General features: G+C 43.3%; 47 protein-coding genes and 1 tRNA gene. 24 read left to right on the top strand and 24 right to left on the bottom strand.

Annotated elements, in window-relative coordinates; all coding sequences use genetic code 11:
- Positions 1 to 137 precede the first annotated feature (137 nt).
- The 8 genes from Q7V32_RS13030 to pqqA form a co-directional block, all read right to left on the bottom strand.
- Positions 138 to 734 carry a hypothetical protein gene (locus Q7V32_RS13030; protein ID WP_304897416.1) on the bottom strand — a complete coding sequence of 199 codons (597 nt, stop codon included), beginning with the start codon at positions 732 to 734 and terminating at the stop codon, positions 138 to 140.
- Positions 735 to 759: 25 nt separating this feature from the next.
- Complete coding sequence (locus Q7V32_RS13025) at positions 760 to 1,734, bottom strand: hypothetical protein (protein WP_304897415.1); 975 nt, start codon at positions 1,732 to 1,734, stop codon at positions 760 to 762.
- Positions 1,735 to 1,991: 257 nt separating this feature from the next.
- Positions 1,992 to 2,405, bottom strand: a complete 414-nt coding sequence (locus Q7V32_RS13020; protein WP_304897414.1) for a hypothetical protein — start codon at positions 2,403 to 2,405, stop codon at positions 1,992 to 1,994.
- A 295-nt stretch (positions 2,406 to 2,700) separates the two neighbouring features.
- Positions 2,701 to 3,828, bottom strand: coding sequence for a pyrroloquinoline quinone biosynthesis protein PqqE (gene pqqE / locus Q7V32_RS13015; RefSeq protein WP_304897413.1), 1,128 nt, complete (start codon positions 3,826 to 3,828; stop codon positions 2,701 to 2,703).
- Positions 3,806 to 4,078, bottom strand: coding sequence for a pyrroloquinoline quinone biosynthesis peptide chaperone PqqD (gene pqqD / locus Q7V32_RS13010; protein ID WP_304897412.1), 273 nt, complete (start codon positions 4,076 to 4,078; stop codon positions 3,806 to 3,808). The genes pqqE and pqqD overlap by 23 nt, the downstream gene beginning before the upstream one ends.
- Positions 4,078 to 4,809, bottom strand: a complete 732-nt coding sequence (gene pqqC, locus Q7V32_RS13005; RefSeq protein WP_304897411.1) for a pyrroloquinoline-quinone synthase PqqC — start codon at positions 4,807 to 4,809, stop codon at positions 4,078 to 4,080. The genes pqqD and pqqC overlap by 1 nt, the downstream gene beginning before the upstream one ends.
- A 21-nt stretch (positions 4,810 to 4,830) precedes the next feature.
- Positions 4,831 to 5,745 (bottom strand): pyrroloquinoline quinone biosynthesis protein PqqB, encoded by a 915-nt coding sequence (pqqB, locus tag Q7V32_RS13000; protein WP_304897410.1) that lies wholly within the window; start codon positions 5,743 to 5,745, stop codon positions 4,831 to 4,833.
- Between the two features lie 109 nt (positions 5,746 to 5,854).
- Entirely contained in the window at positions 5,855 to 5,929 is a 75-nt protein-coding gene (gene pqqA, locus Q7V32_RS12995) for a pyrroloquinoline quinone precursor peptide PqqA (RefSeq protein ID WP_006892363.1), read from the bottom strand.
- Between the two features lie 286 nt (positions 5,930 to 6,215).
- Here pqqA and Q7V32_RS12990 point away from each other — a divergent pair, with 286 nt between their 5' ends.
- Complete coding sequence (locus tag Q7V32_RS12990; RefSeq protein ID WP_304897409.1) at positions 6,216 to 6,425, top strand: hypothetical protein; 210 nt, start codon at positions 6,216 to 6,218, stop codon at positions 6,423 to 6,425.
- 81 nt (positions 6,426 to 6,506) lie between these two features.
- Here the strand turns inward: Q7V32_RS12990 and Q7V32_RS12985 are convergent, their stop codons facing one another.
- A complete protein-coding gene (locus Q7V32_RS12985; protein WP_304897408.1) occupies positions 6,507 to 7,247 on the bottom strand; it encodes a molybdopterin-synthase adenylyltransferase MoeB in 741 nt (246 codons plus the stop codon).
- A 144-nt stretch (positions 7,248 to 7,391) separates the two neighbouring features.
- Here Q7V32_RS12985 and groES point away from each other — a divergent pair, with 144 nt between their 5' ends.
- From groES to Q7V32_RS12970, 3 genes are all read left to right on the top strand, one after another.
- Complete coding sequence (gene groES, locus Q7V32_RS12980; protein WP_304897407.1) at positions 7,392 to 7,679, top strand: co-chaperone GroES; 288 nt, start codon at positions 7,392 to 7,394, stop codon at positions 7,677 to 7,679.
- 56 nt (positions 7,680 to 7,735) lie between these two features.
- Positions 7,736 to 9,394, top strand: coding sequence for a chaperonin GroEL (gene groL / locus Q7V32_RS12975; protein WP_304897406.1), 1,659 nt, complete (start codon positions 7,736 to 7,738; stop codon positions 9,392 to 9,394).
- 264 nt (positions 9,395 to 9,658) lie between these two features.
- Complete coding sequence (locus Q7V32_RS12970; RefSeq protein WP_304897405.1) at positions 9,659 to 10,426, top strand: methyltransferase domain-containing protein; 768 nt, start codon at positions 9,659 to 9,661, stop codon at positions 10,424 to 10,426.
- A 15-nt stretch (positions 10,427 to 10,441) separates the two neighbouring features.
- Here the strand turns inward: Q7V32_RS12970 and greB are convergent, their stop codons facing one another.
- Entirely contained in the window at positions 10,442 to 10,939 is a 498-nt protein-coding gene (gene greB / locus Q7V32_RS12965; protein ID WP_304897404.1) for a transcription elongation factor GreB, read from the bottom strand.
- A 95-nt stretch (positions 10,940 to 11,034) separates the two neighbouring features.
- On the opposite strand from greB, the gene Q7V32_RS12960 reads away from it, so the two are divergent.
- A complete protein-coding gene (locus Q7V32_RS12960) occupies positions 11,035 to 11,514 on the top strand; it encodes a peptidylprolyl isomerase (protein WP_304897403.1) in 480 nt (159 codons plus the stop codon).
- 88 nt (positions 11,515 to 11,602) lie between these two features.
- Here Q7V32_RS12960 and Q7V32_RS12955 read toward each other — a convergent pair whose 3' ends face one another.
- Positions 11,603 to 12,784, bottom strand: a complete 1,182-nt coding sequence (locus Q7V32_RS12955; RefSeq protein ID WP_304897402.1) for an NAD(P)/FAD-dependent oxidoreductase — start codon at positions 12,782 to 12,784, stop codon at positions 11,603 to 11,605.
- 337 nt (positions 12,785 to 13,121) lie between these two features.
- Here Q7V32_RS12955 and Q7V32_RS12950 point away from each other — a divergent pair, with 337 nt between their 5' ends.
- Both Q7V32_RS12950 and Q7V32_RS12945 read left to right on the top strand, forming a co-directional pair.
- Positions 13,122 to 13,280, top strand: coding sequence for a hypothetical protein (locus Q7V32_RS12950; RefSeq protein ID WP_304897401.1), 159 nt, complete (start codon positions 13,122 to 13,124; stop codon positions 13,278 to 13,280).
- A 498-nt stretch (positions 13,281 to 13,778) separates the two neighbouring features.
- Complete coding sequence (locus Q7V32_RS12945; RefSeq protein ID WP_304897400.1) at positions 13,779 to 14,324, top strand: hypothetical protein; 546 nt, start codon at positions 13,779 to 13,781, stop codon at positions 14,322 to 14,324.
- Positions 14,325 to 14,430: 106 nt separating this feature from the next.
- Here Q7V32_RS12945 and htpG read toward each other — a convergent pair whose 3' ends face one another.
- Complete coding sequence (htpG, locus tag Q7V32_RS12940) at positions 14,431 to 16,350, bottom strand: molecular chaperone HtpG (protein WP_304897399.1); 1,920 nt, start codon at positions 16,348 to 16,350, stop codon at positions 14,431 to 14,433.
- 546 nt (positions 16,351 to 16,896) lie between these two features.
- Here htpG and Q7V32_RS12935 point away from each other — a divergent pair.
- Both Q7V32_RS12935 and Q7V32_RS12930 read left to right on the top strand, forming a co-directional pair.
- The gene (locus Q7V32_RS12935; RefSeq protein ID WP_304897398.1) at positions 16,897 to 18,582 is read left to right on the top strand and encodes a tetratricopeptide repeat-containing response regulator; all 1,686 of its coding nucleotides are present in this window, start codon (positions 16,897 to 16,899) and stop codon (positions 18,580 to 18,582) included.
- A 2-nt stretch (positions 18,583 to 18,584) separates the two neighbouring features.
- Entirely contained in the window at positions 18,585 to 19,256 is a 672-nt protein-coding gene (locus Q7V32_RS12930; protein WP_304897397.1) for a sensor histidine kinase KdpD, read from the top strand.
- Here Q7V32_RS12930 and holA read toward each other — a convergent pair.
- Genes holA through leuS form a run of 3 tightly spaced genes read right to left on the bottom strand, consistent with a single transcriptional unit; the run spans position 19,237 to position 23,238 of the window.
- The gene (holA, locus tag Q7V32_RS12925; protein ID WP_304897396.1) at positions 19,237 to 20,262 is read right to left on the bottom strand and encodes a DNA polymerase III subunit delta; all 1,026 of its coding nucleotides are present in this window, start codon (positions 20,260 to 20,262) and stop codon (positions 19,237 to 19,239) included. The genes Q7V32_RS12930 and holA overlap by 20 nt on opposite strands.
- A 6-nt stretch (positions 20,263 to 20,268) precedes the next feature.
- Positions 20,269 to 20,760: an LPS assembly lipoprotein LptE gene (gene lptE / locus Q7V32_RS12920; protein WP_304897395.1), complete on the bottom strand. Its 492-nt coding sequence runs from the start codon at positions 20,758 to 20,760 to the stop codon at positions 20,269 to 20,271.
- Between the two features lie 27 nt (positions 20,761 to 20,787).
- Positions 20,788 to 23,238 (bottom strand): leucine--tRNA ligase, encoded by a 2,451-nt coding sequence (gene leuS / locus Q7V32_RS12915; protein ID WP_304897394.1) that lies wholly within the window; start codon positions 23,236 to 23,238, stop codon positions 20,788 to 20,790.
- An 82-nt stretch (positions 23,239 to 23,320) separates the two neighbouring features.
- Between leuS and Q7V32_RS12910 the strand changes: the two genes are divergently transcribed.
- Positions 23,321 to 23,803, top strand: coding sequence for a zinc ribbon-containing protein (locus tag Q7V32_RS12910; RefSeq protein ID WP_304897393.1), 483 nt, complete (start codon positions 23,321 to 23,323; stop codon positions 23,801 to 23,803).
- 60 nt (positions 23,804 to 23,863) lie between these two features.
- Complete coding sequence (locus Q7V32_RS12905) at positions 23,864 to 24,646, top strand: ParA family protein (protein WP_159651833.1); 783 nt, start codon at positions 23,864 to 23,866, stop codon at positions 24,644 to 24,646.
- A 433-nt stretch (positions 24,647 to 25,079) separates the two neighbouring features.
- Here the strand turns inward: Q7V32_RS12905 and Q7V32_RS12900 are convergent.
- Positions 25,080 to 25,166 (bottom strand) — tRNA-Leu (locus Q7V32_RS12900).
- Between the two features lie 211 nt (positions 25,167 to 25,377).
- Between Q7V32_RS12900 and Q7V32_RS12895 the strand changes: the two genes are divergently transcribed.
- The 4 genes from Q7V32_RS12895 (at position 25,378) to Q7V32_RS12880 (ending at position 32,352) form a co-directional block, all read left to right on the top strand.
- Positions 25,378 to 26,046 (top strand): DUF3047 domain-containing protein, encoded by a 669-nt coding sequence (locus Q7V32_RS12895; protein WP_304897392.1) that lies wholly within the window; start codon positions 25,378 to 25,380, stop codon positions 26,044 to 26,046.
- Position 26,047: 1 nt separating this feature from the next.
- Positions 26,048 to 27,019 (top strand): arsenosugar biosynthesis radical SAM (seleno)protein ArsS, encoded by a 972-nt coding sequence (gene arsS / locus Q7V32_RS12890; RefSeq protein ID WP_370691463.1) that lies wholly within the window; start codon positions 26,048 to 26,050, stop codon positions 27,017 to 27,019.
- Between the two features lie 91 nt (positions 27,020 to 27,110).
- Positions 27,111 to 30,344, top strand: a complete 3,234-nt coding sequence (locus tag Q7V32_RS12885) for an SNF2-related protein (protein WP_304897390.1) — start codon at positions 27,111 to 27,113, stop codon at positions 30,342 to 30,344.
- 40 nt (positions 30,345 to 30,384) lie between these two features.
- Positions 30,385 to 32,352 carry a GumC family protein gene (locus tag Q7V32_RS12880; RefSeq protein ID WP_304897389.1) on the top strand — a complete coding sequence of 656 codons (1,968 nt, stop codon included), beginning with the start codon at positions 30,385 to 30,387 and terminating at the stop codon, positions 32,350 to 32,352.
- Positions 32,353 to 32,462: 110 nt separating this feature from the next.
- On the opposite strand, the gene Q7V32_RS12875 is transcribed toward Q7V32_RS12880, so the two are convergent.
- The 4 genes from Q7V32_RS12875 to Q7V32_RS12860 all read right to left on the bottom strand — a co-directional run bounded on the left by Q7V32_RS12875 (position 32,463) and on the right by Q7V32_RS12860 (position 35,976).
- Positions 32,463 to 33,530 carry a phosphotransferase enzyme family protein gene (locus Q7V32_RS12875; protein ID WP_304897388.1) on the bottom strand — a complete coding sequence of 356 codons (1,068 nt, stop codon included), beginning with the start codon at positions 33,528 to 33,530 and terminating at the stop codon, positions 32,463 to 32,465.
- A 51-nt stretch (positions 33,531 to 33,581) separates the two neighbouring features.
- Positions 33,582 to 34,193 (bottom strand): RdgB/HAM1 family non-canonical purine NTP pyrophosphatase, encoded by a 612-nt coding sequence (rdgB, locus tag Q7V32_RS12870; RefSeq protein ID WP_304897387.1) that lies wholly within the window; start codon positions 34,191 to 34,193, stop codon positions 33,582 to 33,584.
- Entirely contained in the window at positions 34,190 to 34,912 is a 723-nt protein-coding gene (rph, locus tag Q7V32_RS12865; RefSeq protein ID WP_304897386.1) for a ribonuclease PH, read from the bottom strand. Before rph ends, rdgB begins: the two co-directional genes overlap by 4 nt.
- A gap of 167 nt (positions 34,913 to 35,079) precedes the next feature.
- Positions 35,080 to 35,976: a serine/threonine-protein kinase gene (locus Q7V32_RS12860; protein ID WP_304897385.1), complete on the bottom strand. Its 897-nt coding sequence runs from the start codon at positions 35,974 to 35,976 to the stop codon at positions 35,080 to 35,082.
- A gap of 53 nt (positions 35,977 to 36,029) precedes the next feature.
- Here Q7V32_RS12860 and Q7V32_RS12855 point away from each other — a divergent pair, with 53 nt between their 5' ends.
- Together Q7V32_RS12855 and gmk are read left to right on the top strand one after the other, a co-directional pair.
- Positions 36,030 to 36,884: a YicC/YloC family endoribonuclease gene (locus Q7V32_RS12855; protein WP_304897384.1), complete on the top strand. Its 855-nt coding sequence runs from the start codon at positions 36,030 to 36,032 to the stop codon at positions 36,882 to 36,884.
- Between the two features lie 159 nt (positions 36,885 to 37,043).
- On the top strand, positions 37,044 to 37,673 hold the full coding sequence (gmk, locus tag Q7V32_RS12850) for a guanylate kinase (protein ID WP_304897383.1): 630 nt from the start codon (positions 37,044 to 37,046) through the stop codon (positions 37,671 to 37,673).
- Here gmk and Q7V32_RS12845 read toward each other — a convergent pair.
- The gene (locus Q7V32_RS12845; RefSeq protein ID WP_304897382.1) at positions 37,670 to 38,104 is read right to left on the bottom strand and encodes a hypothetical protein; all 435 of its coding nucleotides are present in this window, start codon (positions 38,102 to 38,104) and stop codon (positions 37,670 to 37,672) included. The two genes, gmk and Q7V32_RS12845, sit on opposite strands and share 4 nt — an antisense overlap.
- A 353-nt stretch (positions 38,105 to 38,457) precedes the next feature.
- Here Q7V32_RS12845 and Q7V32_RS12840 point away from each other — a divergent pair, with 353 nt between their 5' ends.
- The 4 genes from Q7V32_RS12840 (at position 38,458) to amoB (ending at position 42,959) form a co-directional block, all read left to right on the top strand.
- Positions 38,458 to 38,898 (top strand): hypothetical protein, encoded by a 441-nt coding sequence (locus Q7V32_RS12840; RefSeq protein ID WP_304897381.1) that lies wholly within the window; start codon positions 38,458 to 38,460, stop codon positions 38,896 to 38,898.
- Between the two features lie 1,110 nt (positions 38,899 to 40,008).
- A complete protein-coding gene (amoC, locus tag Q7V32_RS12835; RefSeq protein ID WP_304897380.1) occupies positions 40,009 to 40,761 on the top strand; it encodes a bacterial ammonia monooxygenase, subunit AmoC in 753 nt (250 codons plus the stop codon).
- Positions 40,762 to 40,875: 114 nt separating this feature from the next.
- Positions 40,876 to 41,619, top strand: a complete 744-nt coding sequence (gene amoA / locus Q7V32_RS12830) for a bacterial ammonia monooxygenase, subunit AmoA (RefSeq protein WP_304897379.1) — start codon at positions 40,876 to 40,878, stop codon at positions 41,617 to 41,619.
- A gap of 95 nt (positions 41,620 to 41,714) precedes the next feature.
- On the top strand, positions 41,715 to 42,959 hold the full coding sequence (gene amoB / locus Q7V32_RS12825; protein WP_304897378.1) for a bacterial ammonia monooxygenase, subunit AmoB: 1,245 nt from the start codon (positions 41,715 to 41,717) through the stop codon (positions 42,957 to 42,959).
- Positions 42,960 to 44,064: 1,105 nt separating this feature from the next.
- Here amoB and Q7V32_RS12820 read toward each other — a convergent pair.
- Positions 44,065 to 45,660, bottom strand: coding sequence for a DCC1-like thiol-disulfide oxidoreductase family protein (locus Q7V32_RS12820; protein WP_304897377.1), 1,596 nt, complete (start codon positions 45,658 to 45,660; stop codon positions 44,065 to 44,067).
- Positions 45,661 to 46,081: 421 nt separating this feature from the next.
- On the bottom strand, positions 46,082 to 46,213 hold the full coding sequence (locus tag Q7V32_RS12815; protein WP_269144313.1) for a hypothetical protein: 132 nt from the start codon (positions 46,211 to 46,213) through the stop codon (positions 46,082 to 46,084).
- Between the two features lie 208 nt (positions 46,214 to 46,421).
- On the opposite strand from Q7V32_RS12815, the gene Q7V32_RS12810 reads away from it, so the two are divergent.
- Positions 46,422 to 46,817: a hypothetical protein gene (locus Q7V32_RS12810; RefSeq protein ID WP_304897376.1), complete on the top strand. Its 396-nt coding sequence runs from the start codon at positions 46,422 to 46,424 to the stop codon at positions 46,815 to 46,817.
- Positions 46,818 to 46,844: 27 nt separating this feature from the next.
- Positions 46,845 to 47,267: a hypothetical protein gene (locus Q7V32_RS12805; protein WP_304897375.1), complete on the top strand. Its 423-nt coding sequence runs from the start codon at positions 46,845 to 46,847 to the stop codon at positions 47,265 to 47,267.
- Between the two features lie 116 nt (positions 47,268 to 47,383).
- On the opposite strand, the gene Q7V32_RS12800 is transcribed toward Q7V32_RS12805, so the two are convergent.
- Positions 47,384 to 47,575, bottom strand: coding sequence for a DUF2970 domain-containing protein (locus Q7V32_RS12800; RefSeq protein WP_304897374.1), 192 nt, complete (start codon positions 47,573 to 47,575; stop codon positions 47,384 to 47,386).
- A gap of 86 nt (positions 47,576 to 47,661) precedes the next feature.
- Here Q7V32_RS12800 and metH point away from each other — a divergent pair, with 86 nt between their 5' ends.
- On the top strand, positions 47,662 to 51,330 hold the full coding sequence (metH, locus tag Q7V32_RS12795; protein ID WP_304897373.1) for a methionine synthase: 3,669 nt from the start codon (positions 47,662 to 47,664) through the stop codon (positions 51,328 to 51,330).
- Positions 51,331 to 51,626 lie beyond the last annotated feature (296 nt).

Here is a 51,626-nt window from a genome sequence, read left to right as displayed (position 1 = left end):
CGACGCAAATCCTCTTCCGGCAGGTCAAGAAGCTTGTCTTCATCCAGTTGGTTTAGATCATGATCGCTCAGTTGCATGGCGCACAGAATAAGTCTTGGTGGCTTAAAAATACAGTTTTTTAGTGGGGGTCTGAATAGTTACTCTGGATGTACACAGTCAATCAAAAAGTCTTTAAAAATCGGCAAAATTAATTCAGAATTAAAATGAATACCAAGTAAACATACATATGACTTTTTCTTTTTTGAAGAAATATCAAAAGTATATCCAGTTATATTCAAGCCTTCTTCTAGGTCTAAACTTATTTCATAATTTTTGTTTTTAACAAAAACCAGAATATTTCCTAAAGAAAAATTAATGATTTCTTTAACTGCTAATAACGATGGAAAATTACAAATTTCCCCATCTGTATAATTAATTGCTTTGAGACTGTAATCATCATGACCGTACCGAGCGCAAAATTTTGCATCAACTTCAACGCTAATATCTTTTTTATAACCTGTATGTTTTACAATATTTTTTTCTTCAAAAAAATTTTTGTTTTTTAAAAAATTTATAGAACCTAAGTCGGTATGAGAATCTGCACATAAACCATACTCTTCAAATATTACTTCAAGTTCTTGCTTGAAAGCTGATCTAATATTATGAAAAAAATTCCCCCTTTGCTCCAAAGCAATACGAAATGATTTGCTTACAATGCTATTTGGAATTTTAATTCGGTAACTTATTGTATCCATAAAGACCACATGCTTAACGCCGCAATCACCGGCTAGTCCGGTGCATTGCCTTGTTAAGGCTGTCCTCGATAGTTTCTTTAAAGTCAGGGTCAAACTGTTTTAGATAGCTCAATGTGACTTTCATAACATCCTCTAAAGATGGTGGATTATCCACTATAGGATCAATAGTTCTATTGCTGGAATCTCTAAAATTAATAATTGCATCGATAAACATATAACTTGGTATAAAGCGGCAAATATTATCTCCGGCAGTTACCGGAATTCCTGCCAGTTTCACTTGATTGGCCTTTGGCTGAACGTTATATACAGCACCACCACTCATACCGTTAACATTTTTGTGACAAGTTTCCCCTTCGGTTATATCAAAAGAAATATAGCTATCATTTTCGTCGATTATGTATCTTCCAGGAATAGTGTGCCTTTGGATTTTTGTCGTATGGGTGATATTTTCACTTTGCGGGGTAAAATCAAATGAATTTCTTTCAAATGGGTAGCCTGTAACTAAAAGAATTTGACCATTGAAGAATTCTTCTTCCTTAAGAGCGCTGTCCATACTTGATATCTCTATGAAGTGATCTGGTATATGGAATTTTTGTGGGTGAAATACTTCAACAAGACATATATCAGAGCTGTCAATACCATTGATCTCTTCAGAGATTAGCTCTCCGACATTCCATACCCTTTTCGGAAAAAGAAAATCATATTGCGACGACCATACAGCTCGGTTTTTTGCAGGAACCCAAAATGGAGACTCATTTTGAAGTTCACCCTGGATATTGTTTTCGATGACGTGCCTAGCCGTAAGCACAAAGAATTCATCGTTAATTTTCAATAGCACTCCGCTACCGGCTCCATACATCTGGTCGACATGGAAGTAACCTCTAGATTCCATGCTTTCGTACAAGTGGTTGAAAAAGAACCTGCGAGTCGACTTTGCAACATTTGAAGTCGCAGCTTTATCAATATATTTTTTGAGCTTCTTTTGAGTCAATTTGCTCATGATTAGGTGCTTTAACAAGTAATTAACCGGAGATGGGGTCAAGTCTTGCAATCCAGCATTCGACGAAAGCAGTAAGCAAGGATTTTCACAAAATGCGTTATTGCAAGACCTGACCCCTTTTTCTACTTTTTCCTATTTGGTTAAGCCCGTAGGATGCGGTGAGGAACGAACCGCATCAATTGCGAACGATGCGGTTCACGGCGTTTACGGCATCCTCCGGGCTGAAGGGAGTTGAGTGGAAGGTATGGTTTGCTCCTTTACTTTTCATCTTCATTCCACCACCTCAAATCATGAATATCTTGATGAGATGTCAAAACCTTATCGAGAGCGGAAGCGACTCGGTTGATGTCGGGTCTCGCATCTATTTTTCCGAATAATCCTTTTCTGACCTCGGGCTTTGAGGGCTCTATAAAACAAAGAAAACGGTTGTCGCCTGGTTCAAGCTGGTTGCTGCATCCAATAAACATCTTAAATTTTTCATTTTTTATGGGTATCTGCCATCCCCAATCCTCGGTAAAGGGCTCCTCTGGGGTGATCCCATGAAGGGAAAGCTGAGAGCATAGGTATTCCGCAAGACGTTTGCCCCAGATTCCAGGGTTGATCTCCTCCTCTTCATTCGGGTAGGAGGGGAATGCATCGGAAGTAAATTCAACGTGTGTACGAAGGCTCATATGTCTAGCGAACAAGTAATTAAATGGTTTCGGCATATCATCCCTGATCGCCGTACTCTAGGCAATAAGCTCTGTTACCTTATCAGTACATTGGCTGTAGATCACGTTATACAGTTTATTTTTACCGCGGTAATAGTCGGCTATGAAGAGGTGAACAGTCAACCATAGCTCGGTAGGATGCGGTGAGGAACGAACCGCATCCTACGGGCTTTATCTTTAGAGGCGGTTAAAAACTCCTTTCAGATAGCCCCGTCAAGTTATTGTTAGCCCGATACCATAAATTCGCAGCTCATTTTTACATGAATTCCCGTGAGTTTTTGCTGTTACGGAACAGTAAGGGCTTTTCATTGGGTGCCAACGCAACGGCTGCAGCCGAGGCAATGGCGGCATCTATAACCTGATGGTTCGGTGATTTGCTGCAAACCGGGTCGGTGTTGTACATGTCGCCGGTCAGTAAATAAGCTTGGCAGCGACAGCCGCCGAAGTCTTTGTGTTTTTCGTCACAGCTGCGGCAGGGTTCTTTCATCCATTCCTGACCGCGGAAAAAGTTGAAGGCTTTGGAGTCATGCCAGATTTCTTCAATGCTGAGATCTTTGACATTGGGGCAATCCAGTCCGGGTAGTTCGCGGGCCGAGTGGCAGGGTAACGCTACGCCGTCCGGGGCAATGGTCAAAAAGGTCGTGCCCCAGCCGTTCATGCAGGCTTTCGGGCGGTCTTCGTAATAATCCGGCACGACATAATAAATTTTCATTTTACCGGCGACTTTTTCTTTATAAGCCTGGGCAATCCGTTCCGCCTCTTCAAATTGTTCCCGGGTTGGCAATAATAAGTCACGGTTGGCATGGGCCCAGCCGTAATATTGAGTATTGGCCAGTTCCAGATAGTCAGCGCCCAGTTCTTCCGCCATTTCCAGAATGTCTTGCATTTGATGAATATTTTCACGGTGTATCACCACGCATAACACCATGGGATAGCCGTGTTTTTTGACCAGATGGGCAACTTCTTTTTTATGGACGTAAGAGGCCGTTCCGGCAATATGGTCGTTTAACTCCTGGGTGCTCGCTTGAATGCTGACTTGGATATGGTCAAGTCCGGCTTCTTTGAGCTGCACGATTTTTTCTTCAGTCAGGCCGTAGCCCGATGTAATCAGGTTGCTGTAGTACCCGAGTTGGCGGGCGTGTCTGACCAGTTCTGTCAGATCTTTGCGGGTAAGCGGTTCGCCGCCGGAAAAACCAAGCTGAACGGCGCCCATTTTTCGGGCTTGTGTCAGCACGCGCATCCAGTCCTCGGTGCTTAATTCAGATGGATATTTCGCATAATCCAGAGGGTTGGAGCAATAAGGGCATTGCAGCGGGCAGGCATAAGTCAGCTCAGCCAGCAACCAACGCGGCGGTGTATTATTAGTTTTGTCGAATCCAGCCATTGTGTAGTGCTACTTCCAGAAAAGCGTTGATGTCGTTGCTCAAACCCGTGGTGGCAAATTTTTGTTCAAGTTCATTGATCAATTGATCCAGGGTTCGGGTGCCGTCACACAGTTTTAAAATTTCCGCTGAGCTGGTGTTCAGTTCAACCATGCCTTCAGGGTACAAAATGACGTTTTTTTGCTGCGCTTCTTCCCATTGCAATCGATGGGTGGGTGAGAAGCTGATGATCTTGTCGGGTTGAATAGTCATTATTTTTCGATGTTGAAATAAGGCGGCATTTCGTTCACGTAAGCCAGGTACATGGCATCGGCCATGGTCCACAGAACATTAAGTTTAAATTGCAGAATCTCGACCATGCGTTCTTGCTGCTCACGGGTTTTGTACCAGTCCAGGGTGATTTCCAGGCCATGTTCAACATCGCGGCGCGCTTCAGTCAGGCGTTTACGAAAATAGGTATAGCCTTCTTTTTCAACCCAAGGGTAATGCGTCGGCCAGTTATCCAGTCGCTGCTGGTGTATTTTGGGTGCAAATAACTCGGTTAACGAAGAACTGGCGGCCTCGTGCCAATCAGCACGACGGGCGAAATTGACATAGGCATCGACGGCAAAACGAACGCCCGGCAGGACATATTTAAGCGAAGTGATTTCATCACGCGTCAGGCCGACGGAAATACCCAGCCGTATCCATGCTTCAATGCCGCCCGGATCATTGGGATGTCCGTCATGGTCGAGAATGCGTTGTATCCAGATAGCGCGGGTTTTACGGTCCGGGCAATTGGCCAGAATGTTGGCGTCTTTAATCGGGATGCTGACCTGATAATAGAAACGGTTGGCAACCCAGCCTTGAATTTGTTCCTTGGTCAGCTTTCCCTCATTCATTAGCGTGTGATAGGGATGATGGATATGGTAATACTTTTCCATACCGCGCAATTTCGCTTCAAATTCTTCCCGGTTCCAAGGCGTATTATCGCTAGCTGTCATTGTTTTCCCGTTGGCAATTTTTTATAGTTCAATTTCCAGGCCATCATAGGAGACTTCGATTCTGTTTTGGTTCAATATTTTGAACGCATCGGAATCCTCATCCAGAATGGGATTGGTATTGTTGATATGGATCAGTATTTTCCGGCTATCAGGAATGGAGTTTAGGACTTCAATCATGCCACCGGGACCTGATTGTGCCAGATGTCCCATCTCCTGGGCTTTTTTGCTGCTGGCGCCGCAGGCAATCATTTCGTCTTCTGTCCAGAAAGTACCATCGACCAGTAAGCAGTCTGCGTTTTGCATGGCGCTGAGCACATGAGGCTCTATTTCGCCTAGGCCGGGTGCGTAATAAACGCGTTTTCCTGTGGATATTTGTTCGATGATGACGCCGATATTATCGCCTTCATGCGGGTCATGACGATGCGGAGAATATGGCGGTGCTTTACTTTTGAGCGAATGAGTATAAAGGCGGATGTCATCAATGGCGTCTACGGTAAAGCTGCTGCCATCCAGGGGAACCGGATGATGTTTTACCGTGCAGTAATGTTCCAGCATCTTAAATACGGGGAAACCGGTAGTCAGATCCTGTTTGACCATTTCGGTGCAATACACATTGAGGGGTTCTTTGCCTTCGCGCAGCATCAGCATGCCGGTCGTGTGATCAATTTGACTGTCGATAAGCAAAACCGCTTTGATGCCGGTATCGCGTATGCCTTCCTTCGGTTGAATGGCTGGAAAGGCTTCCAGCTGAGCTCTGATATCGGGCGAGGTATTGAACAGCAGCCAATTTTTATTATCGGTACTCACGGCGATAGAGGATTGAGTCCGGGCTTTACCGTTCATTTGTTGATGCCGTAAGCGTCTGCAATTGTTGCAGTTACAGTTCCATTGAGGGAAACCGCCACCGGCTCCCGATCCTAAGACTCTGATTTTCATGGTAGTCGAAATATAGCGTAAGAAAGTGCCGCAATGATACGGTATTGAGAAAAATCAGGCAAAAAAAAGGGGTCCTTTCGAACCCCTTTTTTGCGTTACCGGTAAAAAATTAACGGTTGTAAATATACATGGTGACTTCAAAACCAAAACGCAGGTCAGTGTAGCTTGGTGTTTCCCATTTCATGATGAATACCTCCAGAAGTATTATTGATAGTTCTTATGCTAGCTTGATCAAGTAAGCTCAAAAGAGTATACGACGAACTTTTAGGTTGCGCAACTATTGCCGCGGAAGGATCTTAAAGAGTTTGAGCCAAGTTTAATGCACTGATTTATAGGCGATTGCTGAGCACAGAGCTGATAAATTTTGTTAAGGGGAGTGCAATTATTTGTAATGTCAAGGCTTATAAGGTTATTATCAAACCTCACCATATATTAAAAATAATTAAAAAAGAAATCCTTGAGGAGGAAATATGGGTGTTACCTGGCTATTCATTGTGATGTTTGTTATCGCTGCTTTTGCGTTTGCCCCATTAGGTTACTTTATATATAAGTACACCATCAATAATGGTAAACCTTTTGGTGAGACCGAGCCGCACGGTGACAGTCCTTCCAAAGTTAATGATTTGGCTGAAAAGGCCATCGAAATGTTTAAAGGTTTTTTACAAAAAAATAAACAATAAACAATAAGCAATCTGTCATTCGGTTAATCATTCATGCAGTCCGTTTGGGCTGCATGAATGATTTCAGCATATTCGTTGTTATCAACTGCAGGTTGGGCAATTGGGATTTTTTCTCAATTTCATCTCAGTCCATTCCATCGTCAAACCATCAATCAACAGCAAGCGGCCGGTCAACGTTTTACCGATGCCGGCTATTAACTTGATTGCTTCCAATGCTTGCAAGCTTCCGATAATCCCCGTGATGGGCGCGATAACGCCATTAGTCGCACAGTTTTGTAATTCTTCACCGGTATCTGAATATAAGCAGTTATAACAGGGGCTGTTATCCCTGCCAGGCGTAAAGGTGGAAATCTGCCCTTCAAAGCGAATGGCGGCTCCCGATACCAGCGGTTTTTGATGCGTCACACAAGCGCGGTTGATTGCAAACCGAGTTGTGAAGTTATCGCTGCAGTCCAAAACAATATCCGCGTTTAATACAGCATCCAATAATTCTTGTCCTTCAACGCGTTTGCTGAATGCACTGACTTCTGTTCCAGGATTTAAGTTTTTTAGCGTGCTTAGGGTTGAAAATGCTTTGTTAGCCCCAATATCGGCCGTGTGATGGGCAATCTGTCTTTGCAAGTTTGACAGATCGACGGTGTCGTTGTCGTAAAGGGTGATTTTCCCTACACCGGCAGCGGTCAGATACATGGATGCCGGCGAACCTAGTCCGCCTGCTCCGATGATCAGAACATGAGCGGCCAGGAGTTTCTGCTGGCCCTCGACATCGACTTGCGGCAGCATGATTTGTCTGCTGAAGCGCAGGAGTTGATCGTCATTCATAAGTTGTTTAGTGGATTAAATTTTGAAAGTTATGATGCCAAAGAACTTGACAGACTGCAAAACCTGATTATTATTAGCACTCATGAATAGCGAGTGCTAATAATCCATTTTTTACCTTTGTTTTAATTTTTTCAGGAGATATTGATGAAAATACGTCCTTTACACGACAGAATAGTTGTTAAACGTGTTGAAGAGGAAACGACAACCGCTGGCGGCATAGTTCTGCCCGGTTCAGCCGCTGAAAAACCCAGCCAAGGCGAAGTGTTAGCCGTAGGCCAAGGTAAAGCGCTGGACAACGGTACGGTTCGCGCTTTGGAAGTTAAGGTTGGCGATAAGGTGTTGTTTGGTAAATATTCCGGTAATGAAGTCAAAGTTGATGGCGAAGAACTGATCATCATGCGTGAAGACGACATCATGGGTATTTTGGGTTAAGTCCAAAACACTGGATTTATCATAAACATATAACATTCAATAGATTAGGAATTAAGATGGCAGCAAAAGACGTAAAATTCGGTAGTGATGCGCGTACATTAATGGTGCAAGGCGTTAACATTCTTGCCAACGCAGTAAAAGTAACTTTAGGTCCTAAAGGCCGTAATGCGGTTTTAGATAAAAGCTACGGCGCACCTACAATTACTAAAGACGGTGTATCGGTCGCAAAAGAAATAGAATTAAAAGACAAATTCGAAAACATGGGCGCCCAAATGGTCAAGGAAGTGGCGTCTAAAACTTCTGATGTAGCTGGTGATGGAACAACAACTGCAACGGTTTTAGCCCAATCAATTTTAAACGAAGGCCTGAAAGCAGTTGCTGCCGGCATGAATCCGATGGATTTAAAACGCGGTATTGATAAAGCGGTTGAAGTAGCCGTCAAGTCTATCGAAGCGGCTGCAACACCGTGTACTGACAGCAAAGCAATTGCTCAAGTAGGCACTATCTCTGCCAACTCTGATGAGTCAGTCGGTCAAATCATCGCAGAAGCGATGGAAAAAGTCGGCAAAGAAGGCGTTATCACTGTTGAAGAAGGTTCAGGTTTAGAAAACCAATTGGACGTTGTTGAAGGTATGCAGTTTGACCGTGGTTATCTGTCTCCTTATTTCATCAACAATCAGGACAGCATGAGTTCTGAGCTGGAAAGCCCATTTATCTTGCTGTACGACAAAAAAATCTCCAACATCCGTGATTTATTACCGATATTGGAAGGCGTTGCCAAATCAGGCCGTCCTTTATTGATCGTTGCTGAAGATGTTGAAGGCGAAGCTTTGGCTACGCTGGTTGTCAACAACTTGCGCGGTATCGTTAAAGTGGCTGCTGTTAAAGCGCCAGGATTCGGTGACCGTCGTAAAGCGATGTTGGAAGACGTTGCCATTTTGACCGGTGGTACTGTGATTTCTGAAGAAGTCGGTCTGAGTCTTGAAAAAGCCGGATTGGAGTTATTGGGAACTGCGAAAAAAGTACAAGTTACCAAAGAAAACACCACTATTATCGACGGCGCAGGGACTGAAGAAAGCATCAAAGGCCGTGTTGCGCAAATTCGCAAACAAGCTGAAGACGCAACGTCTGATTATGACAAAGAAAAACTGCAAGAGCGTCTGGCTAAACTGGCCGGCGGTGTTGCGGTAATCAAAGTTGGCGCAGCGACTGAAGTTGAAATGAAAGAGAAAAAAGCCCGCGTTGAAGACGCATTGCACTCAACCCGTGCAGCGGTTGAGGAAGGTGTGGTCGCAGGTGGCGGAACAGCTCTTATTCGTGCATTAAAAGCGCTGGATGGTTTGAAAGGTATCAATCACGATCAAGATGTGGGTATCAACATCCTGCGTCGTGCGATGGAAGAACCATTGCGTCAAATCGTTAAGAACGCTGGAGACGAATCTTCAGTTGTCCTGAATGAAGTGGCTAAAGGGACTGGTAACTTTGGTTACAACGCCGCTACAGGTGTCTATGGCGACATGATCGAAATGGGTATCCTGGATCCAGCGAAAGTAACTCGTTTTGCTCTGCAAAACGCAGCATCCGTTGCTGGTTTAATGATCACAACTGAAGTGATGGTTGCTGACGCTCCAAGCGACGACAAAGCACATGGCGGTCCTGATATGAGCGGCATGGGTGGTATGGGCGGAATGGGTGGCATGGGCGGCATGATGTAATTGCTGACCCAAGCGCTTTAAGCTTGAACCAAGCCCCGGCTGATTTCAGCCGGGGCTTTTTTATGGGCATGATTTGTAACTATTCAGTGAAAACGCTGAAGGATACTTGTGGGACTTGCGTAGGTTGGGTTAGCTCGATAGAGCGTAACCCAACAATCGAAGCCATCAGCATCAGATAAACCGACGTGTTGGGTTACGGCTATCGCCTAACCCAACCTACGCTGAATAGATACCATAATTTTTATTTAACACGCGTGATGACAGATGACTCAAGCCAAAGATCGGAATTTCGATCAGCTCATCGATAAATTCGACCGCAAAATATATCAAACTGCGAAAGGGGAATGGCGGCTGAAATTATTAAAGGAAGATCTGACGCCTTTTTACGATGCCTCAGACGCACTGACTATCTGGGATGCCGGTTGTGGTTTTGCCCAAATCAGTCTCTGGCTGGCTAAAAGAGGTCATCATCTGACACTTTGCGATGTGTCGGAAAAAATGCTTGAGCGTGCCAGGGAGGCTTTTATTAATGAAGATGTGGCTGCCGGATTTTATGTGGAGTCGGCTCAGACTCTTGCTTTAAAACTTCCGCAGTTTGATGTGATCTTGTTTCATGCGGTGCTTGAATGGCTGGCGAATCCCTTGCCAACCCTGCAAACCGTTATCGAGCAGGTAAAACCCGGCGGGCACTTGTCTTTGTTGTTTTACAATCGGAATACCATGGTCTTCGGTAACGTTCTAAAAGGCGGCTGGCGCTGGAAAAACGTATTGGATGACAGTTATTTGGGTAAAGGCTCCAAGTTGACGCCGCCCAATCCGCAATACCCGCACGATGTAATAGACTTCCTTGAAAACAATCATTTTAAGATCATCACTCATACCGGATTACGTGTTTTTCATGATTATCTGAATCACGAGACCTTAGCGCAAAGCAACGCGGACGAACTGTTTGAACTGGAAAGCCGTTATTGCCGGCAACCCACATTCCGCGACATGGGGCGCTATGTGCATCTGGTTGCCCAGCGTTTATAAACAAAGGGTTCCGGTTTACTGGCTATAAGCAATATCGAGCACGGTGTATCTGACCGGTTTTTGTTCGATAAAGATCGTCACTTCATCGTCAAAGGTTTTTTTCAGCAACACCTTGGCAAGCGGTGAATCCAGACTGATATAGTTTTTGGCCGGATTAAGCTCATCCGCCCCAACGATTCGATAGGTGACCGGCTCGCCGGATTCATTTTCCAACGTAACCCAGGCCCCGAAAAAAATCTTATCCTGAGCAGAAGGCGCTTGGGAGACGACAGTAAGCGAGGGCAAACGCTTTTGTAAATAATGAATGCGCCGGTCAATGCCGCGTAATTCTTTTTTGCGATAAATATATTCGGCATTTTCCGACCGGTCACCTTCAGCGGCAGCGGCTGACAGAGCGGCGGTGACGTCCTTACGTTTGTCGCATAACGCCCGTAATTCGTTTTCCAGCGCTTGATAACCGGCTTGGGTGATATAGGGAGATGATTTGGCTTGGGGTGGTTTCCAGCGGCTCATGGGGTTTTATATTCCAGTTTTTAATATTTTCAGACAACAGAGACTTTATTTTATATCATAGCCGTTTCTTAAATTATCAACAGTAGGTTCTTCCCATGCAAGTCGCTGAAAATATGGCTGTTTCTATTCATTACACATTGACCAATGACGCCGGTGAAACGCTGGACAGTTCAATTGGCAGTGATGCGCTGGTTTATCTGCATGGACAAGGCAGTATCATTCCCGGACTGGAACAGGCCCTGCTTGGTAAAGCCGTTGGCGATAAGTTAAATGTCGAAATAGAACCGTCAGAAGCTTACGGCAATTACGATGAAGACATGGTGCAAGTTATTCCGCGTCAGATGTTTGAAGGAATCGATGTGATTGAAGTCGGCATGCAGTTCCATGCAGATGTCAGCTCAGGCCCCGGTGTCGTGACGGTCATTAATGTCGAAGGCGATGATGTTACCATCGATGGCAATCATCCTTTGGCCGGTATGAAATTATTTTTTGACGTGGAAATAACCGATATCAGAGAAGCGACGATGGACGAATTGGCTCACGGCCATGTGCATGGTGCCGGTTGCAGTCATTGATAACCCCCTATTGCCCTAAAATCACCCGCTGAATTTAGCAAAGTAGGATGGGCACGCTGCGCTTTGCCCATCCTACCTCTTATACAGCTCAAACATATTGCCCGGCGCACCAGCCGGACGCCCAAGCCCATTGGAAGTTATAACCACCCAGCCATCCGGTTACATCAAGCACCTCACCAATAAAATAAAGCCCCTGCACGTCATGACTCGCCATCGTTTTCGATGAAATCGCATTACAATCGACGCCGCCCAACGTCACCTCGGCGGTGCGGTAGCCTTCCGTCGCATTGGGTTTGATCGTCCAGTTGTTAATTCGGTCTGCCACAAAATCGATCTGAGCGGCAGATAAGTCCGCCAAGTTGCCATTCAGTAGCGTTTCATCGATCAGGCAGGAGATCAAGCGTTTCGGTAATAACTCGGACAACACTGTCTTTAATGCGGATTTGGACTTTGTTGTTCTGAGTTGCTGCAGATGTGCGGCAAGATCGGTCTCTGGTAATAAATCGATCGTCAACGGCTGGCCGGGATTCCAGTAATTCGATAGCTGCAGCATGGCCGGGCCGCTTAGCCCTCTATGCGTAAACAGGATGTTTTCGGTAAAGCTGTGCCCCGCACAACTCGCCCTGCACAGCAATGCGATACCCGATAAGTCGGATAATTTTTCCTTATCATCCGGTTGCAGCGTAAACGGGACAAGGCCTGCCGAAGTCGGCCAAACCGGGATGCCGAATTGTGCGGCGATTTTATAGCCGAACGGCGTAGCGCCCATTTTTGGAATCGACAGACCGCCCGTCGCGATCACCAGTGAACTGCATAAATAATGTTGCAGTTTGGTTTTGACCAGAAATTTTTGGTCAGGACGTTGTTCGACGGCTTCTATGGCGGTATTCAACGCAATGTTGACATCCGCCGACCGGCATTCTGTCAACAGCATAGCGAGAATATCCTTTGCGCTGTCATTGCAAAACAGGCGGCCGTATTCACGCTCATGATAAGGGATTTGAGAACGTTGAACCGAGTCGATAAAATTCCACTGGGTATAACGGCTCAAGGCTGATTTACAAAAATGCGGATTATGAGAAATATAATTTTCCGGCTCGACCGAGATGTTAGTAAAGTTACAACGACCACCGCCCGACATCAGGATTTTTTTACCGGGCTTTGCTGCATGTTCGAGGACCAGCACCTTTCGCTTGCGCTTGCCTGCTTCAATTGCGCACATCAATCCGGACGCTCCCGCTCCGATTATGATGACATCGGTTTCCAACATGGCTTACATCCGGAAAAGCGGCGAACTATACAAGAAACCCGGACGAATCGCCAGTTGCTGATAACGTAGTTGAGAAGGTCTTGATTTTTACCGATTCGCCATTGCGAATGCGTTTGAGGATAACGCTGTGATAAAGAATGCGTGGTTGAGTTTATTGAATGTGTTTAGGGCAAGCTCTTTTAGTTGATTGCCGAATGCTGTATTGAACTGGACAATGCCGCTTTTCAAGATAAGCTGTAAACAACCTAAGTTTTAAATAGCTGGCTGTTCGGCTGTATTTAACGGGCAATCTTTTTAATCTATCGTTTATCCCGCACAAGACGGGAAGGGGTGTCGCATGGGTCCTTATTATCGGGGTACATCGCAAGGTATGGGCGCTTTTTTTGATATGCTTTATGAGCATCCGATTTTGATGTTGCTTTTCGTCGGCGGCGCAGTGGGTACGGCTATCTATTTTTGGCGCAAAAAAAGTACAAAAGAACAATCAGGGTTGTGATTTTTAATTCCCCGGTTTTCCCTTAAAAAGCTTTTTACAAATCATTCACTCCTGTAGATTTCATTTAACCCATTTCATCCAGCCAATTTGGGACATGTGCCGACTTTAGTGGGCACATTGTCGCGTCAATTAAGCCAGGCAGTATCCAGCTACGCTATCCTAATTCATTATTGCAAGGCCTTATCTTGTTCGATTCCAGGTCATTTATCCCGATTTTTGAAGACTGTACGTTACCGCACCGACCTGTTTCTGGTTTGTGCGTATTTTCTCGACTGAAAAGCATCGATTTGATCGATAGTCTAAACTTCGTTGTTGATACGTTTTGCCTTAGTACGTGACAAAGCTCCGTATTTGTCCCCTGGAAATAGGGCATGCGCCAGATTCAATCATCATTGAAAAAGGCTTACAACCCCAAAATTTTCGATAAGCAGTTATATTTAAAACCGATATTTTGTAAAAACAATCAGTCAATTTTCAAACATTTTTGGGAGATCACCAATGAAGATTAAAACCCTCTTGGCCTTTACGGCCTTTACTTTTTCAATATCAGCAGTTTCAGCAAATGACGAACTGCGCGGGTGTTATAGCATTAAAAGCGGAACTGGTGGCTCTAGCGCCATTCCGCTTAATCCTATGAATTCTGATTCTATTGAGGGTAGTTTCGAACAGATGGGTCAATATGAAATCCACTTGATTAAAGCTAAATCAACAAATAAACCAAAGGCGGCACTTAAAATGGACGGGCCATTTAAAGGAGAAATCATTGGTCAGAATGAATATGGCATCACTTTTCTAAATCATGTTTTAGGTTCTTCTGATAAAGCGGGTCTGATTTTTACGTCAAATGATGTTGCGATTCCATTAGGTTTTCCTGATAAAAAGGGGCAAATACCCATTTCAGAAACCATGAATCCGGTTAAAGGGACGGGAAAGTTTAAGTATCTTGATTCGGCCAACAGCAACATTCAAGTCAACGGTGTCATTAATATAGTTACCGGCAAAAACCAATTTGATGGAATGGCGGGGACCTTGTGTTTTAAATAAGTTATCGCCCTAAAAAACAGCCATTCATTCAATTCCTGCGGTTATCCGTTTTAATTTTCTAACGCCCATAAAAAAGGCCGGTTTCCCGGCCTTTTTTAGTCGTGTTTTATTTCAATAGACCTTGTAACAAACCGTTTAACTTATGTACGAACGCGGCAGGATCTTCCAGTTGTCCGCCTTCGCTGAGTACCGCCTGATCGAACAGAATGTGCGCCAGATCGTCAAAACGTTGATCGTCTTGCTCTTCTTTAAGGCGCGTGACTAACTGGTGATGTGGGTTTAGCTCGAATATGGGTTTCGATCCGGGCATTTTTTGACCGGCTTCTTTCATGATGCGCTCCATATTGAGACTCATGCCGTAAACATCGCTTACCAGACAGGCCGGGGAGTCGGTCAAGCGGTGCGACAAACGGACTTCGCTAACCTTGTCTTTTAATGCTTCTTTGATTTGGCTCAGTACCGATTCAAAGTCTTTGTTGACGGTTTCCTGCTCTTTTTTCTCTTCTTCGTCTTCCAGTTTGCCTAAATCCAGATCACCTTTAGCGACGGATTGTAAATGTTTGCCGTCAAAATCGGACACGCTGGATATCAGCCACTCATCAATTCTGTCGGATAACAACAAGACTTCTATGCCTTTTTTGCGGAAAATTTCCAGGTGCGGACTATTTTTGGCGGCAGCAAAGCTGTCTGCGGTCACGTAATAAATTTTTTCCTGGCCCTCTTTCATGCGGCTGACATAGTCTTCCAGCGACACGTCTTGTTTTTCGCTGTCCGTATGGGTTGAAGAGAAGCGCAGTAACTTGGCGATACGTTCGCGGTTGCTGAAATCTTCTATAGGACCTTCTTTGATGACATTGCCGAATGCCGTCCAGAACTGTTCGTATTTTTCAGGTTCGTTTTTGGCAATACCTTCCAGCAAGCCCAGCACTTTTTTAACCGCGCCGGATTTGATGTTGCTGATTTGTTTGCTTTGTTGCAGGATTTCCCTTGATACATTAAGCGGCAAGGAACTGGCATCAATGACGCCACGAATGAACCTTAAATAGCGCGGCATTAACTGTTCGGCATCATCGGTGATGAAGACTTTCTTGATATAAAGTTTGACGCCGTGTTTGGCATCCCGGTCCCATAAATCAAACGGCGCTCTTGACGGTACATAAAGCAACAAGGTGTATTCGTTGGTGCCTTCCACTTTGCTGTGGACATGAGCCAAAGGATCTTGAAAATCATGGCCTACGTGTTTGTAGAACTCATTGTAATCTTCATCGGAAATATCCTGTCTGGCTTTGGTCCATAAGGCTGATGCGCTGTTGACGGTCTCTTCTTCGATTCTGGATGGCGCTGTTTCATTGCCTTCGTCGTCTTTTTCCGCCGGAATCACTTTGTCCATGACTATCGGCAAAGAAATATGATCGGAGAATTTTCTGACAATGGAGCGGAGGCGGTAACCGTCTAAAAATTCGTCTTCGCTTTCTTTCAGGTGTAAGGTGATTTCGGTGCCGCGGGTTGGTTTTTCAATGGACTCCAGTGTGTACTCACCTTCTCCGGCTGATTCCCACAACACACCCTCTTCAGCGGATAAGCCGGCTTTGCGGGTTTTAACGGTCACTTTATCGGCAACGATGAACGCGGAATAAAAACCGACGCCGAACTGGCCGATCAATTCGCTGTCTTTGGCTTGGTCGCCTGTTAATGACTCAAAAAACTGTTTGGTTCCGGATTTGGCGATGGTGCCGATATGCTCCTGCACTTCCTGGCGATCCATACCCACACCGTTATCGATGATGGTGATGGTTTTTTGGTCTTTATCGAAATTGATACGGATTTTTAATTCGCTATCACCTTCGTAAAGCGCATCATTCGATAAGCCCATAAAACGCAGTTTATCTGCCGCATCAGAGGCATTGGAGATTAATTCGCGCAAAAATATTTCCTTGTTGCTGTACAAGGAATGGATCATCAAATGCAGCAGATGCTTAACTTCGGTTTGAAATCCGCGGGTTTCTTTTTTGGCTTCAACAGTCATGCTTATAGATTCCTCAATTCAGTTAATAGGGTTTCTGTCAATGTGGGGATGGCAAGTCTATTTTTCAAGCCGGTTCTAAACAAAGAAATAAAATCGAGCTTTCTTTATTTAAAAAAGAGCCGTGGGAACCTGCGGCGCATCGACTCACTGAGTTAATCAAGTTTGCTGATTGCAAAAGGGTGTTGTCAAAAAAATTGTTTTTTAAACGGTTGATTAAGAGACTGCTTGTATTTGAGTAATGCCTTTATAATAGAGGCTATTGAGAGGATTTATTTATTGTATCTGCTTACCCCCTCCCATTTTATTGGGTGTAGGTAGTTGATTGAAAAGGCTTCTTCAACAGGGATGTTGCAGAGCGCGACAGGAACGTATTGATGCGTCCTTTGAAACCAAGCACCGACGCCCTCAATTCAAAGTGGGCGAGTAGGTATGATTTATTTTCAGTTTAAACAGCCAGTTTATGATCAATAATGACTTTTATGGCGAGAAATACCTTCTATTTTCTTGTTTTGTCTGCTGCGTACATGCACTTTACGAAACAGGAGAATGGATTTATTTGACGTTCCGCTGGACACTTTTTCATCACCGTTTAAACTTCACCAGATGAAGCAATCGCTAAAAGCAAAGAAAGTTCTTATCGTCGAGGATCAAGCCACCATGCGTAAGGCGATCCGGGAAATGATCTATGGGTTTAACATGAAGCTCATAACCGAGGCCGCCAACGGCTCTAGCGCCATCGCCGCAATGCGAAAGGAAAGTTTTGATATTGTGCTTTGCGATTACAACCTGGGTTCAGGTAAAAACGGCCAGCAGATACTGGAAGAAGCCAGATTCAGGAAACTGCTTCCATTCTATGCAGTATTTATCATGGTGACGGCCGAGCAAACTCAAAGCATGGTCTTGGGGGCAATGGACAATAAGCCCGATGAGTACATGACCAAGCCTTTTAACGCGGAACAGTTGCTTAACCGGATCAAAAGAAATATTTCCCGCAAAGAGTATCTGGGCGACATAGAGAAAGCGTTGGATTCAGGCAACATCAGTCTTGCAATTGCGCATTGCGACAAAAAGCTGCTGGAAAACAATCGCCTCATGCATACACATCTCCTCAAGCTGCGTGCCCAACTGGCCATTAAAATCGGAGATTTCAAAAAGGCCAAAGCCATTTATCAGGCTGTGTTAGAACAAGGTGAATTGAATTGGGCCACTCTGGGCTTAGGAATCATCGCCTATTTGCAAGACGATTTTGGCGAGGCCGAAGCTGTTTTCCGTAAATTGATTGATGATTATCCGATGATGCTCGAAGCATTTGACTGGCTGGCCAAAACGCATGAGGCGCAAGGAGATTTTGCCGGGGCTCAGAAAACATTGAATGAAGCGACTGCATTATCTCCCCAGGCAATCTTGAGGCAGCAGAAGTTGGCGACCATGGCCAATATGAATGGCGAGTTGGTCATCGCCGAAAAAGCCTATAAAACAGCTATCGATCTGGGCAAAAACTCCGTTCATCATTCTTCAGAGGATTTTGCCGGGTTGGCCAAAATTTATTCGAAGACTGACGCGAAATCGGCGCTCAAAACTCTAAAAGACATGCGCTCGCTTTATTTTGGCAATCCTGAAGCGGAGCTAAGAGCTGCGTTGCTGGAAACAGAAGTTTTTCACCAGTTGGCCGATGAGGAATCATCGATGCAGGCTTATCAAACAGCGCAAAAACTGAGTCTGGAGCTGGGTCGCAAGGCGCCTACCGACCTTAGATTGGAAATGATTAAAACCAGTTATCTCAAAGGCGATGATAAAGCGGCAAATAAACAGCTTGAGCAGCTGATTAAAAACCATGCCGACGATGATCACTTTATGGGCGATGTCAGAAAAGTACTGGACGAGACCGGAAATGCGCAACAAGGTGAAAAACTGATAGCGCGTATCAAGAAAGAATTGGTCGATATTAATAATAAGGGTGTGGATTTATTTAAGCAGGGCAATATCACCGAAGCCACGCAGGTTTTCCAAAAGGCGGCAACGACCATGCCGGAAAACAAAACCATTATGATTAATATGGTCAAGATTTTGTTGCATGATTTAAAGTCCAGTGAAGTGAGCAAAGAAAAAATTCAACGCATTCAGACGTTTATCAATAAGGCGTCGCAATTTGGGGTCAAAAAAGAAAAAATCGAACATCTACAGGCTCAGTTGAATAATTTGTCGCATAAAATCAATTCAACGGCGTCTTAACAATGAGTCAGGAAGCAAAATTCAGTGATATTCTTGCCTCGTCAGTACATGATTTAAAAAACTCACTTCAAATCGTTCGTTCTTTGATCAAAACGCTTGCGTTAGAGTATGCCAATTTGGAAAGGCCGGAATTCAGGGTGCTGGATTTCGAAACGGCACGAATGAACAGTTGTGTCATGCAGTTGTTAATTCTCTATCGGCTGGATGCCAGTCACTTCAAACCTCTGCTTGAAGAGTGTCGGGTTCTCGATATTCTGGAAGAGGTGGGGTGTCAGCAAAGCCTGCAGATCCAATTACGACAGATTTCGTTCACAGTGGAATGCTGCGATGATTTGTTTTGTTTTTGCGAGGATACGTTAATCAATACGGTGCTGGTTTCTATCGTTAACAATGCGCTGCGCTATTGTCGTCAAGCCATTCGATTATCAGGGCGGCAGCAAGATGACTATGTTTGCTTATGCATTGAAGATGACGGTCCCGGTTTTTCTTCCGGCATCATGGCGGGCACTCAAGGAGTCAAAAGCAGTGAGCTGGAAAAAGGCAATACCGGACTTGGGCTTCATTTTGCTTCAACCATTGCAGAACTTCATAGCCAAGGTCAACGCCGTGGCTTTGTAGTCATAGACAATGAAAGTACACTGGGTGGCGCAAGATTTAGCTTGTTTCTCCCATAGGATCAAGGCCGGCCATCAGCAAGCAGATCGTTAAAAGGGTATGCCAGGGGTCGCCCATTTGCGCTCCCTTGATTTGTCGATCGGCTTTAGCGCTTAATAGCAGCGCCTGATCAAGTTTGTTAGTATTCAAGCGATGTATGGCCGCATCAATCAGAGGTTTGCGTTTATCCCAAACCTGGTTTTTTGAAAAGGCCTGATCTTTAGAATGTCCATCGCGTAAGCTCTGTTTGATCTTACACAACACTCTGATTTCACGGGTGATTGACCAAAGCACAATCGGTGCGGCAACGCCTTCGGCTGCTAATCCCTCTAAAATCTTAATGATGCGTTCGGTTTTTCCTGCCAATAGGGCATCGGCCAGATTAAAAACATCATAACGGGAACTGTCAGCCACTACAGCCGTGATGTCTTCGTTTTTTAATTTTACCGAGCCGTATAAGACATAAAGCTTCTCTATCTCCTGAGCCGCAGCCAGAAGGTTTCCTTCTATGCGCGAAACCAGAATTTTCAGCCCATCACTATCGGCACTCATTCCCTTTTGTTGCAGACGTTGCGCTAGCCAATTCATCAGTTCCTTACCTGTCAGGGGCCAGACTTGAATCATGATCCCTGTGGCTTCGATTGCCTGCACCCATTTTGATTTGCTGGCCGAGGCCTCGAGTTTTCCTGAGGTGATGAGTAAAATCGTATCTTCTGGGGGACGCTGGCAATAATGAAGGAAAGCTTTGCTACCCTCCATTCCCGGTTTGCCGTTAGGTAGACGAAGATCGATGAGTTTTTTTTCGGAAAAAATGCTCATCGATTCAGCGGCGGCACTCAATTCTCGCCAATCGAAATGAGCATCCACCGTCAATACCTCCCGGTTATCAAAGCCGGCTTGTTTAGCCGCTTTTCTGATCAGGTCTGCCGCTTCGCCTGACTGCAACGGCTCGTCACCGCTTATTAAATAAACAGCTTGCAGCTGTTTATTTAAGTTAGCTTCCAGTTGATCCAGTCTTAACCGCATTGCTGATTATTTGCCGGTCAGATCGGATCGAGCTGTATTGACTATCGTTTTTACTGCCTGCTGATAAAGTTCTTGTTGAATAATCACTTCTTCATTGGTTTTGGCAATGATGGCTTCCTGATCGTTGTAATATTCACGGGTAATTTCAATGGATTGAGGTTTTTTAAGGACATTCCCCGACGCGTCCTGCAATTCATAATCCAGTGAGTAATTGAGCTCAAACTCGCTGGCTTTTCCGGTGGAACTTAGTGAAAGAACCCGGCGATCCATTTTCTCGTTAAATACGGCGACAACCAGGCCCGCCTGATTTATCTGTTTGACCACATCCACGGATGATGCTTTCAGTGTTTTGGTAAATTGTTGCTGCAAGGAATTGGATGCATTTTTAAGATAAATCTTGCGCATTTGCTCAGGCAAATCAATCGCGCCGCGCAATTGATAGCCGCATGCCGCGGTCATTAAGACCAAACCTAAAACCAGCGTTCTTTTTATCATCATATCGATCTTACTCAATTACCTTGCTCATCAAACAACAATATTGACCAGTTTATGCGGTACAACAATGATTTTTTTAACCGGCTTATTATCGATAAAGCGCAGTGTGTGCTCATCATTCAAAGCGGCAGCCTCGATTGTTTCGCGGCTAGCAGATGCAGAAACTAAAATTTTACTGCGCAATTTACCGTTTACCTGAACCACAATTTCCAGTTCATCCTGTTGTAATGCGGAAGGGTCCGAGACCGGCCATTTTTCAGTTATTACGGAACCCGGGTGTCCCAGTCCTTGCCATAAATGCTGGCAAATATGAGGCACAATCGGTGCAAGCATCAACACGATGAATTCTAATGCTTCTTGACGAATAGCCAGCGCATTGTCAGATGTGTCCGAGAATTTAGAAACCGAATTCAGCAGCTCCATATTGGCCGCAATCGCCGTATTAAAGGTATAGCGTCGGCCAAGATCATCGGTCACTTTGTCCAGTGTTTGATGTACCTGACGCCTGATTGACTTTTGATCGCTGTCCAGCGATTGTTTGTCCAGAGCCGGTATAGCTTGCGAATGAGTGACATGAAGATGAACCTGCTTCCATAAGCGGCGTAGAAACCTGAAGGCCCCTTCAACGCCGCTGTCCGACCATTCCAGCGATTGTTCGGGAGGGGCTGCAAACATAATGAACAAGCGAACCGTGTCGGCTCCGTATTCGTCGATAAGGGCCTGAGGATCAACCGTATTGCCCTTGGATTTGGACATTTTGCTGCCGTCTTTTAACACCATGCCCTGGGTGAGCAGTTTTTTGAAAGGTTCGTCGTTAACAAGTAAACCTTCATCGCGCAGCAGCTTGTTGAAAAAGCGCGAATACAAAAGATGCAGAATGGCATGCTCAATACCGCCGATATACTGGTCAACAGGCAACCAGTAATTGGCGTTTTCATCCAGCATCTTGTCGGCTTTAGGGCTGGCAAAACGGGCAAAATACCAGGAAGATTCCATGAAGGTGTCAAACGTATCCGTTTCCCTTCGCCCGTCTTTGCCGCATTTAGGGCAGGCCGCATGCGAAAAAGTCGGATGAGCAACCAGAGGCGACTGTGAGCCATCCAGCACAACATCTCTCGGTAGTTCCACGGGCAAATCTTTTTCCGGCACAGGAACAACACCGCAATCATCGCAGTAAATCACCGGAATTGGCGCGCCCCAATAACGCTGTCTTGACACGCCCCAATCCCGAAGGCGGAAATTGGTTTTGCGCTGGCCTTTGTTTTCCGTTTCCAGTTTTTTAGCAATGGCCGAAAAAGCGTCTTGAGACGTCAGGCCGTCGAATTCGCCGGAATTATTTAGAATGCCTTTGTCTGTAAATGCATGGTCGTTGATGTCATCAGGACTTCCGTCTTTGGCAAAAATAACTTGTTTTAGCGGAATGCCGTATTTATGAGCAAATTCGAAATCGCGTTGATCATGAGCAGGGACGGCCATGACGGCACCGGTGCCGTATCCCATCAATACAAAGTTGGCAATCCAGACCGGCACTTGCTCGCCGGTAATGGGATGTGTCGCTTGAATGCCCGAATCAACACCGCGTTTTTCCATAGTTTCCATCGCGGCTTCCGATGTTTCCATGACTTTACATTCTTCAATGAAGGTCGCTATTTTTGGATTGTTATGGGCGGCTTTTAGCGCTAAAGGGTGTTCCGCTGCGACTGCCAGGTAGGTCACGCCCATCAAGGTGTCAGGACGAGTTGTATAAATTCTTAAAGGTTCGCCCATTTCCGCGACTTGAAAATCCATTTCCACGCCTTCAGACCGGCCTATCCAGTTGGTCTGCATGGTTCTGACTTGTTCCGGCCAGCCGTCCAGGCCATCCAGGGCTTGCAGTAGTTCGTCAGCATACGCGGTAATTTTAAGAAACCACTGAGAAATCTCTTTGCGCTCGACATGGGTGCCGCAACGCCAGCAGCCGCCGTCGATAACCTGTTCATTAGCCAAAACAGTCAGGTCATACGGGCACCAATTGACCGGTGCGGTTTTTTTATAAACCAGGCCTTTTTCAAGCAGCTTGATAAAAAACCATTGCTCCCAGCGGTAATAGGAGGGATCACAAGTCGCCAGTTCCCTGTCCCAGTCATATCCAAAGCCCAGTCTTTTGAGCTGGTCACGCATGTAATCAATATTTTCATACGTCCAGTCGGCGGGGTGGACGCCATGTTGCATAGCCGCATTTTCAGCCGGTAAGCCAAAGGCATCCCAGCCCATCGGTTGCATTACATTTTTCCCCTGCATCCGGAAAAATCGGCTGATCACATCGCCGATTGTGTAGTTTCTGACGTGGCCCATGTGTAACTTGCCACTGGGATAGGGAAACATCGATAAGCAATAGAATTTCTCAGCATCAGACGATTCGACAGCTTTAAAGCTGCCTGAGTCTTCCCACGCTTTTTGAACGGCTTGCTCAATAACTGAAGGCTTGTAAATTTCTTCCATCGAACTCATCTTTTCGGGCCAAAATCGTTAGAATACAGTACACTTGTACAAATCAAAAGTCTCATTTTAAGGAGTCAATAACATGAGTGACAATAAGCTTATCGAAGCCTATAACGATCTGATGGGGCATCTCTATGAGGTCATGGATGATGGTATTCATTCATTGGCCAATGCGCTGGAAAAAGCCAAGGAAAAAACCAGCGAAATAGGTGGGGTGACTCAGGAAGAATTATCAAAAATATCCGATTATGTTAAGCGTGACGTTGAGCATGCGGCTCATGCCTTGAATGAAGACGGCACTGACGACCTATCCGAATGGTTAAAGTTTGATATCGATCTGATTGAAAATTTTGCACTCGATGCGTTTATGAGTGTCGCCGATAAAACCAGTGTGGAACTTGCCAAGCTAAAAACTCTTGCCGAGCAAAATACTTACCATAGCGGAGAAGTGACAGGACCGGGAACATTTGTCTGTGATCAGTGCAATAAAGAGATTGCATTTAAAACAACCAGTGTTATTCCCAAGTGCCCAGCTTGCGGCGCAGATACGTTTGTCCGTTGTTGATAATATTAAGGTTAACTTTATAATGCACTCAATTACTCATCTGAACTCATGGTAAACAGTATGAAAAGGGTTATTTTCAACCAGAAAGGCGGCGTTGGTAAATCGACCATCACCTGTAATTTGGCCGCCATTAACGCGGTTGAAGGCAAAAAAACCTTGGTCGTTGACCTGGATATTCAAGGCAACGCTACCCAGTACCTGTTGGGTGGAAACGTCACTAATTCCGACCAGACCATTGCTCACTTTTTCAAAGCCAGTTTGAGTTTAGGTTTTTTTGGCTCCAATGATTCGGGGCTTGAAAGCGTCATTCATGAAACGCCTTTTCCCAATCTTTATATCATTCCTTCTCATCCTGAATTGGAGCCTCTGCAAGCGCGTCTGGAGTCACGTTATAAAATCTTTAAGTTCAAAGAAGCTTTGGATAAGTTGGAAGGTTTCGATACCATTTATATAGATACACCGCCTGTTTTAAACTTTTATAGCCAATCCGCTTTGATTGCGGCGGATAAATGCCTTATTCCGTTTGATTGCGATGCGTTTTCAAGAGAAGCCTTGTTTACTTTAATGCAGGCCCTTGCTGAAGTTAAGACCGATCACAACCAAAATCTTGAGATTGAAGGCATCGTCGTCAATCAATACCAAAAACAGGCCAACTTACCCCGTCAACTGGTCGAAGAGTTAATATCGCTGGGTCATCCGGTGCTGGACGCAAAAATATCTCCCTCGGTAAAAATCAGGGAGTCACACAGCGAAGCGAAGCCGCTTGTTCACTATGCGCCTCATCATAAACTGACCGATGAATTTAGAGCGTTACACATTGAAATCAATCAAAAGCGAGTGTAAATACATGCCCGGCAACTGATTGAGCGTTTTATTTGTTGAGGTTGTCATTCAGTGCGTCAACTTAATCAAAGACGAAAAGACCGCCCTCCGGCGGTTTTTTGTTTTCTGGACATGGGCGCGGAGATGCCGGTATCGATTATTTTTTTTGTGATTTCAGTGTGACAAGCAAAAAACTGGTCGTATTCTCAATAAGAATCCTGCCGCTTAAGCTTTTTTGTTTTGCGAATATCTTGGGTGATTTTTATCAACGTTGAGATTGGGCTGATAATTTTGTCGAATGAGGGTGTAATAAATCGTCAGAGTCCAATTCGATTGTTTGCTGAGGATAGTAAAGTTAGTTGCTAAAATTCTGAATGCGCATGCTTTATAAGCAAAACCGAAAAAAATCAAGGATGTGCAATATTTCTTGATATTTCTAAGGACTTGATTCGAATGGTGCCTGGAGCCGGAATCGAACCGGCACGCCCTTACGAGCGAGGGATTTTAAGTCCCTTGCGTCTACCTATTCCGCCACCCAGGCATTATTGAGTTGACTATGTAGAGCGGCGCATTTTACATGAGGTATAAACTCTTTTTCCAGTGTTTTTTTATTCAAGGAAGATATTAAGTCATTTTTAACTTAGGAGGGTCAGGATTGAGCCGAATTTTAATTTAGCGCTTCACCTTTATTGCCAAAAGCAATCGAGTACAATGATTGTTTATGAGTGGATTAATTTTGTTTGCGGATTTAAATGAAAAAGCTAGCGGGTAAAATTTACCGAACGTTTGGGCTCACAAGCCTTCTTTGCTTTGGGTTGCTGAACAGCGCCTTGGCTGATCGTCTGGTGGTGGGTGATTTTTCAGGGGATTCATTAAACGGATGGCAACCCAAATCATTCGGCAGTGAAACAGATTATCGGCTGGTGAGCCTTGACCAGAAGTTGGTTTTGCAGGCAATCAGCGAAAACTCAGCTTCCGGCCTGTTTAAAAAACAACGCATAGATTTATTGCAAACCCCGTTTATCAATTGGCGTTGGCGCATCGAGAATCGATTGAGTCTGCGAGACGAACATAGCAAACAGGGTGATGACTATGCTGCCCGGGTTTATGCGGTTATTGATGGGGGGCTTGCTTTTTGGCGGACCAAGGCAATCAATTATGTCTGGGCGGTATCTTCACCTAAAGAGGCCGTTTGGCCTAATGCCTTTGCCGGTAATAATGCGATGATGGTGGCGCTTAGGTCCAATGAAGATGCGACCGGAACCTGGTTTTACGAAAAACGGAATTTGCTGGAGGATTTAAGACAGCATGTTGATAAAGACAGCCGTTACATTGACGCTGTTGCAGTCATGACGGATACCGATAATGGCAAAGGAAAAGTCACTGCTTACTATGGCGATATTTATTTAAGTAAAGATTGAGATGATGAGAGCGACCGCTTTGAATACTGGCGAAACTGATTTTCCAGCCATTCTCAGAAAGAATCTGGAGATTCTGCAAGTTAACTTGGGGTACGTTTGTAATCTCAGTTGTACGCATTGCCATGTCAATGCCGGTCCCAAAAGAACCGAGGTGATGACGCTAGAGACTATCCGGGAAGTGCTGGCGTTTATAGATCAGGCCAAAATAAAAACGCTGGATTTGACCGGCGGGGCGCCTGAGATGAATCCCCAGTTTACTTATTTGGTTAGCCGGGCTCGAGCGATGGGGGTCAAGGTAATTGATCGTTGTAATCTGGTGATTCTTGAAGAACCGGGCTATGAACAGATGGCTGCATTTTTAGCCGGTCATGAGGTTGAAATCATCGCATCTTTGCCGTGTTATCTGGAGGATAATGTTGACAAACAAAGAGGCAAAGGGACTTTTCAATCTAGTTTGGCCGCTTTGCAGCGTTTGAATGCCCTGGGTTATGGTCAGCCGGGTAGCGATTTGCAACTCAATCTGGTGTTTAACCCTCAAGGTGTCAGCCTTCCTCCGGAACAGTCCTCGCTGGAAAAAGCCTACAAGGATTATTTATTGAGTCATTACGGCATCGTCTTCAACCGGCTTTTTGCGTTGGCCAATTTGCCGATACAGCGATTTGCTAAATATCTGATTAATAAAAATATATTCGACGAGTATATGCAGTTGCTAAAAACGAATCATCATGCTGAAAATCTTGAACAAGTGATGTGTCGTAATACATTAAGTGTTGATTGGCAAGGCTATGTCTACGACTGTGATTTCAATCAAATGCTGGCTTTGCCTCTAGGTGCGTTATCTGAAAGCAAAGCTCATATCAGTGGGTTGAACTTTTCTATTTTAAATGGGCAACCCATTACTGTTCGTGACCATTGTTTTGGCTGTACAGCGGGTCAAGGCAGTAGCTGTGGCGGCGCATTGCAATCACTGTAAGAGTATCTCGCATTGCCGGAAGGCTCTTTTAGCATAAAGATGCCGGTACCTTATCCATTTTCTCTCGACCTCAAGTGAAGTTTGTCCCCGAATGAATCAGAAAGCGATTTTAAATTCAGATATCCGCTATGAATGCAGCGACTCGGCATTTGCCGCGGGCATGGATTATTTTTTGAACGAAAAAGTAGCAGATGTCAGTATTGAGGAACAAAATGATTCTGCGACGCTCGTTTCATCGGTTAAGGGAAGTGGTAAAAAAGTTTACGAGCAAACAATCAAAATTTTATGGAAAAACAATTACAGGGCGATCTCTATTAATGGCCGCTGTTCCTGTTCGGTTGGTTATAACTGCAAGCATGTTGCCGCGGTCTGTCTGTATTATCAAAAATTATTGACCCATCCGAAAGCGATTCAAACGCATACGGCCGATTGTCTGAGATGGTTGGAAGCCTATACGGAAAAGCCTGAAAGTAAACCTGATTATCAGGAGTTCTTGGCTTATGTATTAATGCCTGGTTCAAAACCTTATGGCTACATACTGGATCTTATGGAAACCCGCCAGAAACCCTCAGGCGGTTTGAGTAAGGGCAAAAAGACCAGCATTAATAATCTGCGCTACAACTATAGCTATAGCTCGTTTATTCAGGCGGAAGATGAGGAAATTATCCGATTGCTCTCGGCTCTTAAACTAACGCCTTCGAGTCAGCCTATCATCGCCGGCGCTGCAGGGAATTTGGTGTTAACCAAACTCATTGGCACGGGAAGATTGTATTATCTGGATATTGAAAACTCACCTTTAACACCAGGAGAGCCTCGCCAAGTAAAGTTCAACTGGCAAAAACAAGATAATGGCGATTATCACTTGCTTGGCGTGATTGAGCCGGAAGCTAAGCTGATTCGCGTTACACCGCCGCTTTATCTGGATGAAAGTCTGAATAGCATAGGGGCATTGGATACCCGGCCTTTAAATGCAGAGCAGGCCAGCTATCTGATGACTGCGCCCCCTGTGCCGGAAATTTTGGTCGAGCAATTCAGTGAAATGCTTATATTCAGTCATCCTGATTTTCCGGTGCCGCCGCCCCAGGACATGGATTTGATCGAACGGAAGGATATAGAGCCCCGTCCTCATCTTATACTGTTAGGAAGAGAGGACAAAGGACGTCACTATAATCATTTTTTAAAATTGGGCTTCGATTATGGCGATATTTTACTGGCAGACTCAGAGTTCCCGCTCGCTGTCGTTAAAGTGCCTGAAGGCGTTTTGCGTATTCATCGCGATCAGGAAAGGGAGCGCGAGGCATTGGCTAGGCTCATCGGTTTGGGCTTTGAGTGGTCATCGGCGGATAAAAATGAGCGCTTGTTATGGGGGCCTCTGAAAAACAGCGGCGTGGATAATCCTTATGTGTGGCGGGATTTTCTGGAAGTGGTTTGTCCACAGCTCCAGCAAGAGGGCTGGCTGATTGAGCAAGATCCCAGTTTTCTTATGCAGTTTCAAATGTCTGAGTCTTTTGATGCCGAGATAGAAGAAAAAGACAATGATTGGTTCGATATGAGTTTTAATGTCAGCATCGACGGCAAGTCTTTACCTTTGCTGCCTTTAATCATGCCGGTCCTTGAACATTATGATCTTAATGCTTTACCGGACAGGCTCAATATTTCTGTCGGTACTCACAACTATCTTTCAATTTCTTCCGAACAACTGCAGCCCATTCTTAATGTTTTATATGAGTTATTTAGTACAGGGCTTGCAAACGGCAATGGAACGCTCAAACTTTCCCGCTATGATGCGGCCAGCCTCGTTGATGTTGAAGAACGAAGCTATGGTATGTTCAGCATTAAAGGCGGTAAATCCTTAAGAGACTTAGGCCGTAAATTGAAAAATTTTACGGGTATCAGTGCGGCGGTGCTGCCTCAGGGATTACATGCCGAGTTGCGGGCTTATCAGCACCAGGGGCTGAACTGGTTGCAATTTTTGAGGGAATATCACTTTGCCGGCATTTTGGCCGATGATATGGGCCTGGGCAAGACCATTCAAACGCTGACCCATTTGTTGCTTGAGAAAGAGGCAGGGCGCCTGATTCATCCTTGCCTGATCGTTGCTCCGACCAGTCTGATGGGGAATTGGCGCCGCGAAGCAGAGCGCTTTACGCCCGGCTTGAAAGTGTTAACCCTGCAGGGATCTGATCGTAAGAGTCTGTTCGATAAAATTGATAGTCATGATTTGATTTTGACTACTTATCCGTTGTTGTCCAGAGATGCCGATGTGTTGCTAAAGTCGAGCTATTACTATCTTATTCTGGACGAAGCTCAGATGATCAAAAATCCCAAAACCAATGCGTCAAAATTTGTCCGGCAAATTCAAGCAACTCACCGGTTAAGTTTGACAGGAACGCCCATGGAAAATCATCTGGGTGAATTGTGGGCTCAATTTGATTTTTTAATGCCGGGATTTTTGGGTGATAGTGCATTTTTTAAGCGGGTCTACCGGTCGCCTATTGAGATGGAGGGCGATGTTGAACAAAAAAACAGATTATCCCGGCGTCTGGCTCCATTTTTGTTGCGAAGAACCAAGCAGGAAGTGGCAAAAGAATTGCCGCCCAAGACTGAAATTATCCGGTCGGTTCCGTTGTATGATAAACAGGCGGCTTTATACGAAAGTATTCGTTTGTCCATGGAGCAGAAAGTGCGGGCCGCAATCGAGGAAAAAGGCTTGGCGCGAAGTCACATCACCATTCTGGATGCGTTGCTGAAACTAAGGCAAACCTGTTGTGATCCCAGAACATTACCTTTGAAGGAAGCTCAAAAAGTCAAAGAATCGGCCAAGCTTGATTTATTGATGGAGATGTTGCCGGAGTTGCTGGAAGAAGGGCGGCGAATACTGGTCTTTTCTCAATTTACAAAAATGCTGCGACTCATTGAAGCTGAATTGATTGAGCGCAAAATTCAGTACACTCAATTAACCGGCCAGACCAAAGACAGGGACGAGGTGATCGAAACGTTTACCAGCGGTGCGGTCAATGTGTTTTTGATCAGTCTTAAGGCTGGCGGTGTGGGTTTAAACTTGACGCAAGCCGATACGGTGATCATCTATGATCCCTGGTGGAATCCTGCGGTTGAAGCTCAAGCAGCCGATCGTGCTTATCGCATCGGTCAGGATAAGCCTGTTTTTGTCTATAAACTATTGACTGAAAATACTGTAGAAGAAAAGATTATGAAGATGCAGGAGAAAAAACGTGCATTAGCCGATGAGGTTTATCAGGAGGATGCGGACAAAATTGAGAAACTGACCCTGGAAGATCTGACTTCTCTTTTTAAACCGGTTTGAGTTAATAAACCTTTAATTACGGAAGTATATTCTTAGCAGAATGAAAGATTTACTACAAAACCATTCATCAGACGCTGGTTATCGGGCCTTTTTGTCCCCTCAAAAAGTCGTCGTTTTTGGCTTGGCGTTTGGCATTTCTGCCTTGTTGAGTTTGACTTATACTTTCAGCCAGCCGGCAATCTATCAAAGCAGCGCCAAACTTCTCTATTCAGCGGTGGCTGGATTTGATCAAGCCACCGATCCGCAACAAGTTCAGCATTTCATTATTCAGCAGCAAGTATTATTGTCGCAAGATCTTCTTGAAGAAACATTAAGACGATTAGAAATCTCGCGGCCCGGCATACTTATGGATGTAACTCAACTGCGAAGAATGCTGATACTGGAACCCGTTCCAGAGGCCCACCTAATGGAAATTCGAGCGGAAGGTGAAGATGCTAAATTGCTGCCGTTGCTGATTAATACGTGGATAGATGTTTATTTGGATGCGCGTGTTGCAGATTCTTCAAAAAGTAAAAATGATCTCGCTGAGCAAATCAAAGCAACTCTGGCTGATTTGGAAAATAAAATAGAAGCGGCTCGTATCTCAAGGGATAAATTTGAAAGAGATTATGCGATTAAATCGGCAGAATCAGAACAAAATGAAACGAAAGCGCGTATCAGAGGTTTAATTTCTTCTTACAGTAATGCCAGTGAGGAGGAGATTAGAGCGAAAGCCCAACTGGATGCAATTAACAACGCGATAGCGAATGGCGAAGTCATCCTTCCCCCGCAGGATAACCCTGCAATCATTAACCTTCAGCAACGGTTACAAAATTTAAAAGATAAACTGAATGATTTTGGACAGGATAATTACCGGTCAAAAATAGCGATACAACCGTCGTTAAAAATGATTCCGGAAGAAATTAAAAAACTGGAAAATGAAATTGATGATCAGCGTCTTCTCAGTATAAAAATGGTTCGTTCCAATGCAGAACGCCGTTATTTTAGCGCCAGGCAGACCTCACTTACCTTGCGAAAACAATTGGCAGAGCAAAAGGAGCTGGTTGATCATTACACAAATGTTCTTATGCAAAGTGAGACGTTGCATCGTGCTGTCGAGGACCTGGAAAAAACTTACCGCGAGCATCAGGAACAGTTGGTGCGCATCGAAACGCAACAGCTTGAAAGATACCCTTTGATGAATGTTGTCGCGCGTGCGCTTCAGCCCAGGGAGCCCATCCGGCCAAACTATATTTATGATGCTTGGCTTGCGCTGTCCGGCTCGTTGTTATTTGGGTTGATCAGTGTCTGGATGAATGGGCTTTTAAACCGACAGCCGTCAAGTCATTCCGAATTAGCCATATTCAACCGTAAGCGGCCTCATAAAAAGAGAAGTGAGCCTTTGCAGGGCGTGTCGCAAGAGTATCAGCAACCAAAAGCACAACTCCCGGAAAATGAAAAGGTGCAGCCTGCTCCGGTGATCAGAGAATTGTCTCAAAATGAGTTGCGTAGTCTTTTGTCTAGCGCGAATAGCATGAGTAAACAGTTGATCAGCCTGATGTTATGCGGATTATCTCTAACGGAAGTAGCTCATTTGACCCCCAAAGACTTTAATAAACATACACAAGCAATCAATATTAATGGGACCTCGGCTCGCCGGATTGAACTGCCCCCTGGTTTGTCTGTTTTTTTTGAGAAATCCGGTCTGTTTCCGGTTTGGTATTCCGGTAAGGCTTTTTCCCTGGCTGACCTCTCCGCATGGCTTACATTGACGGCAATTGATTCGGGTGTAGCCAGTCCTGAAGAGATAAGTCCTCTTTGCTTAAGGCATACCTGCATTATTCATTTATTGAGGATGGGGGTGCGGTTGAGTGAGCTTGAAAGAATCGTCGGGTATTTAAAGCCCGCTCACTTGTTGAGTTATGCTGATTATGTATTACCCGAAGCGGCTCTCAGCTTTGAACAAATAGACAAATTCCATCCGGTTCTAGTTGAGTATTTCAACGGACAAGCTAAAGACTCACTTTAATAGTTACCCGATTGCAGTAAAAAGGATATACGCTAAGGTGTGTTGCTAAAAAGCCATCATAACGGTAAACATCAAAAGGCTCACGCCACTCCTCAATGCCACGTTAAAGTTTAAGCAGGAAATTGCCGGTGCAGGCGATCAATCAAGCGTTTGATTGCTGATTCCTGTTTGCTTATGCTTTCGCAAAGTTGAAATTGCGCAATGGCCCTGCTGCGGTTTTGATCTTGTGTAGTTACCTTAAAATACCGATTGCCTTCCAGGAAATCAGTGAAAAAACGCAGCCCCAATTCGAATGGAATCAGTTGAATGGCTGGATAGAGATAGGCGTAATCATCTTCGGTCAAAAAGGATCTTGTCTCCTCCAGATAACCGGTCAATAACGCATCACAAATTTCGAGGTTAAATTGACCGATCGGCGATTGGCAAAGTGATCGAACGCAATCGCCGATGTCGTAATGTAATAAACCCGGTTTAACGGTATCCAAATCGATCAGGCTCGCGATTTCTCGGGTGTCCTTGTCAAACAAAAAGTTATTAAATTTCGGGTCGCCATGAATGGCCTGTAATTTTAATACCCCTTGCTGTTTTGCCTTTTCCAAAAGAATCGTAAGTGCTTCATATTGATCAATAAAATCAAGGCAAAAGCGGCTGTCGTTGGCGTCATGTGGCGTGGTGGTTTGGCTGAGTACTTGATGGAAGCGGGACAGGTATTCCGGCGCAATATGAAAGCCGGGCAGCGTGTCGTAAAGGTCTTCTGGATCCAGACTATTTAGCAAGCGATGAAAATGACCCAGTGCAAACCCGGTTTGCCTCGCCTGTTCCTGGTTTTCCAGCGTCTCGAGGCTGATCGTGTTTGGAATATAAGTTATTGCACGCCAGATATCGCCTGTTTGATCAGATACACAGTCTTCTCCTGACTGCGTTTGAATGATGTTTGGAATTTGCAGTTTAAGCGTATTTTGCTCAGTTTCGGCAATATGACGATTGAGTACTGCCATGTTACGAATAACCAGCTGGGGCTCAGGAAAAACCACAGGATTGATTCTTTGTAACACAAATCCGCCGGTTGAAGTGGTGACCAGATAAGTGTCATTAATCAGGCCTTCACCCAGAGGACTGATGCCAACAATCTGTGCTGAAGCTTGAAATTGGGCGGCAATATCGAGTAAAGACGGCATAGCGGTTATGATCAAGTTGAAAGCCGTCTTGCGGCTGATTGTGTGTCAGGGTTAACCGGTTTTTGAAGAGCCAAGTGCGACTATTAATGCCCGTAAGGCTTGTCCTCTATGGCTGACGCTGTTTTTTAGTTCGGGAGACAATTGCGCTGAGGCACAAGTAAATTCCGGAACCCAGAAAACAGGGTCATAACCAAACCCATTTTCACCTTGCGGCTGTGTCATGATCAGTCCTTCCCAAACGCCCTGTGCAATGACCGGGCAGGGGTCCATTGCGTGCTTCATGAAAACCATAACACATATAAATCTGGCAGTACGCCTGTTTTCTGGAATACCTTCCAGCTCAGATAATAATTTGTTCAGGTTGTCTTGATCGCTGGCACCGACTCCTGCATAGCGGGCTGATATGACCCCGGGTGCGCCGTCCAATGAATCGACGACTAATCCCGAGTCATCGGCAATGGCGGGAAGTTGAGCATAGTTTGCAGCGTTACGGGCTTTTATTATGGCATTTTCAATGAAAGTGCATCCGGTTTCCTCCGCCTCAACGACCTTGAACTGGGATTGAGGCAGAATGGGATGGCCGTCAAGTATCGCCTGTATTTCTCGGATTTTTCCGGGATTACTGCTGGCTAAAACAATCGGTTGAGTTGGGCTTATGATCATTTATAGGTTTCTATCGCGGCACGTTGTTTTTCTAGTAATTGATTAATACCCTTGTTGGCTAATTCCAGCATGGCATCCATTTCATCCTTACGGAAAGCATGGCCTTCGGCGGTGCCCTGAACTTCGATAAACGCCGATGCATCGTTCATTACGACATTCATATCGGTTTCGGCTTGGCTATCTTCAGCATAATCCAGATCCAATACTGGTATGCCTTGGTAAATGCCAACCGATACAGAGGCAATTTGTCCATGGATAGGGTTGGACTTGATAAGTTTTTTCGCCATCATTTGGTTGATCGCCAATGACAAGGCTACAAAGCCCCCGGTAATCGATGCTGTGCGAGTGCCCCCGTCGGCTTGCAAAACATCACAATCAATCGTGATGGTATGTTCGCCCAATGCTTTCAGATCAATTGCCGCACGTAACGAACGGCCAATCAAACGTTGAATTTCCATTGTGCGCCCACCTTGTTTGCCGCGACTGGCTTCCCTGCCCATGCGTTCATGAGTAGACCGAGGTAACATGCCGTATTCAGCAGTTATCCAACCTTCACCTTTGCCTTTTATAAAGCGGGGGACAAACTTGTCAACGCTAGCGGTACACAAGACTCGCGTGTCACCAAATTCAACCAGAACAGAGCCTTCTGCATGTCGTGTAAATCCACAGGTAAATTTAATCTCTCTCAGTTGATCCGGGTTTCTTCCGCTGGGTCTCATAGTGTCGCTCTTTAAATAAAAATTTTCACAGTATACCTGAAACAGGATAAATAACGGCCCGGTTTTAGGGGGTATATTCGTCGTATACGATTGAATGAAAGCAGCAGGAAATTGTTGAGTTAGGTGGAGCAATCGTCGTTACCGCTGTTTTACGGCAAATACCCATGTTATGCATTAAATGCATTTAAGAACTCATTGATAGACTGCGGGCGATCTTTGGGTTGAATTTCCATTGCCCAGTCGATGGCTTCGAGAAATGGCGTTGGAAATTTTTTTTTATGCGCTTTAACCGCCGGTGATAGCGTATCTTTTTTATTTCTTTCAGGGGCTGGCGGCGAGGCCTTAAGATCAAGGCAGGCACGAATGCTTGCCCCTATCGCATAGATATCTGTCCAGGGTCCCAATTGGCTGGTGGTATTATATTGTTCGATTGGTGAAAAGCCTTTTGTCAGAATTTTACTGTTTTTATTTTTTATAGTATTCGGAAAGCTTTGGATGGCGCCAAAATCCAATAAAAGTGGATCATTTTCGGGCCGAATAAGGATGTTTGCGGGCTTGATATCCAGATGAAGAAGTTGTTGCTCATGAATAAAGCCGATTCCGGATAGCAGAGCTGTAAAAACTTTTACAAGAAAGGCGTGGGTTATTGTGATCAGTCGGTCTTTTAAAATTTTATCTAACGAGAAGCCATAGTCGTAAGTCATTACCATATAAACGGTTGAGTTTTCTTGAAAGAAATTGATTACATCAACAATGTTGGGATGTTTCAATGTGGCAAGCGCTTTCGCTTCTTCAAAGAATAGCGATCGTCCTCGCATGAATAAATCCCTGTTTTCTTCGCTATGAGCCACAACATGGTTATTCCAAGTGCGGTGTGCCAGTTTTCTTGGTAAATACTCCTTAATGGCTACCTGAATCTGATCAATTCGTTGCCGTGCAAGATAGACTGAGCTAAATCCACCATGCGCAAGTTCCCGCTCTATTATATAGTCGTCTATAATGGTGCCGGATTGGAGATAGTTCCACTGTTTGGGGTAGGTGGAAGGATCGTAAAAATCAGTCATGAAGAAAATCCTTACAAAGTCCCGGCAATTATAGGTGGAAAATGATCAGAAGTATGACGGCATTTGCAGGTTGTGAGGTAGAGGTCAATAATCTAATTATCAGTTGCGAATTGCGATCGGTGAATCACCGCTATTGTGAAATGTCGTTCAAGTTGCCTGAGCGATTGCGATCATTGGAAACGGATTTACGCGGAGTCCTTTCAACCGGGGTCAAAAGAGGTAAAGTCGAATGCGCATTAAATTGTAAAAAGCAGACGCATTCCATACAAGATCTTAATATTGATATGCAGGCAGTGGAAGCGCTTTTGTCGGTAACGTCAAAAATTGAAGGCAAGCTGCAATCAGCCCGGCCTTTTTCTGCTTTGGAAGTGCTAGCCTTTCCCGGTATTCAACAAGAATCTGAAGCGGATGTTAATCAGCTTAAAACCGAAATTTCTGAATTGGTCCATAGGGCTTTAGTGGAATTATTGACGGTTCGGGAGAGAGAGGGCGCGCAGTTAAGCTTGATGATTGAGGAGCGATGTTCAAGGGTCAAAGAATTGATTTCAGCAGTACATCAGCGTATGCCTCAGGTGCTGCTTAATTTGCGCGAAAAAATAAATAAAAGAATTGCGGAGCTGGTTGCGGAGCCTGATTTTGAAAGGTTTGAGCAAGAATTTATTTTTGTAACTCAAAAACTTGATGTTGAAGAAGAGCTGGATCGGCTTGAAACCCATGTGACTGAAGTGTTGCGTGTGCTTGATCAATCGGAGCCGGTAGGACGTCGGCTTGATTTTTTGATGCAGGAAATGAATCGGGAAGCCAATACGCTGGGTTCCAAATCGGGAGATAAAGAGATCACCAATATTTCAATTGAATTAAAAGTCTTGATAGAGCAAATGCGCGAGCAGGTCCAGAATATAGAGTAAGCAGGCCTGTTTCTGTTGACTATAAAGGGCTTTTTTCTCTAACTTGAAATGGAGCTGATTGTTTAATAGTTTAAGACGGGTAAATTGAATCGTTGGTAATGATACTGGGTTGAGTATATTCATTTAGCGATAATAGTATAAGTTTCTACAGATAGGTTTATGGAAAACGGAAAACTTTATATCATTTCGGCCCCATCTGGGGCTGGAAAAACAAGCTTGGTCAGGCGTCTAGTAAAAGACGTGGAGCGTTTATCTGTTTCTGTGTCGCATACTACGCGTTCCATGCGGCCTGGTGAGGTTGATGGCGAGGATTATTATTTTGTCTCAATGGATGATTTTCAAAAAGAAATTAAGCAAGATGCTTTTTTAGAGTATGCCAAGGTTTTTGATCATTTTTATGGGACGGCGCTACAAACTGTCGACGAGCTTTTGCATCAAAATATTGATGTCATTCTTGAGATAGATTGGCAAGGCGCTCAGCAAATCCGTCAAAAATGCTCGGGGGTTATTTCTATTTTTATTCTGCCGCCCTCCATACAGATTTTGGAACAGAGGCTTAGAAATAGAGGGCAAGACAGTGAGTCTACAATTGCGAGAAGAATGGATGATTCCGTGACTGAAATAAGTCATTACGAAGAGTTTGACTATTTAATTGTAAATGATGTCTTTGATGAGTCGCTGCAAGCTCTGAAGTGCATCATTTTTGCCAATCGTCTCGGCAAGGAGAGGCAGATGACTAAGTTGACTCCATTGCTGTCTTCTTTATTGGGTCGCCCGCACCATTCCTAAAAAAGACGATTAGTTATATTGTCCCAATTATTGTGAGTATTTTTAGTAGATTCCTCAACAATAATAAATTTATGTTTTCTCCGTTCGTATTTCCTCCGGTCTTGAAAAGGAAGATTGATGTGGTTGCGTTTTAATCTTGGGTCGTTATGCCAATTTCTTGAGTAAAACTCTCTTACCGCAATATTTTTACCGTTTATCTGTTTGCCGTTAAGCTGCTTGATTGCGCGTTGGCCAACTGGTTCGGGTTCTACTCTAACCAGTCCGTAAAATTCAAAAGCAGTATTTTTATGATTCTTCTTTATCATCATGATTTTTATATCATGAATGTATCCTCGCTGGGCAAAAATCCCTCCTTTTAATGCGGATCCAAAAAAAGAAGAAATCTCATATTTACTGGTATCAGATGGAATTCTTTTCAGCAATACAAGCATGACGTAATCCTCATAAAACGAATTCAGGGCGTAAGAAGTGGGTGCTTTTTTATAGGTTAATTGCTACTTAATGCCGTTTATGAAATAAATCAAGGAAATTGAGTTGTATCTAAGCTTTTGGTCATCGACTTTATAATTTAAGCGGATCTAACGGCATTTGTATAGAATCTGTTTTACATTCTTGATGCGGTCAAACGAAAGTAAACAATAATGAGTGGAGGTGCTCCATTTATTAACAGAGACTCACATGGCAAGTAAAGTATGTTTAAATTTGATGATCAAACTTTGAGAGCTCAGCTTTTCTGATAGAATCAAATAAACCTTAAATTAACACAGTTGGTTGCAATAATCATATGACAAAAAAATATTCTATATTTATTCTTGGCTTTGGCCTTTTGGGTCTTATCCTGTTTCAACGAGAGGTTGTCTTGCCCTTTGTTTATAAGGTGGTCGGATCCGATCTTTTTTTAGTTGATACGGATGATAAGGCGGATATGGAGAACGTCTCCAATGAGTATACTGATATGGCTTTTGCTCAGTGCAATAATTACATTAAAAAGGAACTGGGTGATGAGTTTACTTTGTCTTTTTCCGAAAATGCATTAAATGCCTGGAGCATAGGCGATCATCAGTATGTGATAAATGGAGAAGTAGAGGTAAGTAAGCCTAGCTCGGAAAATTCCATCAAAAGGTATGTTTGCCGAATAAGTTACGATAAGAAAACTGATCAATCAGGATTGACAGATTCAAGTAATTGGTCAGTTTATGGTTTGTCTGGAATCGATGAGATATAGAAAAACAACATATTAATCAAATCCAGCTGAAATCAAAGTTTCAGTTGGATTAATCATTAGGTCTAATGAGTGAAGCATTAATAAGCTTTATTCCAAAAGTTTTATATTCGATGCAAAGCGATCAAATAGGGTTTGCGTAAAACCGCCCACCAATAATCCAAGTTTATTCGTCATCATTGCTTTTGTCAGCAATCTTGCTTTCAATCCTGACCAAATAGATATCTGCTCGATTCTCTCTGTTGTTGGATGTAGATGCTTAATTCAAAGTACGCATGAACGCGTCCCTTTAACGCTCTGTACACCCCTCTTGCAGAAGTCTTTTCAATCAAACAACTACGACCTCAGTTTCATGCGGACGAGTAGTTACGCCAATAAATTAATTCTGCACTCGGTAGATCAGTCAGCAATTCCCAGTTTGATGATAATAAAAGGTACGCTTAAGCTTTGCGGGGATGTCGGCAGCAGGGATGCTGCCATCAAGCTTCCACGGATGGATTTACGGCGTTCCTCGCAAGACTTTCGCCTACCCTCCACGTCACATTAAAAGTTCAAACTGGGAATTGCCGGTAGTTCAGTACGCTCAGTCGACAGATATCCATGTTTAAGATTAAAAGAACCGATGTAAGGGTTGCTCTGCATTATTCCCAAAGTAAATTCGAATGGGATGCTATTCATGCTTTAGGTTCTTCGTGCGCTGATTATGCAGAATATTTTTTATGGTCTATTGCATGAGATGAGGAGGGAGGAATAATAATCTAAGCAAAATGCTCTTGAATAACTTAAGCATGCTGGGGTAATTAAGTGCATTTTTGCTAAAACATCCAAAAATGATAAATCAAATGAATTTGGCGCGTTAAGTTATTAAAAGATAATGGAATAAGTCCTGTCTTCAATAGGTTTTTTAGTGCGCAGCAGTGGGAATGCAGTCTCGGTAATTAGAATGTTGAAGTGATTTTTGTCTTGACAAGGTGTATTGAGCTGATAAACTGCTCAGCACCAAATTGGATTGGTAGATGCTTTAATTAAGTCGAATTAACAAAGCAAAATATGGATATAAGTTAAAAAACTCCCAGCTAACGTTGGGGATTCAATAATTTTTAGGAGGTAGAAATGGCTGCTACAACTGAGTCAGTTAAGGCTGATGCTGCGGAAGCACCGCTTTTAAACAAAAAAAATATGTTTGCAGGCGCTGCACTTTACTGTGTGTTTTACGCTTGGGTTCGCTGGTATGAAGGGGTTTACGGCTGGTCAGCTGGTTTAGACTCATTTGCTCCAGAGTTCGAAACATATTGGATGAACTTTCTTTATATCGAAATGGTTTTGGAAGTAATGACCGCGTCTATCTTGTGGGGTTACATCTGGAAAACTCGTGATCGGAAAGTAATGTCAATTACTCCAAGAGAAGAGTTAAGAAGACATTTCACGCATTGGGTTTGGTTAGTAATGTACGGTATCGCCATTTATTTCGGCGCTAGCTACTTCACTGAGCAAGATGGAACATGGCATCAAACTATCGTTCGCGATACTGACTTCACACCAAGTCACATTATCGAGTTCTATTTGAGCTACCCAATCTACATCATCACTGGTGGCGCATGCTTCTTATATGCCAAAACTAGACTTCCTACTTACCAACAAGGTCTCCATATGCAATATATGGTAGCTATCGTTGGTCCATTCATGATCTTACCAAACGTAGGTCTGAATGAGTGGGGTCACACTTTCTGGTTTATGGAAGAGTTGTTTGTTGCTCCATTACACTATGGCTTCGTATTCTTCGGATGGGCTGCTCTTGGTGTATTAGGTGTGGTAAACACAGAAGTTGCTGCAATTGCAAAACTTCTGAAGAAAGACTTGGCATAATACCGGTCAAAGAAAGTAAAACTATCTCCTGGCCGCTTTGTAATAAAATACAAAGCGGCTCAGATTAAGAGATAACATAAAAAATATAATTTAAATCCTTTAGGAGGTAAGCTAATGAGCGCATCTCAATCAGCTGTACGTTCACGCGCTGAAGCTGTAAAAGCATCACGCACGTTCGATTGGCTAATTTGTTTCACAATATTCTTTGTAGTATTAGGTGGTTATCATATTCACTATATGTTGACTGGCGGAGATTGGGATTTCTGGACCGATTGGAAAGATAGACGTCTATGGGTAACTGTAGCTCCTATCGTTTCAATTACTTTCCCAGCTGCTGTTCAAGCTGTTTTATGGTGGAGATATCGTCTTCCATTCGGTGCTGTTTTCTGCATACTTGGCTTATTGTTGGGTGAGTGGATCAACAGATACTTCAACTTCTGGGGATGGACTTATTTCCCAGTAAACTTCGTGTTCCCTTCAAACTTAATGCCAGGTGCTATAGTTCTTGATGTTGTATTGTTGTTATCTAACAGCATGACATTGACTGCAGTATTAGGCGGTTTGGCTTATGGTTTATTATTCTACCCAGGTAACTGGCCAATAATTGCACCATTGCACGTTCCAGTTGAATACAACGGTATGATGATGACACTGGCTGACTTACAAGGTTACCACTACGTTAGAACTGGTACTCCTGAATATATCAGAATGGTCGAAAAAGGTACTTTAAGAACATTCGGTAAAGACGTTGCTCCAGTATCTGCGTTCTTCTCTGGTTTCGTGAGCATCTTGATTTACTTCTTGTGGCACTTCTTCGGCAAATGGTTTGGAAAAACTGACTTCGTACAATCTTCTTGATTGCAGAAGTTGTTTTAGATAAATCCATAAGAACAAGTAATTAATATACTTGATACTCATAAAAACTATAGATTCTCTATTATAGAGGAGGATATATGAATATAATAAAAGACAAGGTAGCTAAATTATCCTTTGTCGCACTGCTGGTAACTGTAACCGCAGCGATGTTTTACACTCCAACAGCTTCAGCACATGGTGAAAAGTCACAGGCTGCATTTATGCGGATGCGTACTATTCACTGGTATGATCTGAACTGGTCAAAAGAAGAAGTCACTGTAAACGACACAATGACAATTTCTGGAAAATTCTTCGTGTTTACAGGTTGGCCTGAAACTGTTGATAAACCAGAAAGCGCATTCTTGAACATCGGTATTCCTGGTCCTGTATTTATTCGCGCAGGTTCTTGGATTGGTGGTCAATTAGTTCCTCGTTCAGTTTCTTTGGAGCTGGGTGAAACCTACGAGTTTAAAGTATTGTTGAAAGCACGTCGTCCAGGCGATTGGCACATTCATACAATGTTAAACGTTGAAGGTGGTGGTCCAATTATTGGTCCAGGTAAATGGGTAACAATCTCTGGTAAAATGAGTGATTTCAAAAATCCAATCACTACTTTAACTGGCGAAACTATAGATCTGGAAACTTATAATCTGAGCAATATCTACTTCTGGCACGCTTTCTGGTATGCCTTAGGTTTGGCTTGGGTTCTTTATTGGATACGTAAACCAATTTTCGTTCCACGTCACATCGCTGTAGAAGCTGGTAAAGCAGATTCATTGATCTCAGCAACTGATAAAAAAGTAGCCATGGCATTTGCTGCTGGTACTATCGGTTTGGTTGCATTCTCAATGGGTTCTACTAACGAACAGTATCCTGTAACAACACCTTTACAAGCAGGTTTGTTGCGCGGTATTAAGTCAATGGAAGTTCCACAATCAACTGTTGCTGTTAAAGTTGTTGATGCTACTTACCGTGTTCCAGGTCGCTCAATGCAAATGACTTTGGAAATCACCAACAATGGTGATGACTCAGTTCGTTTAGGTGAGTTCAACACTGCTGGTGTTAGATTCTTAGACCCTGCGGTTCTTGAAGATGAAACTGGTTATCCAGATGATTTGTTGGCAGAAGAAGGCTTGACTGTTAGCGATAACAGCCCATTAGCTCCAGGTGAAACCAGAACTGTTGAAGTTACTGCATCTGACGCTGCATGGGAAGTTTACCGTTTAGCTGACTTGATTTACGATCCAGATAGCCGTTTTGCTGGATTGTTGTTCTTCTTCAATGAAGATGGAACACGTCAGTTAGTAACTGTTGACGCTCCATTAATCCCAACATTTATTTAATGTTTGGACCTTAGTTAAGGTTAAATCTAACTAAGAAAACTAAACCCCTGGTTAAGTAATTAACCAGGGGTTTTTTTTTGAGTAAAAAAATTTAGAAAACTTTTGTGTATGGTCCTATAGAGCTGCCTAATTATTTTATAAAGGAATGTTTCGTTATTTCTGTAGAAAAGGAAAAAAATAAGTAATTGCTCAACGGAGCAACAAGATAAATGTGATGGGGTCGGATAAGCCCGGAGAGCCTGGTACAGTAATCGAAGCATTTGGCTTCTGAAAAGTCCATCTGTTGGGTTATGGCTTATCGACTAGGATACGCTGGAAAATTACAAAAATAGAAAAGGCTAAGGTTGAACTGTTGAGGTAGATTCAATAAATTTAACTTAACTGCATCGTGAATAGTATAAGAAATATCTAGCATTCAAAGGATGCAAGGTATGGCTGTCGAAGGTGATATCAGCAATTCACAGTTTAATATTATCAGCGTAATTTTGGATAGGGAAATGGCATTGGGAAGAGTCGGAAGCCTTTCTATAGATCTCAGCAAAGAAAGTGCAAGAGTTAAATAAAAAATTATTTTTCTTTATAAGGCAACAAAATAAATAAGATGTAATTTAATATAAAGAAAAAAGAAGGTAACAAATAGCGGAGAATTTTAATTTAGAAGATAAATAAAGCTGAAATATATGAGGAAATAAGATAAAGGGAAAATATATCTTTTATAAGAAAATGATAATACATTTCTTATGTTGTGCAATGAGGAAAAAGCTTTAATGCGAAGATGATTAATATTAGGCGAATAATAAAATAAGAAACTAACCAAAAGACGATAAAAAGCCCAACATATTTAAAATAAGTTGGGCTTTGAAAATATTATAGGCTAATTGTAGATTGCTCTACTTTTTGTTTTGATGAATCAGGATCGTCTAAGCAACCTGACAAGCCAACAATCATTAATGCCATTGCTAAAAGAGATATAACTTTTTTCATACTATCCTCCAAAATTTCTATAGAATTATTTTATTTATATAAAGTACTAATCATATAGCACAGGTATTTTATATCACGAGAAAAAAAGCTATGCAACTTGTATTTTGAATAAAAAAAGTCACTAATCATGGTCAGAAGATAGATCAGAAGCGAAAGTAAAGTCTCTCCAGGTCGCAACTCCTGTGGTTGTCCACTCATTAGATAAGTTGATTTTACGGAGGTCGTGAATCCAATAGTTAGGTGAAATGTTTGGTTTAGTTTTAATGTAAAAAGTAGCATTCGCGAGTGACAAACCTAATTTTGGAGCCCAATAAGCGGTAATTTTCATGATAAATTTATTTAGCCGTTTAAAATCAACATGAGGGGTGACTGCGATATTTGCCCACATAGAATGAACTCTGCCCCAATGAGGCGCCAGAATTCGACCTTCTTGATTGATAAAGGGTAGCCATTGCTCATTTCCATTTTTATCAAGGTAGGTGATCGCATATATTTGATTGTACCCGGCAAAGTGATCGTGAAGGTATAAGGCGTGAGGAATTATGCCAATGAAGGTCTGAGAAAGCATTAACAGCGAGTTACTGGCTTGATGAAGGGTAAGTCCTAAAGAAGAATTTTTTAGGTCGATATTAAGCCTGTATAGAAGTCCATAATGAATGGTGCTATTGAGCTGAAGGATGGCTATTAATAAAAGAGCCTTAGTTAGTTTAGAAAGATTAATTTTTTGAGCTAATTGATCGGGGGCTTCAAAAATAAGGCTGTAAAAACTAAAAGATCTAATCGGTAGAGGTTTATGGCAGAGGATGTCGCAAGGATTACGAAGACGATTATCGGCAATATTGCGGTACTTCATTCTAGCAAAATGGTAAATCCCTGGGATTTTAAGTGCCAAGCCAAGTGGGGATAAATAACGCATTTTAAATAATATATTGATGTAAGTATCCAGGCCTTTATATACATTATGGCTATCAATTGCGTAAAGATCAGTCAGCAAGATATCAATAGGTAAGTCTGCTAATTGATAATGATTGTGAGCATGGTCTTGTGCATTTAAAAATAATAGATTATTAAAAATATCAAAATGTTTTAGTATGAATACGGTTCTATTGCAAAGCGGACAGTTTTTATCATAAAAAACAATCAACTTTGGAGTATTGAATTCTATCTTTAACGTAAGATAATTCCACCAAGAAAATGGAATCATAAGAATATAAAAAATTAACATACCTACACCAAAGGGATAGATATTTAAAGATAATGCGATACCTGCATGTAAGCCAATGCCTATGAATAAATATATGGGTTGTAAATAGCGATTAAAAAATAAAAAGACAAATGAGAATTGGAAGGCAAAAATCAAATAACCAATAAACTTTTGCAAGTATTGTTGATTTAAAAGCCAGGAAAAATCAATAACAGAGATGTAATAAGGCTGAGTTGAAGGAAGCCAGGCGCCTAGCCCATTTCTCCAGTGCTCGGCAAAAAGCTTATGTATGGCAGAGTCAAAATAAAGAAAGCCAAGGCAAAAAAGTATGGGGATGTAATAACAAAGAACTGGTATCTCGTTGATTGATTTTTTGTAAAGATGAAAAAAAGGGTTGGTTAACCTATTTCTAAGTTGATCGATACTAAATGCTTTCTCAGTAGGTAAAAACAATAGAAAAAAACCTGCGCCAATCATAAACGCGTCAAATCCACCGTCAAAGTCGCGTTGCATAGGCGTAAATTGGACAAAAACTATCCAAAATATATAGTTTATTATTAGTGTGATTTGGCACTGATAGCCAATAAATATAAAAAAAGAGTTTATTGCCCAAAGGCAAAGGAAGAAAGGTATCATTGGGTATTCGACGTCTATATACGGTATAGGGTCAAATATCAAGTGATTAAAGTAGATTAGAAATATTATTTCTTGGAGAGTGACAAGTCCGTATAAAGAGCGGTATAGGCCAATGCCAATCGCTGGGGCTTTTTGACTATATAGATGATTAATTCTATTTCTTATATATTTATACATTGAAAGCTTTAAGCAAATGTATAAAGTATAAAGTATAAATTGATGGAAAAAAATAAGGCCGTGATAAGATCAGATCTTAGTCAACGGCCTAGATTTTGAAAAAGAGCAGTTTTTAGACTTATTATTTGTCTTCGTCTTTAGGTTCGGCAAATACCCATTTTACTAGGAAGTAACCCGCAGCAATTACAACGATTGCGCCGACCATGCCAGCTGGCTCTTTTAACATTTCAGTTAGATCTAAGATCGCACCCATGAGTGTCCCACCTGTAATTATTAATTATTGAAAGCGCTATTTGCATAGCAAATGAGCCATTTATAATACTTCAGGTAAAAATAAAGTCAAGAAAAAAGTAAGGCTGTTAATTTTAAAATGTAATGATGGGTTACTAAATTAGTGCTCGTTATACCGTGTGGTATAATCAAATTCCGTAGGTAAACTAGATCATGATGAGGACTGGTTGATGATAAAAAAATTATGTTACAAATTAAGTTGTGGCTTGGCAGCAATGACAATGGCGCTGGCAGCAAATGCTGATGTTATGCTGAAAGATCAATCTGATATTATTGGCGCCTGGAGTGTAACTGCAGAAGCAACAAAACTGGATGGAGAAAAAAAACTATTAAATGTTCAGTGGGAATTTAGGCAAGATGGCGTTCTTCAAACGAAAGCAATAGACACTGGTGGACGGACAAAATCGTTCGAAATACCCTTAAAATACAGTGTTGAAGGAGGAATGATTAAAAAACAATCAACTCCTGGTAGAGAAAAATATGAAACATGTAAAGTGATTGAGAAAGAAGGTTCTGACATGGTACTCAAATGTACCTTCCTCTATTTCTTTTTAACAAAAATATAATAATTAAATTTTCAAGAAGGTATAACAATGATAGGCGGAATTATAATGGTGTTGGTTGCCCTTTGGGTTTTCCAATCAGCGAGTAGAGCTAAGGTAAACAACGTTTTGTTTTGGGTTGCTGTTTGTTCGGTTTTGTTTTTGACCGTGCAAGTACTTTTTGTCAATTTAAACATCTGGATCATTGACGGGATGAAAGGTGTTGAAATTAATCCTACTTATGACAGAGAGTTGACCAGCATTGGCGACAGAAAAACGGGTGGTTCGCAAAGTTTTGGCGGCATGATATTGTCAGTGATTTTCGAAGTATTACCCCCTTTGGCAGGCATAATTAGTGTTGGTATAGTCAAGACCAAATTGATCTTGAAAGAGCCACTTACAGTAGCTGGAATTTTTAGTGGCTGGAAAGAATTATTTATAGGTATAAAAAATAGCTTTAAAACATCTGAATAAAGTAAATTAGACGGCACAGCAAAAAAAACCCAAGTTTTACTTGGGTTTTTTTTGCTGTTTTAAAGCTTTAAATGATTAGTTGTAGTTTTTGAACATTCCTTTTTCATATAAATTGCTTAACTACCAATAATTCTGGATACCAAAAAACTGAGTGCCAAGATAAACAATACAGTAAATATTAAACCAGCAATAATATAGCTGGAAAGGGAACCCTCTTCGAAATCCTTTTTCCTATTTTGATCACTTTGGACACCAATTGCAGCGGCTAAGACACTTTTAATGACGGTTAAAATATTAGTTTTAGACATGAATTCTCCTGTATCGAACAGATCCGAATACTAAAGTCTGCTGATCATTCCGGCAACAATTAATTATGAATATGATTGACAACTCAATGACAAAAACAGCTGTCCTGAAGCAACTATTATCCAAGCGAATCTTAATTCTGGATGGCGCCATGGGGACAATGATTCAAAGTTATCGTCTCGAGGAAAAAGATTATCGAGGTGAAAGATTTTCAGATTGGCCGGTTGATTTAAAAGGCAATAATGATCTTTTATCTTTGACGCAGCCGGAAATCATTAAATCAATTCACTTGGCTTACCTGGAAGCGGGTGCCGACATCGTTGAAACGAATACATTTAATTCCACCAAGATTGCTATGGCGGATTATCAAATGTCGGACTTGGCCTATGAAATTAATATTGAGTCAGCACGCTTAGCCAAACTGGCAGTTGATGAAATAAGTCATAAGACCCCTGACAAGCCGAGATTTGTTGCCGGTGTTTTAGGTCCAACCAACAGAACGGCATCCATGTCGCCGGATGTGAACGATCCGGGATATCGCAATGTTACCTTTGAAGAACTGGTTGAAGCCTATACTGAGGCTACGCGTGGTTTGATTGATGGTGGTGCTGATATTATCCTGATTGAGACGATATTCGACACGCTCAATGCCAAAGCGGCTGTTTTTGCGGTAGATCAATATTTTGAAACCCTGGGTTATAAATTGCCGGTGATGATTTCCGGGACCATCACGGATGCATCAGGAAGAACCCTATCAGGACAAACTGTTGCAGCATTCTGGAATTCACTGCGCCATGTGGAGCCTATTTCTTTTGGATTTAACTGTGCGTTGGGCGCAAAAGAATTACGCCAGCATATAGAAGAAATTTCCGGTATCGCTGATGTGTATGTTTCTGCACACCCTAACGCAGGGCTACCGAATGAATTCGGTGAATATGATGAGTCGCCTGAAGATATGGCTGTGCATATCGCTGAGTGGGCGGCAAGTGGTTATTTGAATATCATTGGCGGATGTTGCGGGACAACGCCCGATCATATCCGGGCCATTGCCAACAGTGTGCAGAATTTTAGTCCGAGAGTTATTCCGACTATTGAAAAGCAATGCCGGTTATCCGGATTAGAGCCAATGAACATTGGCCCCAGCTCCTTGTTCGTCAATGTTGGCGAAAGAACCAATGTCACCGGCTCGGCAAAGTTTAAACGCCTGATCGTAGAAGAAAATTATGAGGCTGCACTGGAAGTCGCCAAGGAACAGGTAGAAAACGGTGCGCAGATTATCGATATCAACATGGATGAAGGCATGTTGGAGTCTCAAGATGCGATGGTCAGATTCTTACGGCTTATTGCAGCAGAGCCGGACATCTCCAAAGTACCGATTATGCTGGACTCATCAAAATGGGATATTTTGGAAGCCGGATTAAAATGCATTCAAGGCAAAGGCATCGTAAATTCAATCTCGCTAAAAGAAGGCGAGGCGGTTTTCCTTGAGCATGCAAAGCTCATTCGACGTTATGGTGCGGCGGCGGTTGTTATGGCCTTCGACGAAGAAGGCCAGGCGGACACACTGGAAAAGAAAATCAACATCTGTCAAAGAGCCTATACGCTATTGACTGAAAAAATCAACTTTCCTGCGGAAGACATTATATTTGATCCCAATATCTTTGCCATAGCAACGGGTATTGATGAGCATAACAACTATGGCATGGATTTTATCCAGGCAACTCAAGAAATCAAAAGGACCATGCCTCATGCTTTGATCTCAGGCGGCGTATCCAATGTATCGTTCTCGTTTCGAGGCAATAATCCCGTAAGAGAAGCTATTCATGCCGTATTTTTATACCATGCAATCAAAGCCGGGATGGATATGGGGATCGTCAATGCCGGACAGCTCGCCATCTATGAAGATATACCCAGAGAGCTGAGAGATGCGGTTGAAGATGTCGTATTAAACCGGACGTCAACAGGTACAGAAACATTATTGGCAATTGCTGAAAAATACCGTGGCGATGGCAGTGTGGCAGTTAAGGAAGATCTTGAATGGAGAAGCTGGCCTGTCAATAAACGTTTGGAGCACGCATTAGTCAAAGGCATTGCTGATTTCATTGATGAAGACACTGAAGAAGCGCGTCAGCAAGCCGAAAAACCTTTGCATGTCATTGAAGGCCCATTGATGGACGGCATGAATGTAGTCGGAGATTTATTCGGTGCCGGTAAAATGTTTTTACCCCAGGTCGTTAAGTCGGCGCGCGTCATGAAAAAATCGGTCGCATTTTTGATGCCGTTTATGCAGGCAGAGCAGTCGGGTGAGGTGCAAACGAACGGCACTATCCTGATGGCTACCGTTAAAGGCGATGTGCATGATATCGGTAAAAATATTGTCGGCGTGGTTTTACAGTGTAACAACTACAAAGTCATCGACTTAGGGGTGATGGTACCGGCCGAAAAAATCCTGCAAACAGCTCGGGACGAAAAAGTCGATATTATTGGTCTGAGTGGATTAATCACGCCATCACTCGATGAAATGGTGCATATGGCCAAAGAAATGGAGCGGCAAGGTTTTGATATTCCTCTGTTGATAGGCGGAGCAACCACATCACGGGCTCATACAGCCGTGAAAATTGAGCCCAATTATCACGGTCCGGTGATTTACGTGACCGATGCGTCCCGTAGCGTAGGTGTGGCCAGTAACTTGCTAAGTGATGATTTGAAAGCACCCTTTGTCGCGAAAACCCGAGAAGAATACAAAGAAGTCAGGGAGCGTCATAAAGGCCGTAAAGCAAAAGGAAAACAACATTCATTGGAAGACGCTAGAAATAACAAATTCTTGTGGAAGGACTTTGAGCCTTGCAAGCCCAGCTTTTTAGGAACCAAAGTATTCGATAATTTTCCATTGGATACCCTGGTTTGGTATATAGACTGGACCCCGTTTTTCCAGACATGGGAGCTGGCCGGAAAATACCCGAAAATATTTGACGATAAAGTGGTTGGGGTTGAAGCCAGAAAATTATTTGAAGATGCCCAAAGCATGTTGAAGAAAATAATTAATGAAAAATGGCTTAAAGCCAGAGCAGTGATAGGCTTTTTTCCTGCAAACAGCCAGGAGGATGATATTGTTCTGTTCACAGATGACAGCCGTCAGGAAAAGCTGGAAACACTGCATCATTTGCGCCAGCAGGGTTTGAAGGCGCCGGGACATCCCAATTATTGCCTGTCAGACTTCGTCGCCCCTGAAGACAGTCATAAAGCTGATTATATCGGCGGCTTCGCCGTAACGACAGGCATCGGCATAGAGGAAAAGTTAGCGGAGTTTGAGCAGGATCATGACGATTACAGTTCCATTATGCTGAAGGCTCTGGCCGATAGACTTGCTGAAGCTTTTGCAGAATATATGCATCAGGCAGTGCGAAAAGACTATTGGGGTTATGCCAAAAATGAAGCTTATGATGCGCAAGCACTTATCAGTGAGTCTTATCAGGGTATAAGGCCCGCGCCCGGATACCCTGCTTGCCCTGATCACACAGAAAAAAGTAAATTGTTTAAATTGCTGAACGTGACGCCCACGACCGGGATTGAATTGACTGAAAGTTTTGCCATGTATCCGGCATCGGCGGTCAGTGGCTGGTATTTTTCCCATCCGGAATCACAATATTTCAATGTGGGAAAAATTGAAAATGACCAGTTAGAAGACTATGCGGAACGCAAGGGAATCGCCGTTGAAATTGCCGAACGATGGCTTTCGGCGCATTTGCATCATTAATTTTCGTGATAAGCAAGATATTTCAGCTCAATCCATAAGCCCGTCATGCCCTTCTGGAAAAGGGCATTCAGTGCCATGGAGGGTAAGCTTCGAGCTATCCATGTGACCTGGATTCCGGCAATCCCTGCCGGAATGACGCGCTCGACATAATTAAGTTAATTTTGTAACTACTCGCCCGCTTGAAAAAGAAGGTGTAGGTGATTGATTGAAAAGGCTTCTGCAACAGGGATGTTGCAGAGAGCTACAAGGATGTATTCATGCGTCCTTTGAAATCAAGCACCTACACCCAATAAAAT

The sequence above is a fragment of the Methylicorpusculum sp. genome (assembly GCF_030651835.1).
Classification (GTDB): domain Bacteria; phylum Pseudomonadota; class Gammaproteobacteria; order Methylococcales; family Methylomonadaceae; genus Methylicorpusculum.
Note: the sequence above shows the minus strand (reverse complement) of the source record. Positions and strands in the feature narration are given on the sequence as shown.

Coding starts and splice junctions, on each gene's coding strand:
- Q7V32_RS12875 (WP_304897388.1), bottom strand. CDS start 33,530: ATGCCGTCTTTACTCGATATTGCCGCCCAATTTCAAGCTTCAGCACAG.
- Q7V32_RS12845 (WP_304897382.1), bottom strand. CDS start 38,104: ATGCTTGTATTGCTGAAAAGAATTCCATCTGATACCAGTAAATATGAG.
- groL (WP_304897406.1), top strand. CDS start 7,736: ATGGCAGCAAAAGACGTAAAATTCGGTAGTGATGCGCGTACATTAATG.
- Q7V32_RS12955 (WP_304897402.1), bottom strand. CDS start 12,784: ATGTTGGAAACCGATGTCATCATAATCGGAGCGGGAGCGTCCGGATTG.
- Q7V32_RS12805 (WP_304897375.1), top strand. CDS start 46,845: ATGATAGGCGGAATTATAATGGTGTTGGTTGCCCTTTGGGTTTTCCAA.
- Q7V32_RS12935 (WP_304897398.1), top strand. CDS start 16,897: ATGGATTTATTTGACGTTCCGCTGGACACTTTTTCATCACCGTTTAAA.
- Q7V32_RS12930 (WP_304897397.1), top strand. CDS start 18,585: ATGAGTCAGGAAGCAAAATTCAGTGATATTCTTGCCTCGTCAGTACAT.
- groES (WP_304897407.1), top strand. CDS start 7,392: ATGAAAATACGTCCTTTACACGACAGAATAGTTGTTAAACGTGTTGAA.
- Q7V32_RS12990 (WP_304897409.1), top strand. CDS start 6,216: ATGGGTGTTACCTGGCTATTCATTGTGATGTTTGTTATCGCTGCTTTT.
- metH (WP_304897373.1), top strand. CDS start 47,662: ATGACAAAAACAGCTGTCCTGAAGCAACTATTATCCAAGCGAATCTTA.
- Q7V32_RS13030 (WP_304897416.1), bottom strand. CDS start 734: ATGGATACAATAAGTTACCGAATTAAAATTCCAAATAGCATTGTAAGC.
- Q7V32_RS12840 (WP_304897381.1), top strand. CDS start 38,458: ATGACAAAAAAATATTCTATATTTATTCTTGGCTTTGGCCTTTTGGGT.
- lptE (WP_304897395.1), bottom strand. CDS start 20,760: ATGATGATAAAAAGAACGCTGGTTTTAGGTTTGGTCTTAATGACCGCG.
- Q7V32_RS12885 (WP_304897390.1), top strand. CDS start 27,111: ATGAATCAGAAAGCGATTTTAAATTCAGATATCCGCTATGAATGCAGC.
- Q7V32_RS12905 (WP_159651833.1), top strand. CDS start 23,864: ATGAAAAGGGTTATTTTCAACCAGAAAGGCGGCGTTGGTAAATCGACC.
- Q7V32_RS12855 (WP_304897384.1), top strand. CDS start 36,030: ATGACGGCATTTGCAGGTTGTGAGGTAGAGGTCAATAATCTAATTATC.
- Q7V32_RS12810 (WP_304897376.1), top strand. CDS start 46,422: ATGATAAAAAAATTATGTTACAAATTAAGTTGTGGCTTGGCAGCAATG.
- Q7V32_RS13020 (WP_304897414.1), bottom strand. CDS start 2,405: ATGAGCCTTCGTACACACGTTGAATTTACTTCCGATGCATTCCCCTCC.
- Q7V32_RS12895 (WP_304897392.1), top strand. CDS start 25,378: ATGAAAAAGCTAGCGGGTAAAATTTACCGAACGTTTGGGCTCACAAGC.
- Q7V32_RS12945 (WP_304897400.1), top strand. CDS start 13,779: ATGAAGATTAAAACCCTCTTGGCCTTTACGGCCTTTACTTTTTCAATA.
- amoC (WP_304897380.1), top strand. CDS start 40,009: ATGGCTGCTACAACTGAGTCAGTTAAGGCTGATGCTGCGGAAGCACCG.
- Q7V32_RS12985 (WP_304897408.1), bottom strand. CDS start 7,247: ATGAATGACGATCAACTCCTGCGCTTCAGCAGACAAATCATGCTGCCG.
- gmk (WP_304897383.1), top strand. CDS start 37,044: ATGGAAAACGGAAAACTTTATATCATTTCGGCCCCATCTGGGGCTGGA.
- Q7V32_RS12860 (WP_304897385.1), bottom strand. CDS start 35,976: ATGACTGATTTTTACGATCCTTCCACCTACCCCAAACAGTGGAACTAT.
- Q7V32_RS12815 (WP_269144313.1), bottom strand. CDS start 46,213: ATGGGTGCGATCTTAGATCTAACTGAAATGTTAAAAGAGCCAGCTGGC.
- Q7V32_RS12800 (WP_304897374.1), bottom strand. CDS start 47,575: ATGTCTAAAACTAATATTTTAACCGTCATTAAAAGTGTCTTAGCCGCT.
- rdgB (WP_304897387.1), bottom strand. CDS start 34,193: ATGATCATAAGCCCAACTCAACCGATTGTTTTAGCCAGCAGTAATCCC.
- Q7V32_RS12960 (WP_304897403.1), top strand. CDS start 11,035: ATGCAAGTCGCTGAAAATATGGCTGTTTCTATTCATTACACATTGACC.
- pqqE (WP_304897413.1), bottom strand. CDS start 3,828: ATGGCTGGATTCGACAAAACTAATAATACACCGCCGCGTTGGTTGCTG.
- pqqD (WP_304897412.1), bottom strand. CDS start 4,078: ATGACTATTCAACCCGACAAGATCATCAGCTTCTCACCCACCCATCGA.
- htpG (WP_304897399.1), bottom strand. CDS start 16,350: ATGACTGTTGAAGCCAAAAAAGAAACCCGCGGATTTCAAACCGAAGTT.
- pqqB (WP_304897410.1), bottom strand. CDS start 5,745: ATGAAAATCAGAGTCTTAGGATCGGGAGCCGGTGGCGGTTTCCCTCAA.
- holA (WP_304897396.1), bottom strand. CDS start 20,262: ATGCGGTTAAGACTGGATCAACTGGAAGCTAACTTAAATAAACAGCTG.
- greB (WP_304897404.1), bottom strand. CDS start 10,939: ATGAGCCGCTGGAAACCACCCCAAGCCAAATCATCTCCCTATATCACC.
- Q7V32_RS12950 (WP_304897401.1), top strand. CDS start 13,122: ATGGGTCCTTATTATCGGGGTACATCGCAAGGTATGGGCGCTTTTTTT.
- rph (WP_304897386.1), bottom strand. CDS start 34,912: ATGAGACCCAGCGGAAGAAACCCGGATCAACTGAGAGAGATTAAATTT.
- Q7V32_RS13025 (WP_304897415.1), bottom strand. CDS start 1,734: ATGAGCAAATTGACTCAAAAGAAGCTCAAAAAATATATTGATAAAGCT.
- arsS (WP_370691463.1), top strand. CDS start 26,048: ATGATGAGAGCGACCGCTTTGAATACTGGCGAAACTGATTTTCCAGCC.
- Q7V32_RS12880 (WP_304897389.1), top strand. CDS start 30,385: ATGAAAGATTTACTACAAAACCATTCATCAGACGCTGGTTATCGGGCC.
- Q7V32_RS12820 (WP_304897377.1), bottom strand. CDS start 45,660: ATGCAACGCGACTTTGACGGTGGATTTGACGCGTTTATGATTGGCGCA.
- Q7V32_RS12970 (WP_304897405.1), top strand. CDS start 9,659: ATGACTCAAGCCAAAGATCGGAATTTCGATCAGCTCATCGATAAATTC.
- leuS (WP_304897394.1), bottom strand. CDS start 23,238: ATGGAAGAAATTTACAAGCCTTCAGTTATTGAGCAAGCCGTTCAAAAA.
- amoA (WP_304897379.1), top strand. CDS start 40,876: ATGAGCGCATCTCAATCAGCTGTACGTTCACGCGCTGAAGCTGTAAAA.
- amoB (WP_304897378.1), top strand. CDS start 41,715: ATGAATATAATAAAAGACAAGGTAGCTAAATTATCCTTTGTCGCACTG.
- pqqC (WP_304897411.1), bottom strand. CDS start 4,809: ATGACAGCTAGCGATAATACGCCTTGGAACCGGGAAGAATTTGAAGCG.
- Q7V32_RS12910 (WP_304897393.1), top strand. CDS start 23,321: ATGAGTGACAATAAGCTTATCGAAGCCTATAACGATCTGATGGGGCAT.